Below are 57,671 nucleotides of genomic sequence, written 5' to 3'. Positions count from 1 at the left end.
TACAATAACGAGAAGGGTTAAGATTATACGTTTCAAATTATGTTGTTTTAATATGTTGCAAAGCTATGGGCGACATATTAAGCAGTAATTTGAGGTATGTTATAAAGCGGTTAGAGCAACATTAGAAAACGATTAGAAAACATATTAAAGTGGCGGAAACAATAACGTTACCGTTGTTCCTTCGTCTTTTTTTGAAGCGATATTAAAATCAATATTATTTTGTTTGAAGATAATGTTCGCCAATGAAAGTCCAACGCCGCTGCCTTTTATATCATTGACATTTTTGCCTCTGTAAAAGGTTTGTTTGATGAATTTTAAATCCTCTTCGCTAATTCCGGTTCCATGATCTGCAATTATAATTTTAAGCTGATTGTCTTTTTGCAAGAGACTTATTTTTATGGGATTTCCGTTAGAGTATTTCACGGCATTTTCTATAATGTTGTATAAGGCAATTTTAATTTCGTTGCTGTTTCCTTTTATCGAAAGTAATTTGTCGTTTACGATTTCAAGCGCAATTTGTATTTGCCCATCTTTTAATTGATGCACATTTGGCAATTGATCGTTAATATCCCAAACCAGCTCGTCAACCCTGAAAATTTCGTTGAGATCAGTATTGCCTCTCAAACCCGAAAGCATCATAAGCGTATTCATTGTATCTTCAATCTGATACACATTCTCCAATACTTTTTCAGACATTTCCTTGTATTCGGCACTGGTTCTGTCTTTTTGCGCAAATACTTCAAGGTTTCCTGAAATAGCGGTTAAAGGCGTTTTGAATTCATGCGAAACATAATTGATAAAGTTTTTCTGGATAATAAAAGTATCAGAAAGCCGCTTGAATAAATTATTATACGTTTCTATCAATTCCTGAATATCATCTTTTGTATTGGGCGAAACAATATGGCGATCGAGCGACGAAGCTTCGATTTCGTTTACCTGATTGATAATGTTTTTTATCGGACTATACGCCAGATTGGAAAGCAAACGGCTTACAATATATATAATAACTAATCCGCTAATTAAAACCAAAATCATAATGATCAATAAACGGTTTGTAATGGTTTTAAATTCCTGATCGTTTTTTTTGACAAAAACCACAAAATCACCCTGATTGTCATGATAAAAGCTTCCGAAATAAAAATGATGGTTCGATTTAAAATTCAGCTTTCTGTTTTTCCTGATGTAATCAAGTTTTTCATAATTTATATTTTCATCAGTCGCTTTGTCTCCATAAACAATCTGATTTTTAGCGTTGTAAACGCGCGTGATAATTTCAAGTGAATTTTCCCTGAATTGCTGACCAATAATCAAATGCTGATTTTGCGGTAATTCATCTTTTTCAAGATAGAAAATACCCGTAAGCAAACACGTTTTTTGAAGTTCGTTATAAATTATTTTTTCAGAATAACTGTAAAATGAAAAATACGTGATAATAGAAGCAATCACAAATACAATGCTAAAAGTAAACGACGATATTAGGGTAAACCTGTTGCGTATTTTCATAACTATTCCTTCAGCATATATCCCGTACCTTTTATGGTATGGATAAATTTATGGTTTTGCTCGATTTTGTTTCTCAAGTACGAAATATAAACATCGACAACATTCGTATTATTATCATAATTAATGCCCCAAACGGCATTTAAAATCTGCGTTCTTGACATTACTTTATTTCGGTTTTCGAGCAAATACAATAATAATTTATATTCCCGTGGCGATAAATCGATCAAAGCATCATTTTCTGTAACCTTATGTTCTTCAGGATTTATGGTCAAACTTCCTAATGTGTATAAGGTTTCTTCATTGTCATAATTAAATTTTGTTCTGCGTGTTAATGCATTTACTCTCGAAATCAATTCCTTGAAATGAAACGGTTTAACCAAATAATCATCTGCACCGGAATCCAGCGCGTTTACTTTATCATCTGTATCGCTGAGTGCGCTAAGCATTAAAATAGGCGTATGGATTTTCTTGAAGCGCATTAATTTAGTAAGCTGAATTCCATCAATTCCCGGAAGCATAATATCCATCAGGATAATATCCCAAGTATCATTTTGCACAAGATCCCGGGCAATTTCGCCCGTTTCAGCAAGATGCACCGTGAAATTGTTTTCTTCTAAACCTTTAATAATAAATTCGCTAATGCGTTTATCATCCTCAATGAGCAGCACATTCATACTTAAAAATCTATTTTATAATTATTGTTTTGACTTGATCAGGAAGTGGAATTTACGAAAGCTGAAATTGCCTGATGAATCTTTTTTGAGAGAATCAAAAATAGCAATTAATTATGGTAATTGCTGTTAAAATTGAATGTTGTAGGAAAAGAACAGCTCAATTGTCATCCTAAATGAGTCGAAGGGTTATGAAAACAAAATTTAAACATAGGTTTTGCCATTTTACCCGAGCGATAGCTATAGGCGAAGCAATTTAAAAAATTTGGAATTTGATTTTTAATTAGAAGCTATTCCTGCTGTCCTTCCAAATCTTTTTCTTGCTGGCAGCAGCAAGAAAAAGGATTTTCCCTCCCATCAGGGCTAGGGGAGTTGGTTTTCATGAGAGATTTATTTTTTTAAGAGAGCAACTTTTATGTGAAGTAACATTTTATTTTGAATACTTTAATCCGTTATCCTTGCAAGACACTTATTTCAGATACAATTCCATTACAAAATGTTACAACTAACGAACCTGTATTAATTCCTGTATGAGAATAACCTAAATAATATCTAAAAGTATTTTCTGTTGTAAAACTTTCGTCTGGTTTTCCTAATAGATTAATGACTTTAATTTTAGACATTCCAATTAAGTTATTATTGTTTCGCAAACTATTCATCATATCCCAGCGTAATGACCAATTGTTTTCTGAAGCTAAATCTGCAGTTTTCCATTTTTCAGAATCAAACTTTTCACCCGATATTTTTCCGCGTAATCCAAAACCACAAATAGTTATTAAAATTGTAATTAGAATGATTACGTTTATTTTTTTCATGTTAATTAATTGTTTGCTATTCTTTGCGTTCAAGATCCGGAGGGACATTTACGATAGTAAAAGTATAACTATTTTCATTTAAGGGAGCAACTTATTTCCTAAACTTCATCCTATAAAATAATAATCCAATTGACATGAATCTTATATAATTTCTATTTAATTTTTAATAATAATTTGAACTTCAGTTAATTAACTTTTTTTAAAGAAAGGTTTAACACGGTCTGTTTTTGCGGGCTGTCTGAAATTACTAATTTTAATAAAAATCAAAATTAATAACGTTTTAATACTTAAAATTATGAAAAAGAATATAGCAATATTAGCCACAGACGGTTTTGAAGAATCAGAATTATCATCGCCTAAAGCCTATCTTGAAGAGCAAGGCTGGAATGCAGATATCATTAGCTTGAAATCTGGAACTATCAAATCCTGGAAAGATGGTAACTGGAGCAAGGAATATAATGTTGATGTAGTATTAGATCAGGCAAATGAAGCCGATTATGATGCTTTGGTTCTTCCTGGAGGAGTAATAAACCCTGATTTATTGAGAAGAGAAGAGGCTGCAGTAAATTTTGTACGTTCTTTTTTTGAAAGTAAAAAACCAGTAGCGGCTATTTGTCATGGTCCTCAGATTCTGGTAGATGCTGATGTTTTGCAAGGTCGAAAAGTAACTTCGTTTTTCTCTGTTAAAAACGATTTGAAAAATGCCGGAGCACAATGGGAAGACTCAGAAGTAGTTGTAGACAACGGATTAGTAACCAGCCGAAACCCGAATGATTTGCCCGCTTTTAATAAAAAAATGGTGGAAGAAATTAAAGAAGGAAAACACGAGCGCCAGACAGTGTAAAAAGATATTTTTATTTAGATTTATCAAATTGCAAAAAATGCAAGATCAATTTTGGTCTTGCATTTTTTTGTAGTTTGAATTTAATTTTTAATTAGGAGCTATTCCCGCTGTCCGCTTCAATCTTTTGTGCCGAACCCCGGCACAAAAGGATTTTCACTTCCATCGGGGCTAGGGCAATTGGTTTTATCAGAAAGAATTTATTATTACAAATCTAGTTTTTATGTTAATTATTTTTGATTTCATATTTAAGAAAAAAGTACTAATAATTGAAAGAAAAAACCAATACAAGAAAGATTTTTCTTATATTTGTCTTCCTAAAATTACGAACATGAAGTATAACTATTTTAAATCTTATCTTGCATTATGTGTGCGGTATCGGAAACGACCGTAAATGTCTTTATGGACATTAAATCACTAAAATACAGGATTACTTATTCTTAAATTTTAGAGATTATGAGTACAAAAACTCTTTCAACAGAAGCCGAAACTAGGCTTATGAATTTTTTCAACAACACAATTGACCCAAAAGGGATGGCAAAAGCAATCAGGCAAGTAAATTATGTTCTTGCTTTAGGAGCTTTAAGGCAACATGAAACGCTACAAAACGAAATTGACAATTTGCAAAACAGCTTTTATTGGCTGAATGAATTAGCTGAGGTTTTGAATCCTTATTTGGATGTGGAGTAAAATTTCTTTAGAATGATTAAATAATGTAAAAACCTCGATTTTAAAAGTCGAGGTTTTTTGTTTTGAATATATTTCAATTTTTTATAACAGATTTATTTCTAGTAAAACTATAACGGCATTAATTAATATAAATAATTTCCTACTTTTATGAATGAGTTATATTATCTTAAAAATTAAAGGCATAATAATGATAGTATTTTTACTATCTTTGTAAAATATATAAATGAAGTCAAGAGAATTTATTAGAGAAGCTTTACGAAACGGATGGACATTTTTAAGGCAGGGTAAAGGAAGCCATGAGATATATGAAAAAGCAGGTAAACAAGTTGTAATACCTAACCATGGATCAAAGGAAATAGGAAAAGGCTTAGAACAAAAATTAAGAAAAGAAATGGGACTTTAATTTCTCCAAATAAATAGAAATATGAAAACAATTAGAATAATTATCGAAAGGAATGAAGATGGTTTTTGGGGATATGCAGAAAATGAAAAAGCAATTGTTGGTGGTGGAGATACTGTACAAGAATGCAAACAAGATATATTAGACTGCATTGAAACACTTAAAGATTTAAATTCAGCTAATAAGCCAGATTTTTTGGAAAGAGAGTATGAGCTAGTTTATAAATTTGACACGGCTAGTTTATTAAGTTATTACAAAGGAATATTTACAAACTCTGCATTGGAACGAATTACGGGTATAAATCAAAAACAAATACAACATTACGCTTCTGGACTTAGAAATCCAAGATTAGAGCAACGTGCAAAAATTGAAAACGCTTTACATGCTTTAGGTAAAGAGCTTTTAGCGGTGGAATTATAAGAAATACAGATAAGTGGGATTGCAATCCGTGCTCACAACGAGAAGACATAGCTACTTTCTTAATCTAAGTTGAGTTACTTTCTGGGCGCGGATTGCAAAACAGCTTTTATTGGCTCAATGAATTAGCTGAAGTTTTGAATCCTTATTTGGATGTGGAGTAAGATTTCCTTAGAATGATTAAATAATGTAAAAACCTCGATTTTAAAAGTCGAGGTTTTTTGTTTTGTTCAATTCTTTGCGTTCACGAGCGGGACGCTCGCGCTAGCGGGGGATTATTTTTAGTAATATTTTTAATTACTCATTCATTATCGTCTTTTCGTTGTCTTTTAAAAGACTAGTTAAAATATTTCTACTTGTTTCGGGAAAGCGATTAAATTCATCTTTAAAAAATAATAAAAAGAATTTATTTAAATAGTAAACATTTTTTTCAAAATTACTTTTCCATATGCCAAAATCTCTTTTTGAGAAAGTATTAGTTTTTCTGATATCTTTTTCACATTGAAAAAAAATGGGTGATTCTCCATGTATATGTTTAGAAAAATTTTTCCAATTTTTAAAAATATTTACTAACAAATTTGTAATGTCAGTTTTAAATTTTGGATGAGTGCTAAAATAGTCTTGTAATTTATCAAATTTGATTACAAAATTGCCCTTTTTCCACAATTCATATTCTATTGGGTGATGAAGAAAATATAGCAATTGTAATGCAAGTTCAATACTACTTCGCATATGCATATGTGCAGATCGATATGAGCCTAAGAGAGCGAGGAAATATGAAGCATTTATATCTTCAAATAATTCATCAAAGAGTAAGTCTAAATCTTTAATTCCTAAATGATTTAATGAAAGTTTCCAATTTTTAAATACAAGAGTAGCACGATAAGTTGTGTGTAAGTCATCATCGGAAATTTCGGATATAGATGAGTCCCAAAAAGTTTTAAAGTCCTGAAAATACAAATTTAAGTCTTCCTTTGCTTGAATTATAATTTTTTCTCTCATAGATTTCTTAGGATTTCTGCCCACTTTGAAAAGCTAACTGCACTCTCCATTTCTCGTTTTGATTTGTAAGCATTTTTATGTGATGTCTGATTTCGTATATTTATTACTGCTTTTTTAACTTTTTCTTTCAATTCGGGTGTTTCTTCAATTCTAGATAATATTCTCCTGATGGTAATATCGCGAGATTCTTTTTGATCAATGAAGCTTAATGATAATTCATTATTGGCAAACTCAATTACATTTTTAATAGTAGGGAAGGCTTTCTTGTCCTCTAAAAAAGTTTTTATAATAGATAACTTTTCATCAAACGATAATTGTTGACCATATCGACTTTCTTCAATTTGTTGTAATTTCTGGAAAGTTTTTAAATTTTTCACGAAGAGTCTCAATGAAGATGTGTCTAGACCCTTCTTTTCGAACATCGAAAGATCTTTCATAATATTTTCTAAATTTTGTATATATATATCTAACATTTTTTTAATCTTCTAATAAAAGTAATAGTTCATTAACTAAATTCATGTATGAATTTACTCCGTCGGTGCCAGGATTAACAATGTAGGCTGGTTTGTTTCGAGTTGCAGCTTCACTAATTTTAACGGTTTCAGGAATGACAGTTTGAAAAGTTTCTATTTTCAATTCTTCACATGTTCGCCTCACACTATCCATTCTTTCAATATGGTTATTTGTCGTTCGTTTTACTTTTGTAAAAACTACACCTAAAATTTCAACATTACAGTTAGGTAATCGTTTTTTTAACTGTTCTATTCTATTGACTAGTAAAGGTAAGCCAATCGAAGGGAAAAATTCTGGTACTACGGGTACAATTATGTAGTTACTGACAATTAATGCATTTTGAGGTGCTAAAGTTAGGTTTGGAGGACAATCTATGAGAATAAAATCATATTTTTTAGCACATTTTTTTAATTGATTTTGTAGAATAATTTCTCTTCCTGCTTGACCACTCAAATCAAGATCTAAAAATGTTAGTTCAATATGTGAAGGTATAAGATCAAGTCCTTCAATGTTGCAAACATTTTCTACAATTGCATTATTAATGTCATATTCTTTATCACGTGATGAAAATCCTTTATTCATGCCTAAAACATCAGCGATTGTAGCATTATCTTTAATTTTCTCCCATTCTTTAATGCCCATAAGGGAAAATGTTGCATTAGTTTGAGGATCCATGTCTATAATAAGTACTGATTTTTTATGCTCTTTAACTAAGATCGTTGCTACTTCTACTACGGTTGTTGTTTTACCAACTCCGCCTTTCATATTAATAAATGATATTACCATATTGTGTTTTTTTTCTGAACTGATTATTTACTTTGTTATATTTTATTAATAGTAATTATCTTGAATAGTGATTTCTTTTTGTAAATATTTTTGTCAAAAATATAACTTTACCATTTTAAACAACCACGTACTTTTACCTGTTTATTGTAGAAATACAAAATCCCTAGCAATAATAAGGAAAATCCTTTTTATTTTTTTTGTAATAAAAAAGATTGGAATAATAGCAGGAAATAGCTATTAAAGGAAATCTTTAAAAATTCTTTGCAAAAAATTTACATCCCTACAAATTCTGTAGCTTTAACTGTAACCGCTTTTTCGAGTGTAACCTGTAAATTTCTACAAACGGATTTTAAATTACTCATAGCTTGATCAGATGATTTTGTTGGATGCCAAAATGTTGTGTTTGGTAAAAGATACTTTTTTGGATCATTTTCAATTTTGAAATAGTCATAATAACCTAAGTTTTCCAAAGCTGCTTTAACTGATGAATGTAACTTATTAATATCATAAGATATAAATACATTCCCTACGGTTGTTCCCATAATTATATTATTTAAATTTTTCGGAAAAGTAAACCGGTTTTATGATTGTTTTTTACGGATTTCCATAATCGTATTTTTTTATTTTTTTTCACAATAAAAAAGATTGGAATGATAGCAGGAAATAGCTCCAAAAAAACTTCAATAACATACATTTTAAAACATCCCAGAGTTTTTTTGAATTGCCTCCAGCTTTAGCTGGAGGTCATAATTAAGCAAAGAAAATCGGCTTTAGCCAAAAATGCACATTTGGCTAAAGCCTTAATAAGGACAATCTTTAAATCTCCAGCTGAAGCTGGAGGCAATTCAACTTCAGGGAATTTTATAAAAAATATAACCAGAAACCCTGTCATTTCGAGGAACGAGAAATCCTCGAAACTAACTCCGCATGCAAAATCGCCAATCTTTGTCGAGTTACTTGCGAAGATTTCTCCTGCGTCGAAATGACAATATTGGGGTTACTTTGCGATTCAAGGGATTAATCCCGAAGCATCGGCACCTTGCTACAAAATAAATCATTCCTTTGGAATTTTATAAAGAGTTCCGGAGGAACGGATCATATTGTAGGGATGGATTTTAATCCATCATTCGCATAGTGATTCACAAATCTTTGTCGAGCTTCTAGTGAGATTCCTCGTTCCTCGGAATGACAAAAAGGAGAATACTTTGCGAGATTAATTCACAAGCATAAAATTAAAACTCAGCGAATCTCCACGTTATTTTGTGAATCTCTGCGAAACTAAAAATAAAAAAAGGACGACACTATATCAAGTATCGTCCTTTCAGGTAAATTTAATTCACATTCTAAAATTAGATTTTAAAATGCCGCATTAAGCGTACAGTTTTTGGTAATCACTAAAAATGAAGACTAAACGCAGGTTATTCGTTTATGATATCGCCTTCCTTAGTTTCTTCGCTGGCAATTTTTACCAGTTTATCTTTCAGGTTTAAATCTCCGAAGATTTCAATTTTATCGTCGATTTCCCTACCTTTTTTCACGGTAACTCTGGTTGCTTTTTTATTAACTACTTTAATTACATACAATCCTTCGGCAGAACTTACCAATGCCGATTTTGGAATTACAAAAGTGCTGTCTTTCGCGTTAAGCGGTAACAAAACTTCGGCAACCATTCCGGGTAATAAATTGTTTTTAGTATTGTGAACGTCCATTTCGACACGTTCAGAACGCAATTTTAGATCTAAAGCGCCGGACATTCTGGTAATTGTTGCTTTAAAATTTTCCGGTAATGATTTTACGTTAAAAGTCATTTCATCGCCATTGTGTAAATATCCGGTGTACAATTCAGGAACCGAAACCGCCAGACGCAATTTATCTTGTTGCTGGATGGTTAATAAAGGCAAATCAGACCCTTTTCCTGCCGGACCTACAAATGTTCCTAAATTGACGTTTCTTGCTGCTACCACTCCGTCAAAAGGAGCACGAATTTCTAGATAACCTCTCATAATCGACACTTCTTTGTGGGCTGCAACTGCGGCTTGATATTGTGCGTAATCAGAGTTTTTCTTTCCGTTTGCCATTTCCAGATCATTTTTAGAAATTGTTCCTTCGACTTTGCTTGTTTCATACAAACGGTTGTAGGTACTTTTTGTAGTAGCATAAATCGCTTCCATTGATTTCAGTCTTGATTCGGCAGCAGCCAGTTGAGAACTGATTTCCGGTGCTTCAAGAACAATCAAAAGTTGTCCTTTTTTTACTTTTGTACCAATATCTACTTTTAGCAATTTTACAAAACTGCTTACTTTAGCGTATAAATCTACTTGTTGAAAACCGGTTAATTCAGCCGGTAAACGCAATTCTGTCGTTAGTTTTTCTTTTTCTAAAGAAATAGTTTCGGTTTTAGGTTCAATTTCTGCAACAGGAGCTTCTTCTTTCTTAGAATTACAGCTGTTCAGGAAAAATAGTGCTGCAAAAATCAGCGCGCTCGATTGTAATATTTTAGTCTTCATTTTATGATTTTATATGATAGAATATTATGTAATGTCTTATTGAATAAATCAGCAAAAGGATAAAAGTATAAAAAAGTATTTTCACCACGTGGGACTTTTAGCTTTATGACTTTCAAACTTTAGACTTATTTAATGATGAGATATAATGGATGCTTTCTTCGTCTTCAGGATCTAAAGAAACAGATTGTGTTGTTGTTTTTTCTTGTGCCCATGCAAAAATTAACGGCAAGATAAGCAATACTGCAAAAGTGGAGAATAATAATCCGCCAATTACGGCTCTACCTAACGGAGAAACCTGATCGCCACCTTCGCCATGACCAATTGCCATAGGTAACATTCCCGCAATCATCGCCACAGATGTCATGATAATAGGACGAAGACGCAACGACGCAGCTTCACGAGCAGATTCTAGGGCGTTTCCGTTCTTTTTACGCAATTGTTCCGCATTTGTAACCAATAAAACGGCATTTGCGATCGAAACCCCAACCGACATAATGATTCCCATATACGATTGTAAATTTAGCGTAGAACCTGTAATGGTAAGCATTAATAATGCACCTAAAACTACGGCAGGAACTGTGGTTAAAATTACTAACGATACTTTGAAGGATTGAAAATTAGCGGCTAACATTAAGAAGATTACAAATATGGCAACCAATAATCCTACTTGTAAACTGCTTAATGTTTCGACCAATACCTTACTCATTCCGATTGGACTGATGAATAACCCCCTAGGTAATTCTCCCAACGAAATGATTGTTGCATCGACATCTTTTACTGCCGTACCTAAATCAGTCTGGCTAATGTTTGCTGTAACGGTAATGTATGGCATAGCCCCTAAATTGTCATTTTCACCACTTACAAATCCGGGTGTAATTTTAGCAACGTCACTTAAAACCGGACGAAGCGAATTTTTTAATACTGGAATTTCTCCAATATCGGTTTTGCTTTTCATTTGATTCAGCGGCACCTGAACCTGAACGTTGTATGATAATCCTGCTCTTTCATCGACCCAGGTGTTTTTCTCTGTGTATCGTGATGATGAAGTCGATGCAACTAATGATCGTGATATATCGTTCATGTCAACGCCTAACTCAGCTGCACGCGTTCTGTCGATATCAATATTCATTGCCGGATAATGAATAGGCTGACCAATTTGAACATCTCTGAAATAAGAGAATTTCTTTAGTTTCTCAACAATTTGATTCGCATATAATTCATTTCGTTTTTTATCTTTTCCGGCAATTCGAACTTCAATTGGAGTAGGAGAACCTTGGCTCAAAACCTTATCTGTAAGTTCAATAGGTTCAAAAGAAACTTTTACATCCGGAAGTACTTTTTTAAGTCGGGCTCTAAGGTCGTCCTTAAACTCATCCATATCAACATGATATTCCTTTAAACTTACCTGAAATACGGCTTCATGCGAACCTGCCATGAACAAATAAATAGGGTTAATCGAGAATAACGACGGGTGTTGCCCCACATATACAGATGAAATCCCGATGTGTTCTTTCCCAACCATTTTTTGCAATTCTTTCAAAACAATGATTGCTTTTTCTTCAGTACGTTCAAGACGGGTTCCGTCCGGAGCGCGCATTCTTAATTGAAACTGACTTGAATTTACTTTCGGGAAAACATCTTTACCAATGAAATTAAGAAAGAGAACTGCCAAAAGCGTGATCCCAACCAAATATATCAAAGCAGTTGCTCTTTTATAAGGAAATAATCGATCTAAAGTTCTCATAAAACGGATTTTGAAACGCTCAAAAGCACCAATTTTTCCGTTATTATTTGTATCTTCTTTTTGAACGTATCCTTTTTTCTGAGTGATAAGGTCTCTTTCAGATTCCGGCGTTATGCCGCTATCGTTAAACTCAGCTTCATCATCTGTAATAGTAGTATCGTGATCGTGTTTAGGATGTGCTTTCATCAGCCAGTTCGCCATTACTGGAACGAAAGTCTGAGATAATAAAAACGAAATGACCATTGAAAAACCAATTGCCAATGCTAAAGGCAAAAACAACGCTCCCGGAATACCAACCATTGTAAATGCGGGAGCAAAAACCGCCAGAATACAAAGCAAAATCAATAATTTAGGCAATGCAATTTCCTGACAGGCATCCCAAATTGCGAGTGCCTTTGGTTTTCCCATATCAAGATGCTGGTGAATATTTTCGATCGTTACCGTACTTTCATCTACTAGAATTCCAATTGCAAGCGCTAATCCGCTTAATGACATTAAGTTGATCGTTTGCCCGAATAATTTTAAGAATAAAACTCCTGAAATAATCGAAATAGGAATCGTTAAGATTACGATCAAAGCCGCACGTTTGTCTCCAAGGAAAAGCAATACCATTAATCCGGTTAAAACTGCTCCGATAATTCCTTCGGTAATTAAACTTTTTACGGAGTTAATTACATAAACTGACTGGTCAAATTCATAGGATAATTTTACATCTTCGGGTAATGTACTTTGTATTTTAGGAAGCTCAGCTTTTAATTTCTGAACCACATCCCAGGTCGAAGCATCTCCGGCTTTTGCAATACTAATATAAACCGAACGTTTTCCGTTTACCAATGCATAACCCGCCGTAATATCTGCACCATCTTTTAGGGTTGCCACATCGCCTAAGGTTAAGTTTTGAACGCTTCCTTTAAACAACGGGATTTTCTCGAAATCCTTAACTTCCTTAATCGTATTATTTGTTGGCGTAATATAATTTTTATCGCCAATTCTAACATTTCCTGATGGAGCCGTTTGATTGTTGATACGAATCGCTTCAACAACCTGATCGGGCGTCATACTATGTGAACGCAATAAATCAGGATCAACGTTAACCTCAATAGTTCTTGGGCTTCCGCCAAAGGGTGCCGGAGATAATAAACCCGGAATCGAAGTAAACGAAGCACGAACGTAAACGTTGGCTAAATCCTGTAATTCATTATTTGATCTGATTTTACTGCTCAGAACCAATTGACCAATGGGCAATGACGAAGCATCAAAACGAATAATAAACGGCGGTTGCGTTCCCGGAGGAAAAGCCGCCTGAATTCTGTTCGAAAGTGAACTTAATTCGGCAGCAGCCTGCGCCATATTTGTGTTTTCATAATAGGTTAATTTCATGATCATTAACCCCTGGATATTCTTGGTTTCTACCGATTTTACACCATTGGCAAACGGTAAAATGTTGACATAAGTCTTAGCAAAATAAGCTTCCATCTGGTCTGGAGTGTAACCTCCAAAAGGATGCGCAATATAGATAACCGGCAAGTTCATTTTTGGCAGGATATCTACCTTAATGTCCTGGATGGCACCAATTCCGAAGAAAAATAGACCCGCAACCAATACTAATATGGAGATGGGTTTGCGGAGTGCAAAACGTATTAAATTCATTAGGATCTAATTAAAATTCATTTATAAATAAGTCAAAATTGCCGGTTGCGGCTACTTTAAGCAAAAACGATTGCCAAACATTATTGTTCACGATATCGCGGTCGATTTCGGCACGATTCAGCGTGTATAAAGTTTGGGTAATATCGGTTAAATCGGTTAAGCCGTTTTTGTATAAAGTCGATTTTTGCAAGTAAGCTCGTTTTGCTGCATCAACCTGAATTGGTGCTTCGGCAAAATTGTCAATCGTGATTTGTATTTTGTCGTCGGCTAGTTTCAATTGCGACTTTAATTCTCTGTCCGCCTGATTGTATTCTTCCTGTAGACCTTGCGAAACATACTTTTGAGCGCTTACTTGTTTGCTCATTCTAAAAGGAGTAGTCAAATTCCAGCTAATTCCAATTCCGATTAAATAATTGGTACGATCCGGATTTACGCCATCCCAATAATTTCGGCTAAAAGCAGTCTGATCTGTAATATAATCAGAATTAAAACCGGAAGCACGCGTTTGCAAAACACCAAAGGCGCTCATTGTTGGGTAATAAAAACGTTTGTATAATTTAGTTTGCTGATTGCTGTAATCAATTCTCGTTTTATAAAATTGAAGTAAAGGATGCAAACTGTCAGAAGTTGCGGTTCCTCTTAAAATTTCTTTCGGGATCTCATTTACAAATAAAGTATCTGTAACGAAATCCTGTTGCGCAACGCCCATCAAATCAACTAATTTGTTGTTTTGTTCCTTCACAAAATTCTTAGCAAGATTCAAAGAGATTTTAGCTTTAGAAACTTCGGCTGTAGCCAATGTAGAATCGACTCCGGCTAATAATCCGTTTTTAACACGTGCAACGGCTGTTTTCTTAAAAACTTCGGCACGGCTTAAGTTCTTTTGCTGCGAAATCAATAATCTTTGGCTTGCCAGTAAATTCAGATATGCAGCAGAAATTTTGATTTCCTGTTGGAATTCTTCCTGTTTTAAATCTTTCTCTTTTGCCTGAACATCAATTTTCGCCAAATTGATTTTTTCCTTAATTTTTCCGAAAGTAAAAAAATCCCAGTTCATGTTGACTAAATACAAAGCCCCAAAAGCCGAATTCCAGTTTTGATCCGGTAATGCAGGTCCGGAAGAAGCAGTTCCTAAACCGTTAAAACCATACAAGGCACCATTTTGTCCGTTGATGGTTCCGTAATCTTGTTGTGCCGATAAATTTAGATTGGGCAAATAGTCACGCTTCGATTGTTTAAGGGTCTCGCGTGACGCATTGGTGTAATTGCTTTTTGCTTTGATGGAACCGTAGTTTTCTAAACCTGTTTTTATGGCTTCTTTTAAAGACAAGGTTTGCGCATAACTACCACAGGCAAAAATCAAGAAAATTAGTAAAGTAATTTTTCTGAAGTACATAAAATTAGTGGTATGAAATTATCTAACAAAATTATTTGTCTTCCGCTGATATTTGTCATCTTAAATGATGTACTGCGATAATAAATGACCAATTGAATTCGTCATTTTTTAAAAATATAAATAAAATTTTTGTTCGTACTTTGTAAACTATTTAAATTTTAAAAATGAATAAAAAATTCGATAACATATTGGATAACAAATGGTGGCAGGAAATTGCCGTTGTTATCTTTTCATTTACGATTTATACGTTAAAAAATGACTGGATGTTATTTAGTTCTTTTACTTCCATTTTAATGGGCGTGTTTTTCTACTTTATTTTATACATGCACGCTCAATTCAACCGTTTCTTTCTTTTGCCCATATTATTCAAAACACAACGTCCGTTAACTTACATATTTTTAACGCTTTTTGGCGTATTTGTCTTTTCTGTGATTTTATACGAGATTACAATGCTCGATATGTTCAGTAATTGCAGATTGTATCAAAACTCACATCAAAGGAGTTATATGTACCAATTAGCGAGTGTTTTAGGAACTTTGGTTTGTATTTTGAGTCCAATAATTGTATTTAAATTCTACAGGATTCATAGAAAACAAACCGATGAAACTTTGCTGTTTAACGAGATGCAATTGAATTCCTTAAAAGGGCAATTGAATCCTCATTTTTTGTTCAACACCTTTAATACGCTTTACGGCATTAGCCTTGAATTTCCGGACAGAACACCGGATTTGATTATGAAGGTTTCGCAATTAATGCGTTATCAGCTTGAAAGTAATAACAAAAAATGTGTTTCTCTTGAAGATGAACTGGAATTTATAAACAGTTATGTTCAGCTTGAAAAAGAAAGAGTAGGATATCGCTGCGAAATAACATACGATTCTAAAATCGATAATGAAAATGCGTATAAAGTATCGCCGATGCTGCTAATTGCTTTTATCGAAAATGCCTTTAAACACGGAACCTGCGCCATTGAAAAATGTTTTGTGAGAATCATTATTACCGTTGAAAACGGATTGTTGCATTTGCACGTTGTAAACTCAATACCAACGAAAAAAACAGATGTAATTTCGACTAAAATCGGGTTGAAAAATACAATCGAACGTTTGAATTTAATTTACGGAAAAGACTATAAATTGAATATTCAGGACGATAAGAATACTTATATCGTAGATTTGAAATTGCAATTGAAAAAGTTTGTAGAATGAGAGAACCTAAAAAATGCATAATTGTAGATGATGAACCGGCGGCGCATTATGTTCTGGCGAATTATATCAAACAAAATCCGCAATTAGAGTTGGTTTTTCAAGGTTATAATGGGATCGAAGCAATGGATTATCTTCGGGAAAATCCTGTTGATTTAATGTTTTTGGATATCAATATGCCGGAAATTTCAGGAATGGAATTGTTAAAGATTATCCCAACGCATCCTAAAACGATTTTAACAACGGCTTATTCTGAATATGCTCTTGAAAGTTATGATTATGGCGTGATAGATTATCTCTTAAAACCTATTTATTTCCCCAGGTTTTTAAAAGCAATTGATCGTTTTTTTGCTGCCGAAACTGCAAAAGTAAAAACAGAAGAAGCAATAGTAAACTCCGTTAGTGTCAAAGTCGATGGTTATTTTATGGATATTGAATTGGATCAGCTTTTATTTGCGCAGAGTTTTGGTAATTATGTGAAATTGCACACCATAAAAAGAACCTACTTGGCCTCGATTACAACAAGTGAATTTGAGAAATGCTTACCTGAGAAAAATTTCATGCGTATTCATAAATCATACATTGTAGCGCTGGATAAAATAGAAACAACAGACAAGGATTTTGTTATAATCAAAAATGAAAAATTACCGGTCGGGATCACTTATAAAAGAGAATTATCCGACCGGATAAAAAAATAAAACTCGAAATAAGATTGCTTACTAATTCAAATTATTTCAAACTAAAGCCTGCAATGCTATTTTATTGCAGGTTTTTTTAGATTTAGGTGAGTTTTATTTTGGGTAAAATTATATAAATTTTTGTTTCCACAAAGGAATATTTACTCCTTTGAAAATCAGCCATAAACTAAGCGATAATTCTGCAATTACACAGGGTAAGAGTAAGGTAATACTTGAAAATTGAGGTGCCAGAATCAGTGCGAAGCTATTAGTGAGGTAACATATTCCTGCAAGTGCCATCAAAACTCCAATTGCCTTAGGGAAATAACCTGATTTAAAAATCAGATATCCTTCGATCAGACATACAAAACCGAAGAAAATTAATCCAACTCCAAAACCAAAATCGTGTAGTTTAATTGATAAATAAGATAAAGTATGCAGCTGATCCGGCGTAAAAGATTTTAGATATTCAGCATCTCCAAGGAAAAATAACGCTGCTAAAAGATTTAATTTATTGGCCACTAAAACCGCAGTTTGTATCAAATTGAAGGACAAATTTAATAAGGCAAGTTTCCTGCTTACAGGTTTTAAAAGGTAATACAGAATAATCATTACAGGAAGGTCGCAAATTTGCATAATCAGATCTGCTGTGATTCCAATTTTCCATAAAAATTCTGAATGTATGATGTTGTTTGCAGTTGCGTTTGCATCTCCGGAAACAAATAATTTATTCCTGACAAAAGTTTCAGCAAAGAAGCCGGCAATTATAATAACGAGATATAATATTCCTGCAATACGCGCATGAAATTGTGGGGAAGTTTCAAATTTTTTAAGGTTGAATTTCATATTTTTTTAGGTTTGGTTAAATCTAAGACGACTAATATAAAATAATGTTACTTCTATTTTAACATTTTTTTATAATTTGATATGTTGTTTAAAATAAAGTAGTACTTTTAATACGTTCTTTAAAATTTGAATTATGAAAAATCTTTTATTTAGTATTGCTTTTTTATACAGTAGTTTTTTGATGGCACAGATTATGCCGACAGGAGTAATAACGCCGCATGAAAAAGTTGTTTATACTTTTCAAAAAGAATATCCCGGAAAAGTACCTGAATGGACGATTAAATATGTTGGTGATGATGATGATGAAATTCGGTATGAAGCAAAATTCAAAACGAATCCAACTAGTGAAGCTTTAGCGGTTTACGATAATCTGGGAGTTTTAAAAGCATTTGAATCTCAGATTCCGTTAAGTAAACTTCCGCCAAAAGCGCAGGCTTACTTAAAGAAAAATTATCCTGCAAAAGCAATCAAAGAAATTGCTGTTGTAGTTGATGATAAAAATAAAACAACTTATGAAGTAGGAATACAAAAAGACTCGAAATTTTATGATCTTGTGTTCGATAAAAATGGCGGTTTTGATGTTATCATCCAAAAAGATTAAACAAGAATACTTACTAAATTCAATATATTTCAAACGAAAAACCCGATAGATTCAAAATCTATCGGGTTTTGTTTTTAGGATATTAATTATTATGAGCAAACCCGACAGGTTTAAAACCTGTCAGATTTTACTTTGCGATTAATCAACAATCAATAATTACCAATTAATTAAAGCATCATTCCACCGGAAACTTCGATGCGTTGTGCATTTACCCAACGCGCTTCTTCGGTACATAAAAACGCAACAACTCCGCCAATATCATCAGGTAAACCCACTCTTCCTAGAGCGGTTACTGAGGCAATTTGTTGGTTCATTTGCTCATTATCACGAACAACTCCACCACCAAAATCAGTTTCTATCGCTCCGGGAGCCACTACATTCACTCTGATTTTTCTTGTTCCTAATTCTTTTGCCTGATATTTAGTCAACGTTTCAATTGCGCCTTTCATAGCGGCATAAGCGGCATAACCAGGAAATGAAAAACGAGCCAAACCTGTAGAAATATTCACAATTCCGCCACCGTCATTCATTATGTTTAACCCTTTTTGAGTTAAGAAAAACGGACCTTTAAACTGAATATTAGTCAATTGATCAAATTCAGCTTCAGTTGTTCCAACGAATGAATTGTGAATACCAATTCCTGCATTATTCACTAAAAAGTCCAATTTATCAGATTGAAAAGTACTTTTTAAAACTTCTGAAACATTGCTGAAAAACCCATCAAAAGTTCCTGATTCAGCCACATTCAATTGGAGAGAAGCTGCTTTTTGTCCTAAAGCTTCAATCTCTTTTACAACAGCTTCCGCCTCGTCTTTTTTACTGTTGTAAGTAATGATAACGTCGATTCCTTTTTTTGCAATTGCGATTGCCATATTTTTTCCTAAACCTCTGCTACCACCTGTAACCAGAGCTATTTTTGTATTTACTGCCATTTTTATAGAGTTAAAAATTAAAAATTAAGAATTAAAAATTAAAATTTGCTGATCTGCCTCCCGATAGCTATCGGGACTTCGTGAAAAATATTTAAACACATAGTAATATAAATTATGTTTAGTGTTAATTAAAAATCGAGAATTAAAAAATTAAAATCTTAGTAATCCGCTAGATCTGCGTGAAAAAAAATAATTTTTAATTCTCAATTTTTAATTTTATTCTATGTTTCTATGTGTTTAAAAATTATGCGTAACAATAATTAATTACCATGTAATACCTCGAATGAAGCTTTCAATTCTGGCACGCTTGCGTTTAATCTGGTTTCACTGGTTCCAAAAGTAAGTTCGTCTTTTCCGTTCTTTAATTGTTCGAAAATAGATACGATAAAATCACTTACGCTTGGATGTGCGTCATGTAAGCCAACACCGCCAAGATCTGTATTTAAGGCAGGTGGAATAATCTCGATTACTTCAATATTTTTTTCTTTTAAAATATGACGAAGTGAAATTGTAAACGAACGGAAAAATGCTTTTGTAGCTGAATAAACCGGAATTTTTGCGAAAGGCGAAAATGCCAATCCGGAAGTGACATTCATTACGGTTGTCAATGATTTTAACTGAATAAAAAGCGAAGTTAAATGTAACGGAGCTTCAATATTTGTTGCAAGTTCAGTTTTAGCACTTTCAAAAAAGTCAGCATCTGTAGGAGAAACCCATTTCTGAATTCCTGCATTATTCACTAAAACATTCAAGTCGCTGTGATTTTCTGCAATCCATTCGTAAAGTGCTACGCGTTCAGCTTCTATCGCTAAATCGCAAACTTTAGTAATTACAGTTGGAAATTTTGCTTTCACTTCATTTAAAACAGACTCACGTCTTCCGCAGATAATTACGGTGTTGTTTTCCTGAATAAATCTTTCGGTTAAGCCAAGCCCAATGCCGCTTGCGCCACCTGTTATAAGAATTTTGTTGTTTGATAAGTTCATCTTTTTCGATCTTTTAAATTGATAGGACAAAGGTAGGAGCGAAGTAAGGCTTGGGAATTGTAAATATCAAATCGATGTTTGCGAAATTCAAATCAGGAAGGTTTTAAATTACAATTTTTTAAATTCCAAATTCTAATTCTCATTTTATGTCTTACTGGGCGAAGTTGAGGGATTTGCTAAGTTTACAGGCGTATAATTGAACGCGGATGACGCTGATTCGCTTTGCGAAGACACGGATTATCGCGGATTTTTTAAGAACTAATCTATATAATGTAAATTCCAATTTTCAAAATCTAAAATCTACAATCTACAATCTACAATCTAAAAGCTAATGGCGTATACGACGTTTGTTTTTTAAAGAAGTTTGAGAAATGTGCTAATTCTTCAAAACCCAGTGAAAATGCGATTTCAGAGATGTTCCAATCCGTTTGTTTCAAAAGGATTTTGGCTTCATTCGTTAATCTGTTTGTGATTAATTCGGTGGTGGTTTTTCCCGTGTTTTCTTTTAAAACTTTATTTAAATGATTGACGTGAACGGATAATCGTTCAGCAAAATCTTTGGCTGTTCTAAGTTCTAACCTTTGATTTGGAGATTCAATTGGGAATTGTCTTTCCAGTAATTCGGCAAATAACGATGAAACTCTCGCAGCCGAATTATGCTTTGAATATAAAGCGGTTATAGGTTGTAATTTTTGTCCAAAGTGAATTAATTCGGCAACATAATTTCTGATTAAATCATATTTATAGATATAATCTGAATTGATTTCTTTTTGTATTTTATTGAAAATCAATTCTACTTCGGTAACTTCTTCATCTTTAAGCTGAAAAATAGGATATCCGTCTGAACCAAAAATAGGAAGTTCGTCCAGGTCGATTCCGCTTTTATTTTTCGATAAAAATTCACTTGTAAAAACACAAAATTGTCCGGATTGATTCGTGTCTTGAGGAAGATAATTGTATGGAATTTTTGGCGTAGCAAATAAAAGTCCCTGTTTGTCAATTTCGATTATTTTATCAGCGTATTCGGCGCGGTTTTTTCCTTTAATCAAACTAATTTTATAGTAAGCACGTCGGTCATATGGCATTCCGGGCTTTTCTTTCAGTCTTTCGTAAAGTTCCTTAATATCGAAAACATTAAAATGACCAATTTCTTTTTTTATGTCATTGGGTAATAATGAACTTGGTTCTACAGATGAACCTTCGGTAATATCCTGATAAAATGAATCTAGTGATTTCATAAGAGTGAATTGTAAAATTCAAATATACGAAAAAAACTATTTTTGGTTTCAGATTCTTTGTTTTGGGTAGATTTAACCGCAAGGTACGCAAGGTTTTTTACACAAGGTTCGCAAAGCTGCTTTATTTAATCTCGCAAAGACACCAAGTCGCAAAGTTTATTTCCTTTGTGACTTGGTGTCTTTGCGAGAAATTACTAGCGCCCTTTGCGTAAAAAACCTTGCGTACCTTGCGGTTAAAAAAGGCTCCCCTGAATTAATTCCGGCTGAGGATTACTGCCAAAAGGGAAAGTTTCTAAGATAAAATATTGTCTTTTAATTGGATCAAATTCTCTTAATATAATGGCATCACATAAAAACTCCATATTAATGGTAGTGAATAAATCACGGGCAATTTGGATGTTTTCAGGCTCTAGATTTCGTCCTATTGAAATATGAGGATCGTCGCTTCTGTCTTTACTGGCAATCAGAAGTGCTTCCTGAATTTTTTTCATGATAGGTTTTAAGTCTGCTTTAGAATTTTCACTTGGGGATATAAAGAAAGCCCGACTTTCCCCATAAGCGTCAAAATGATCTAAATGAATTTGAACAGGAGTTAAAGTGTCAGCGATTTTAAAAATTTTTTGTCTGTACTTAGCAAGTTGATTTTCATCTGCTTTAAATCCACCAATTGTAATATGCGCCACAGAATTGCAGCTGCCGTACCATCCAATTCTATTGAATAATTCTAATTTTTGTTTTTTGATAACCTCAATTCCATCTTCTGAAGGATGAAAAACAACAGAATATTTCTTTTCCATTTTTACATCTGGTTTTACACAAATTTAAAATTTAAATTGTATCATCAAAACCATAAAAATAATCTTTCCGCATAGAATGGATTAAATCCATCCCTACAAAATGCATCGAATCTATGATTCTTTATAATTAGAACTTAAATTGAGCGGTTAGTGCAGAATAAAAATAATCTTTTCCGGTTCCAACTTCTTTTAGGAATGAACCTGCATTAAACCACGCGCCTTCTACTGAAAAGGTTAAAAAGTTGCTGACCGTATAATCAAAATTGGCGATTAACTGGGTTCCTATAAAACGTTCCGTCGCGTCTTTTCCCGAATACAAAAGCTGCATGTTTGGGGCATATAAACCATCATTTATTGAGGCTCTCCAAAAAACATCATAATCAATCCCGAAACCTAATTTTTCAGTTAAATCGAATGCAATTGAAGGATGAATATCTATTAAGTTGGAAGGACCAATTAAACCCACTAATCCAAAATAGGCGCCACGAGGATATAACGGATTAAAGGTTTCCATATGATTGTCTCCGGCATGTTTATCTCCTGAAATATATTCGGATTTAAAGCCAATTTCAGGTTTGAATTTTACGTTTTCGAATGTGTAACTTACATTTGATGAAATCGTCCAGGCTGAAATCGTTTTTTCTTCCATCTTTCCGAATTGATACAATCCTTCAAAATCATATTTCCAGTTTCCTTTCGATTTCCAGATTCTTGTTCCAAAAGAATGTCTTGATTCTTCACCGATTGCGTCATCAAAAGCAGCTTTCTTTTTCCATAAACCTAAATAATAGAGATCGATATTTTGGATAAGTGGTACTTTATGAATTACAGTATAACTTCCCCAGAATTTGGCATTTTCATTAAAATCATCATTAAATACACCCATTTGATTGGCAATAGGATGAGTGTAAAAAACATCTGTCTGCCATGTTTTTTCGCTGTAAAAAGCTTTGATTCCGTCAAAAGATAATCTGCTGTTGGGGCGTTCGCGAACACTTATCAAACGTTGTGATCCGTATGACATTTCCTGTCTTCCTGCGCGAATTGTAAGTTGCTGATTTTCATTTTTAATAATTTCCGCATCAACAAATACCTGATGAAAATCTAATTGGTTTTGATCCACCGGACTTGGATCTAATTTACTGGTAGCAAAACTGCTTTGTAATGCTACAAAAGTCCTGAAAATCCCCAAATGAATATCGGCATGAAGTAAAAAACGAGAAAGTAAATAACCATCGGCTCCGTTTGAATCGTCGCCCCATTTGTCATCTATGGTATTCATATATTGCAATCTGGCTTCGCCGCCAATAGAGGCGAAGTAGTTGCTGTTTTTACTTAACGGTATATATTTGATTTTCTCGTACAGGTTTTTAGTCGAATCTGTTTTTAAATACGTAACATCATCGTCATATCGTAATCTTTGGAATACTGGTTTTTGTTGGGCATTGGTGATTGAAATAAATCCAAAAAGCAACAACAATCTGAATAAGGTTTTCATAATTTAGTTTTTTTGATAACCTCCAAAATAGTTTACAGGACTCCAATCCGGAATTGCTTTTGGGGCTGGTTGGGCAAATGTTCTAAAATCATCATCTGCATACACTACTTTTCCGTTTACAACAGTAAGTTTCGATTCGATGTTTAAGATTTTTTCTTCGGGAATGTTAAAGTAATCATCAGAAAGTATGGCAAAATCTGCCAGATTGTTTGCTGTTAAAGTTCCGCGGTCTTTTTCTAAGTTAATTAATTGTGCACTTCCGTAAGTAAATAATTTTAAAGCAGCTGTTCTGTCCTGAATATTTTCGTCAAGCATATATTTAGTTCCGCCTAATGTTTTTCCGGTTGTTAACCAATATAAACCTACCCACGGATTATAGCTGGCAACACGGGTTCCATCGGTCCCCATTCCGACTTTGATTCCCATTTCGAGTATCTTTTTTAGCGGAACCGTGTTTGCAGCAGCTGTTTTTCCGTATCTTTTTATAAAACTTTCTCCCTGATATGCCATTCTGTGCTGAATTGCCAAACCTCCATTTAAAGCTTTAATTCGTTTTAAATTTTCTACCGAAACTGTTTCTCCGTGATCAAAAAACCATAAAAGTCCGTTTAGCGGCGTTTCCTTATTGACATCTTCAATAACATTCAAAAATCTGGTAATGCTTTCGTTATAAGTGGCATGAATTCTAAACGGCCATCTTTTTTTGACTAATAATGCTATGACTTCTTTTAATTGTCCTTCCATTGCGGGGCTTAATTCCGGTCTTGGTTTGTCAAAGTTCTCGAAATCTCCTGCGCTCATTACCAGATTTTCTCCGGCACCTTGTGCATGATATTCTACTTTGTTATCATCATGATCGTCACAACCTTCGCCAATTTCTACCGTACTGACCCATTTAGTATAATCATTAAGTTCGCTTCCTGCTTTTTGTGCAAATAAATAATAGGGCATTCTAATGGTTAAATCGCTGTCTTTGCATAAATCGTTTGTTACACCATAATCATCCGGAAAGTTTTGAAATCCTCCTCCGGCATCAATAATTGCGGTAACACCAAGACGATTCATTTCGGTCATAAATTGTTTTGTTGAGTTTACTTTTTCTTCAGATGATAATTCCGGAAGTTTAGAAAGTGTTGAATATAAAATAAAGGCATTTGGTTCCGCAACTAATAAACCGGTTGGGTTTCCGCTGGCATCTTTTTCTACAAGTCCTCCATTTGGGTTTGGCGTGTTGGCATCGATTTTTAAAGCTGCAATTCCGGCTTTATTTAAATAGGCGTGACCGTATAAATGAAGTACAAATGCCGGAACATCGCCTGTAGCTTCATTGATTTCTTCTAAAGTGGGCAATCTTTTTTCTTCAAACTGATACGCATTCCAACCACCTACAACACGAACCCATTGTCCCTTTGGTGTTCTTTGTGCCTGTTCTTTCAGCATTGCCAAAGCTTTTTTTAGGGAACGAACGCCATCCCATCGCAATTCGGTATTAAAGAATCTTCCGCCACGGATAATGTGCATGTGTGAATCGAATATTCCCGGAATAATTACTTTTCCTTTGGCGTCAATTACTGTTGTTTTTTTGTTTTTTAATTTTAAAATCTCACTGTTTTTTCCGGTTTTCAGAATTTTTCCATCGGCAACAGCCATTGCTTCCACAATTGTATTTTTATCGTCTAATGTGTGAATTACGGCATGATGAATGATAAGTGTGGCACTTTTGCCTTGAGCGAAAATAGGAAGGGAGAGCATTAAAAGTAATACCGGTAACAGGATTTTTAGTTTCATGATTTTGGGTAGATTTAATTAAAAATTGAGAATTAAAAATCTGCTGCCTGAGCGTAATAAAGCGAAGAGGCAATTTGCGTGAAAAAATAAACACGTAGAAGTATTTTTAATTTTTAATTCTCAATTTTTAATTGATAAATTAATTAATGTTTCAACATTTCGTGAGCATATTGAACTCCAATACCATAAGCTCCGCCATATTTTTTAACTAAATCTGTAACGGCTACATAAGTTCCCTGACGTGCCCAGTCACGTTGTAATTCTAATAAATATTGTAGTGAAGTAATTGGGTGAGCGCCTGCCTGAACCATACGTGTAATGGCCATTTCGTGAGCTTCTTTAGATACATCTGCACTTGCATCTGTAATTACATAAACATCATAACCTTCGCTAATAGCTGATAATGTTGGCCCTACGATACATACGCTTGTCCATAAACCTCCAAAAACTAATTTCTTTTTACCTTTTTCTGTAATTGCTTTGTGAGCAGGAACATCTTCCCAGGTATTCATTGAAGTACGATCGATATAATTGGAAGTTTTTTGAGGATAGAATTCTTCTATTTCACGAAAAACCGGTCCGCTAAATGATTTTTCGGCAACTGTTGTTACAATTGTTGGTACTTTGAAGATTTTTGATGCTCCGGCAACCAAAGCTGTATTGTTACGAAGCTGATCAATTGGTGTGCTTCCTACTGCAAATGCCATTTGGCTTTCATAATCAATAAGGACTAAAGTATGGTTGGTAGGATCTAATAATCCCGGACTTGGTTTTTGGGCAAAGCCAATAAAAGTTACGAATAATAATGCTGCTGTTAAGTTTAATTTTTTCATGATTATTAAATTTGTTGTGAATAAAAGGGTTTTTTAAATATTTATTTTGATATTCAATCTATTGCATTCAAAATGAGTACCTTGTTGCTAAGGCGTTGATTTTAAAAGGTTTTTCCGAAAAGGCAATAAGGGTTCTAACGATATATCGTCAATTTATCATTGGATATTCGTGAGATGAAATGTTTTATAAGACTTAATGGATTTTTAAAAGGGGAGAATCTGGCCTAATTTTTTCCTTTTAAATATAACCTGTGTTCTATTTCTGATTTTAATAATCCGCTTCCTCCGCCAAAGTGTTCGATGACTTCAACGTCGGGTTGGTTTTTTAAACAGAAAGAGGTAAACTCTTTTTCGACATGATCTTCGATTCCGGAACTCAACAGAACAATGTCGATTTTGTGATTTTGAAAATATTGCTGAGCTTCATTTTCATCGTTGAAACCAACTGCGTTCCAGTTTTCGTAAGCATTAACTAGTCTTAATAAAATAGTTAAGATTGCTTCGTTTTTTCCGAGTATTAAGAATTCAAATGTTTTCATTTTTTTTAGGTTCTAAGTTTCTAAGCTGCTGAGTTTCTAAGTTTTCTTTTTTTAGATATAATCTCATTTTTGGCAGAACTTGTAATTTGTTTTACAAAGATATTTGTTAAATCATTGTTTTGAACTTAACCTAGAATAAGAAAGGTTCTAAGTTTCTAAGTTTTTCTCTTTAGATTTAAATTTTCAGCTTTGACAGAACTTGTAATTTGTTTTACAAATGTATTTTTTAAATCATTGTTTAAACTTAACCTAGAATAAGAAAGTAAGTTACTAAGATTTTTAGTGGCTAAGTTGCTAAGTTTTCTTTTTAGATTCAATTTTCAATTTTTGACAGAACTTGTAATTTGTCAGGCAAATGTATGATAGTAATTCAACGTGTTTGCTTAATCTAGGACAAGAAGTTTTTTTATAAATTAAAGATTTCTTAAACTTCGGGAATACCTGTAAAAAACGTAATAATTAAAAACTTTGCAACTTAGTGCCTTTATAAAAATCCATAAGTTGATTAAATACAATAAATTAAAGTAGAATGAGTGTAAATAATTAAAAAAATGTTGTGGCAATGAGGAAAGCCGTAATGTTTTCTCTAAAGTAGGGTGTAGTTTTGTGTTGTAGAAATCGATATAGATGATGGTATTTGCCTTTTGATCATCATTTTTTGATTTCTATTAAAATTACTGTTTTTGGAGAAACAATTTTTTTTACAATGAAAATTTGACATTTTCACTTTAGTGGATAATTTGTAAAGTTTGCAAGACATACAATTAGTCTGATTTTTTTAGGGTTTTTAGATTCGGTTATTTATTTGACTGATTCTAAAAGCCCTTTTTTATTTAATGGATATTAGTGGTTTTTACCGCAAAGCTCGCAAAGATTTTTATAGTATTGTGCTTACGAACACAAAGTTCACAAAGCTTTGTTTTGATCTGGCTTTGTGAACTCTGTGTTTATATTCATCCTTCTTGGGGAAAAAACTTTGGGTGCTCTGTGGTAATTTTTTTCTCCACAGGTTTTGGCATTGATCTTTTATATATCTATTTTTTTAAATGAATTAAATGCTTAGCTAAATAATAAAAGTCCGGTAATCCAAACCTGAATAATATCCCAATTGATTTTAAATTTTTGAGGTGAAAAACCATAGAAACTTTTAAAAGCTGCCGAAAAATGTGATATGTCTTTATAACCACATTTATATGCTGCTTCACTTACTGTTATGGCTTTATTTTGAAATAATTCTTTTGCATGTTCCATTCTGAGTTTGATAATATAGCTTTTTACCGTTGTACCGAAACAAGCTTTGAACCCCTTTTTTAATTTAAATTCATTAAGTGAAATCAGCCTTGAAAGTTCCGCTAATGTTGGAGCATGAACAAAATCTTTGTCGAGAATTTGTTTTGCTTCCTGTAATTTAGTGTAATCTTCCTGATCTATTTGTTCCTTTGCCGGAAGGCTGCTAATGGTTTCAAGCTGATGGATTAATAACTCTTTGATTTTTGCTTCGAGATACATTTTTTTTAACGCTCCTTTTCGATTACAATTCTTAATTTCGTGCAATACCCATTGAATTGCCGGCGTAAACGGAAGATATTTGGATGTTAAATAACTCGGTTTTTTTAGCAGGATATTATTGGAGAATTTTTTGTGGAGTTCCCAATCTTCATTAATAATTTTATAATAAAACGCTTTTGAAAGTATAATCGAAAAATAATTAAGATGTTCAAATGCCGGAATTTTAAAGGTTGCCTTAAAATTGTTGGTGTAGAAAATATTGTGTGTATTTTCTTTTGAATATTTTTCGGTTTCAAGCTGATCGATCTGGGTTTCAACGTTATTGCAACAAATAAAATTCATAACAACAGATTCTTCATCAATTTCAAATTCAATGGTTTGGGGAGTTGAAAAGTGCATTTGAGTATCTAATAAAACCATTCCTTCGGTAATTAAATGGTGGCTTTTAATTTCTTCAATATCATCATTATTTATTTTCACATTTTCTTCCGTCAGATGATTTTTCGGGTAATGCGTATCGCCAATTTCAATTTTAATAATTGAGCTTTCGTGTCCTAAAATTTTCGATTTAATTTTCAAAATATAATCCGTTTTTACAAAATAATAATCCGTTTTTCCCTATCTTTTTTGGAGTTGTTGATGGTACTTTTGCGGCAAAGTTATTTATAATTAGTCTAATTAAAGATATGACAACTCACAAATTTTTATTTTTTAGTATATTTTTTCTCTTTTCGTTCTTGTTATTTTCCCAGCAAAATCAGGGTGTTTCGGTTAGTGGACAAGTCACTGAAAATTCCGGGCAGACAATTCCGTACGCTACAATTTTTATAGAAAAAACTGACTTAAGCATAATTTCGGATGAAAACGGAAAATTTATTTTCAAAAATGTAAAGCCTGGAAAACACATTTTAAAAATCTCGGCAATTGGTTTTTCAACACAAAAAAAACACATTGAAGTTTCGGGAAATAATGATGTAAATTTTTCCATCCAGTTAGAAAGTGAATTGAACGAATTAGAATCTGTAACCGTATTAGGTCGTTCCCAAACCGATAAAGTAAATAAGCAGGCGTACAGCGTTACGGCAATCGATGCTAAAAAATTGCATAATTCTACTCTTGATCTTGCACATGCTTTAGACAGGGTTTCGGGAGTTCGTGTACGTGAAGCGGGCGGAGTAGGTTCAAGATCAGAACTTTCGATCAATGGTTTTCAGGGAAATCAGGTTAAGGTTTTTATTGATGGAGTTCCTATGGATAATTTTGGTTCTTCTTTTCAAATGAATAATATTCCTATAAATCTTGCAGATCGTGTAGAAGTTTACAAAGGTGTTGTGCCAATCTGGCTTGGTGGAGATGCTTTAGGAGGTGCCGTAAATATTGTGACAAACAGCAGACCCAGAACATATCTGGATGCTTCTTATTCTTTTGGATCTTTCAATACACATCGTTCCAGCTTAAATGCCGGTTATACTTCAAAAAGTGGTTTTACTGCTGAAATTAATGCTTTTCAGAATTATTCAGATAATAATTATTGGGTAAATGTTGATGTTGCTGATTTGAATACGGGTGCTTATTTTCCGAATCAGCGTGTGAGAAGATTTCACGATAAATACCGAAATGAAACGGTGATTTTGAATGTGGGTCTAACCGGAAAAAAGTATGCCGATAAGTTATTATTTGGTTTTACAGCGGGAGAAAATAAAGCAGATATTCAAACCGGAGCCAGAATGGTAAGTGTATTTGGACAAGTGTACAGAAAAGGAAATATCTTGATGCCCACTTTAAAATATCAGGTAAAGGATTTATTTACGAAAGGACTTAATTTCAATTTGACCGGAAATTACAATTTTGGCGAAGAGCAAAATGTAGATACAGTTTTCAGACGATACAACTGGTTTGGAGAATACAGGGAATATGCAGGTTTGGGCGGTGAAAGAAGCCGCACACTTCGAAAGTTTAAAAACAACAACGGTGTGGCAACGGCAAATGCAACATATGCTTTGGGAGAACGACACTCTTTTATGCTGAACAATACTTTTACCACTTTTGACCGTAAGGAAAGTGACGAATTAGTTCCGGAATCATTGGTTTATAAACAGCCTAAAAAAACGCAAAAGAATGTTTTAGGATTGGGATATAAATTTGATTTTAATGAAAAATGGAGTACATCAGTTTTCTTAAAAGATTATTCCTTAAAAACGACTTATTCCAGAAGTTATAATCCGTCAGGAAATGCCGGGGATATTGCGTATCAGCAATATGTTGATAATACTTCGACTACAGGATATGGCGGTGCAACGAGTTATTATTTAAAACCAAATTTGCAATTAAAGGCGTCGTTCGAAAAAAGTTACCGACTGCCAACTCCTGAGGAAATTTTTGGTAATGTGAATGATAATCTGGAAGGAAATTTGGCTTTAAAACCAGAAACGAGCAATAATTTTAACGTTGGGGCAAGTTATCAGACAAGCTTTAATAAAGTAAATGCTTTATCATTTGATGTGAATCTTTTGCATAGAAATGCGACTGATTTTATTCGTCCAACGCTGAATAATAATCAAACCATGACTACAAATGTCAATCAGGGCAAGGTGACGAATTATGGTATTGATGGTGAGATTCGATATTCATACCGAAACAGATTTACGGCGGGTGTAAATACGACCTATCAAAATATTCGAAATAAGACGGAGTATGAACCGAACCAGAATTATGTGTCTCCTTTTTATGAAGACAGAATCCCTAATATGCCTTTCCTTTTTGGGAATGCCGATGCCACCATATTCTTTAATGATCTTATCAAAAAAGGAAATAATTTATCTGTAGGATATAATCTATTATATGTACACACGTACTATTTGTCATGGCCAAGTATGGGAAGCAAGGATAGTAAACTCGAAATTCCGCAACAATTCAGTCATGATTTAAATGCTGTTTATACGCTCGCAAACGGAAAATACAATATCGCTTTAGAATGTAAAAATTTACTGGACAATAAGCTTTATGATAACTTTTCATTGCAAAAACCAAGCAGGGCATTCTATATCAAATTCAGATATTTTTTCACAAAATCAAGTAAATAATTTTTTAATAAAAACCATAATAAAATGAAAAATACTAGCAAATTAGCTTTATTGGCACTTTTGGCATTAACAACATTCTCTTGCAGCAGCGATTCTGATAAGTCTGGCGAAGAAGTAATTGGCGGTGATACCGGAAAAACAAAATACATTATTACTGCTACAACGGGAGCACAGGGAATTGCTGATTATTTGTTAACCACAGATGATATTTCGACAGGATCAATCACAACAACCGGAAACGGAATAGAGCAAGACGGTTCGTACCGATATTATATTACAGCTCAAAATAACTTTTTCAGTTTGCTTTACGGACAAGGAAATCCGGGTGCCGTAACTACTTATAATTTGAATACAGAAGGAAAATTGGTTAAAAAATCTAATTTTCAGGCAGAAACTGTACACGTTTTTGCCGCTATAAATAAGGATATTTTAACAATTAAAGTACCAAGAAGCGGTGCAGCTTCAATAGCTTCAATGTATAAAATTGATGCCGAAAAATCACTTATTATTGGAGAAGCACAACAGGATACAAAAAAATTAGCCGGAAACGGAGAAAGAGCATTTTTTACCTGGGCAACGCAAGTTGGCGATAAAGTATTCATGCCATATATGAGTATAAAAGGGGACGGACTTGATAATTTTGGAACTGTAAATCCTGATAGTACATGGGTTGCAGTTTATAATTATCCGGAACTTAAACTTGAAAAAGTAATCAAAGATAACCGTACAAGTTATTTAGGTGCTTATTACACTAATGGATTGTATCAGGATGAAAATGGTGATGCTTACGGATTTTCAAGTGCAGCGGCAACGAGTAATGCTGTTGTAACTTCTACTAAACCGTCTGCAGTTGTAAAAATTAAAAAAGGAACTACAGAATTTGATAAAACGTATTTCTTTAATGTGCAGGAAAAATCAGGAGGATATAAAATCGCTTCATCCAGTTATATTTCTAAAGGTAAAGTTTTACTTGAAATGTATGGTACTCCGGGAACAAATAAAGGGGCTGTAAAGCTAGCGGTAGTTGATGTATATACTCAAACATTTACATGGGTAACTAATGCTCCTGCGGTAATTAGTTTTAGTACTGTAAACAGATATAATATTGTAAGTGCAGATGGCAGCTCTGCTGTTGTAGGAATTAATACACCTGAAGGAAACTGGATTTATACTATTAACGGTTCAACGGGTGTTGCTACAAAAGGTATCAAAGTGGAAGGCGGACAAATTACTGCAATTGCAAAATTGAAATATTAAGAATTGGTTTCTTTTGAGCCGTAGGCCTTTCGGGGCTTGCGGTTTTTTTATTTATTTTATACGCTATTAAATATGTTTTCTTTTTCAAAATCAAATCCAAATAAGAAAAAAAGTAAAAAATCGCTTTTCAAACGCGTTATGGCGTGGCTGCATTTATGGCTGGGATTAGCATCTGGAATTATTGTTGTTATTGTAAGTATAACAGGTTGTATTTATGTTTTTGAAAATGAAATTAGAGATTTTATCGAAGACTGGCGTTATGTAGAACCTCAGGAAAAAGCCTTTCTGTTGCCTTCACAATTAGTTACAATTGCAGACAAAACCATGAAAGGCAAACATGCAACGAGCGTTACTTTTGGTACAAAAGAAGACGCGGCTATTGTGGGATATTTTACTCAGAAAAAAGACGAAGGAAAAGATAAAGAAGGCAAAAATGCTGGTAAAAGACGCGAAGGAAAAAGAAGAAATCAAGATCTTGCCAAAAACGATAATGAGAATGGTAAATCTCAGGTAAAAGGCAAAGGCAAGGAAAAAGGAAAAGACGAGAAACCAAAAAGAAGAAGAGGAGGGATTTTTACCAGTGTTTACATGAATCCTTATACGGGAGAAGTTTTAAATGTAAAATCAGTTTCAAGAAGTGATTCTCCGGATTTTTTCAGGTTTATTTTAAACGGACACAGGGCTTTATGGCTTCCTTATGATATTGGGCGGCCAATTGTGGGTATTGCTGTTTTGATTTTTGTTTTTCTATTGATTTCCGGGATAGTGCTTTGGTGGCCAACCAAATGGATCAAGTCCATTATCAATAAAAGTTTTAAAATAAAAACAGACGCCAGTTTTAAACGTGTTAATTATGATTTGCATAATGTACTTGGTTTTTACAGCTGCATTTTTCTGTTCTTTATTTCAGCAACAGGTTTGGTGTGGAGTTTTGGCTGGTGGAGTAAATCATTATATTGGGTAACTTCCGGAGGAAAACCTTTAGTGGAAAGCAGGGAATCTCCCAAATCTGATACTACGAATGTTAAAACATTTGAACTGGCAACCATCGATAAAGTTTTACTGAATATGTCAAAACAAAATCCTCAGGCATCCGGAATTTTAGTTACAATTCCTGAAAAACCTGCTGATGCTATTGGGGCATTTGTTTACAAACAAAAAAATACATTCTATAATATGGATCGTTATAGTTTTGATCAGCAAACGCTGAAAGAAATTTCGATACAATCCCCTTTTTCAGGAAAGTACATAGAAGCTAATATTCCGGATAAAATCCGCAGGATGAATTATGATATTCATGTTGGTGCCGTATTGGGACTTACCGGAAAAATTTTGGCATTTTTAGCTAGTTTAATTTCTGCAAGTTTACCTATTACCGGATTTATAATTTGGTGGGGAAAGCAAAAGTTTGGTAAAAAACCGGCTGCATCCCAAAAGGTTTCAGCAAAGGGAATTCCTGTTGTAAAACCTAAAGTAATTCCTCAAAAGGAAGTAACTGTTTAAGTATCTTTATTAGGTACTAAATTTGATTTTTTGTTGCTACTAGTTAAAAAGGCGAAACCTGATCCGTTTCGCCTTTTGTTGTTTTAATGATTTTATGTGAATATTTTTTAACACATAGAAACATAGGTTTTATATTTACAAACTAAAGAAAAGTAAATAAAAAGAAACTAGTTTCTTCAAACATAGCTATGTGTTTTTATGCAAAGTGAAACGCCTTTTCTAAGCTATAAATACTATGTTTCTATGTGTTAAAATAAAATCTGCATTACATATTTAATACATAGAAAAGATAAAATAATTAGGCAGTAACGATTTAATTTTAATTCTTATATCCATTTGCTTTAAGCCATTCTTCACAATCTCTAGTCCAGAATTTACTTGTATACTGAACCCCTAAACCAAAACCGTGTCCGCCTTTTTCATAAATATGTAACTCGGCTTTGACGGCATTTTTCTTCAGGGCTAAATAATAATTAATGCTGTTTTCCGGCAATACCACAGTGTCATCTGTAGCGTGGACTAAAAAAGTTGGCGGAGTTTGTGCTGTAATTCTTTTTTCGCTTGAATAAGAATCAATCAAAGTTTGTGAGGCATTTTTGCCTAATAAACTTTCCTGGGATCCTTTATGCGTAATATCATTTTGCATAGAAATTACGGGATAAATTAAAAGTGCAAAATCTGGTCTGGCACTTATTTTAGAAGTTGGTTCATATGTTTTTTCATCATAATGAGTTGCAAGGGTTGAAGCCAAATGTCCTCCGGCAGAAAATCCCATGATTCCAATTTTATTGGGATCAATATTATATTTTGCAGCATTTTCTCTAATGTAACGCATCGCTTCCTGAGCATCCTGCAAAGGACCAATATTCTTGTTTTTCATTATTTTATCGTTCGGTAAACGATATTTTACAACAATGCCCACAATTCCTAAACTGTTGAACCATTGTGCCACTTTTGTTCCTTCCTTATCAATGGCCAGATGCTGATATCCTCCGCCCGGAAAAATCAAAACTGCGGCTTGATTGGGTTTGCTTTCCTTTGGTAAAAAAATGCTCAAAGTTGGGATTGTGACTAAACTTGTACTTTGTACTTTTCCATCGGTAATACTTTCATTTTCCTTATAATCAGGAGCTTTAATTTCGTCCGGTATTTTTTTCCAAAGTGGGATTACTTCATTTTTAGTTTGTGCCTGATTGGTAACTCCTGTAAATAAAGTCAGGATTATAAAAGTTTTTTTCCAGTAATGCATTGTTGAATTTTTCAATTTATAAAAGTGATTTAGTTGAATATTAATTTATGTAGCAGACTTTCAAAAATAGAACTTTTCCAGTGATTTCCCTGTTTAAGGAAGGTTAAAAAAGTTTTTTCTTTCTAGATAAGAGACTTCTTAAAAAATCATTAGAAAGTGTTGTTTTTAGTACAATTTTACCCCTCAAAAAGGATAAATTTCACATGTTGGCTTTTAACAAATATATTGTTTAATGTGTAATTTTGCATGTGAATTTTTATTCTATATGTTTATTTAATGACATAAAATAATTTTTTATATAATTTATTTGGAATATAAAGATTTAAAACTATATTTGTGCAATCGATTACATTAATTTCTTTTCATAGATTTAATGTATTGGTTTTGCTGTCTTTGTGTTGGCTTTGAGAAGAGAATTAAATTACCCAAAAAAATATCAATTTTATAATAAACCATTACCATGAATCAAAAAGAGGAAGTTATTATCAGCCAAACCAAAAAATCTACAGGCAGCTATCGTTGGAGTATCTGCGCATTATTGTTTTTTGCTACAACAATTAATTATCTTGACAGACAAGTACTTTCTTTAACCTGGAGCGATTTTATTGCACCGGAATTTCATTGGACAAATAATGATTACGGAAACATTACGGCTCTATTCTCTATATTTTATGCTGTTTCCCTATTATTTGCAGGAAGATTTGTGGATTGGTTAGATACTAAAAAAGGCTTTCTTTGGGCAATCGGGATCTGGTCATTTGGCGCTTGTTTGCATGCATTTTGCGGTATCGCAACAGCAGGAATTATTACAGGAAACTGGTTTGTAGGTTTTGAAGGCGCAAAACAAGCCATTGATTTAGTGCAGGATACAGGATTAGTAATTAATGTAAGTGTTACATTATTCATTTTTGCACGTTTTGTACTGGCAGTTGGTGAAGCAGGAAATTTCCCTGCGGCAATTAAAACCACAGCGGAATATTTTCCTAAAAAAGACAGAGCATTTTCTACCAGTATATTTAACGCAGGTGCCACAGTTGGGGCATTAGCGGCTCCGATATCGATTCCGTTCATTGCGAAATCGTTTGGTTGGGAGATGGCTTTTATCATCATTGGAGCGTTAGGGTTTGTATGGATGGGATTCTGGATTTTTATGTATGACAAACCGGAACGACATAAAAGAGTAAGTGTAGAGGAATTAGAATATATTCAACAAGATGATATTGCCGATGCTAAGATTGTTGGTTACATACCTGAAACGACAACCAAAGTATCTTTTATGGATTGTTTTAAATACAGACAAACCTGGGCTTTTGCCTTTGGGAAATTCATGACAGATGGTGTTTGGTGGTTCTTTTTATTCTGGACCCCGGCATATTTAAGTTCAGTTTACGGAATGGATTCTACACAAGCAGCTTTACCATTGTTTGTTTTATATATGATTACATTACTTTCAATTATAGGAGGTTGGCTGCCAACTTACTTTGTCGAGAAAAAAGGAATGAACCCTTACGAAGGAAGAATGAGAGCCATGTTGATTTTTGCATTCTTTCCATTGTTAGCGCTGATTGCACAACCTTTAGGATATATAAGTTATTGGATTCCGGTAATTATCATCGGTATTGCAGGAGCGGCTCACCAATCGTGGTCAGCTAATATTTTTACAACAGTTGGAGATATGTTTCCTAAAAAAGCAATCGCAACTATTACAGGAATTGGCGGTTTAGCAGGAGGTGTTGGCTCTACTATAATCAACAAAGGTTCAGGATTATTGTTTGATCATGCTAAAGAAACTAATATGGTATTTATGGGTTTTAAAGGAATTGAAGCCGGATATTTTATCATTTTTTCAATATGTGCCGTTTGTTATTTAACAGGATGGATTGTGATGAAAACATTAGTGCCCAAATACAGTCCTATTACTAATCTTTAATACTATAATCGTATCATAAGTATCAGCTAGCTAACCACTCAACCAAACCAACCACTATTATGAATCAGGCTAATGAAGCAATAGGTAAATACCGCTGGACTATTTGTAGTTTAGTTTTTTTTGCAACGACTGTCAATTATCTGGATAGAAATGTAATAAGTTACCTGCGACCTTTTTTAGCAGAAGCTTTTCACTGGACACCGGAGCAGGAAGTAATAGATTATTCGAATATTGAGTTGGCGTTTAAAATTGCATATGCAATGGGAATGCTGGTTGCAGGTGGAATCATTGATAAATTAGGAACAAAAATAGGCTATGCAATTGCAACCGGATTGTGGAGTTTAGCCGCAATTGGGCATGCATTTGCCACAGGAACAGGAGGATTTTTAATTGCACGTGTGTTTTTAGGAATCACCGAAGCAGGAAATTTTCCTGCTGCAATAAAAGCAACAGCCGAATGGTTTCCGCAAAAAGAAAGAGCTTTAGCAACCGGAATTTTTAATTCAGGAAGTAATATAGGAGCTATCATTGTGCCCTTATCAGTTCCTTTTATAGCGGAGAATTTTGGCTGGCAATGGGCTTTTATTTTAACCGGAATTGTTGGTTTTATCTGGTTGGGATTGTGGTTTCTTTTTTATGAAGTGCCACAAAAACAAAAACGTTTGTCTCAGGCCGAATTTGAATATATAACTTCTGATAAGGCTGAAATTGTTGAGGTTGAAGATACTGAAAAAGTTTCATGGTTAAAATTGCTTTCGTTTCGTCAGACCTGGGCTTTTGCAATAGGTAAATTATTAACAGATCCTGTTTGGTGGTTTTATTTATTTTGGCTGCCGGATTTCCTGATGAAACAATACAAACTAACGGCTACAGAAATTATCTGGCCCTGCGCTTTGGTGTATGTAATTGGAAGTATAGGAAGCATTGGCGGCGGATGGCTGCCGTTAAAATTAATCAATAACAACTGGCCGGCTTACAAAGCGCGTAAAACCAGTATGCTTATTTATGCATTTGCAGTTTTACCGGTATTGTTTTCTCAATATTTAGGTACTATAAATATGTGGTGGGCAATTTTGGTTATTGGTTGTGCGGTTTCTGCGCATCAGGCGTGGAGCGCAAATATTTTTACAACGGTTTCTGATATGTTCCCTAAAAAAGCAACCGCTTCCGTAACCGGAATAGGAGGAATGTTTGGAGCGCTTGGAGGGATTTTATTAACCCTTGTAGTTCAAAAAAATATGTTTGTTTATTATACCAGACTAGGAAAAATAGAAACAGGATATTTCATCATGTTTTGCATTTGCGGAGCCGCTTATTTACTGGCATGGCTGATAATGCATATTTTAGTTCCAAGAATGAAAAAGGTAGAATTGTAAACTTTATATCTTAAAAATAAAATAAATTTTGGTTTCAATAATGGTTTTTAAAGATAAAAATCTAATTTTGTGCAATCGATTACATTAAATTAAAAATTATGACAAAATATAGCTCAAGATACGCGTCAAGCCCGGAAGCAGTTAAAAAATACGATACTCAGGAATTAAGAACAGAATTCTTAATTGATGACTTAATGCAGGAAGATGAGATTGTATTAACATATTCTCATTATGACAGATACATTGCAGGATCTGCAGTTCCCGTAAAAGGTGATTTAAAATTAGAAAGTATCGATCCGCTTAAGGCAAGTTATTTTTTAGAAAGAAGAGAAATCGGGATTATCAATGTTGGAGGAAGCGGTTCTGTTCTTGTTGAAGGCAAATCGTATGAATTAGGATTTAAGGATGCTTTGTATATCGGGAGCGGTAATAAAGAAGTAATCTTTAAAAGTAACGACAGCAATAATCCGGCTAAATATTATATCAATTCGGCTCCGGCTCATACTACCTACCCAACGGTAAAAGTAAGTCTGGCAGAAGCGAATAAACTTGAATTGGGTACAGTAGAAACAGCAAATCACCGTACGGTAAACCAAATGATTATTGGCAGCGTTGTAACAACTTGCCAATTGCAAATGGGTATGACGGAATTAAAAACAGGAAGTGTCTGGAATACAATGCCGGCGCACGTACACGATCGCAGAATGGAAGTGTATTTCTACTTAGATATTCCGGAAAATCAGGCGGTTTGTCATTTTATGGGTCAGCCACAGGAAACAAGACACATCTGGATGAATAACCATCAGGCAGTTATTTCTCCGCCGTGGTCCATTCACTCAGGATCAGGAACCAGTAATTATACTTTTATCTGGGGAATGGCGGGTGAAAACTTAGATTACGGAGATATGGATGTTTGTAAAATAACTGAATTAAGATAATTATGACAGATTTATTTGATATAAAAGGAAAAATTGCACTTATCACAGGAAGTACACACGGACTTGGAATGGCAATGGCAAAAGGATTAGGACAAGCCGGAGCGACAATTGTGGTAAATGGAAACTCTTCTCAGCAAAAAATTGATGATGCTGTTAAGGAGCTTAAAAGTGAAGGAATAAATGCGGTGGGTTATAAATTTAATGTAACCGATGAAAAGGAAGTTATTACAGCAATTCAGAAAATTGAAGCTGAAGTTGGACCAATTGCGATCCTGATAAACAATGCAGGAATCATTAAAAGAATCCCGTTAATTGAAATGGAAGTTGCTGATTTTAAAGAAGTAATTGATATTGATTTAGTTTCTCCTTTTATCGTTTCCAAGCATGTTGCAAGAGGAATGATCGAAAGAAGACAAGGAAAAATAATCAACATTTGCTCGATGATGAGCGAGTTGGGCCGTAATACGGTTGGTGCTTATGCTGCTGCAAAAGGCGGTTTGAAAATGCTGACTAAAAATATGGCGACAGAATGGGCAAAATACAATGTGCAAATCAACGGAATTGGACCTGGATATTTTGCAACTGAACAAACAAAACCTATCAGAGTTGACGGACATCCGTTTAACGATTTTATTATAAGCCGTACTCCGGCTGCAAAATGGGGAGATCCGGGAGATCTTGCCGGAGCAGCAATATTTTTATCTTCAAAAGCAAGTGATTTTGTTAATGGTCATATTTTATATGTAGATGGAGGAATCCTGGCTACAATTGGTAAACCATCAAACGAAGATTAATCTTAATTACATTCAAAAGACATGAGCGCAAATCAGACATTCATAAACGATAACTTTTTACTTGAAAATAAATTCGCCGAAGAGTTATACCATAATTATTCTAAAAATCAACCTATAATTGATTATCACAATCACCTGAATCCTCAGTTTATTGCCGAAGATAAAATTTTCGACAATATTACTCAGGTTTGGATCAACGGAGATCACTACAAATGGCGCGCTATGCGTACATTAGGGATCAACGAGCAATTTGTAACAGGAAACGGTTCAGATAAAGATAAGTTCATCAACTGGGCAAAAACGGTTCCGTATACAATGCGTAATCCTTTGTACCACTGGACGCACTTGGAATTAGCACGTTATTTTGATATTTATGATTTGCTGAATGAAAAATCAGCTGAGAAAATCTATCTCGAAACGACAGAGAAAATTAATTCTCAGGCGTACAGCACACAAAACCTGCTTAAAAAAGTAAACGCTGAATTAGTTTGTACTACCGAAGATCCGATTGATAGTTTGGAGTTTCACCAGAAACTGACAAAAAATCCTATTGGAACTAAAATGAGTACGGCTTTCAGACCTGATAAAGCTATCCTTATTTCTAATGATGGTTATAATGCATATCTGGACACATTAGGGGATGTGTCCGGAGTTGCAATTAATACGTATTCTGATTTATGCAGCGCACTAAAAAACAGAATTGAATTTTTTAATGCAAATGGCTGTAAACTTAGTGATCACGGTTTAGATCAGATTTATTTTGAAGAATTTACTGAAAGCGAAGTAAATGCAATCTTCAAAAAGAAAAGAGAAAACAGAATTATTACTCCTGAAGAAGGACTGAAATTCCAAAGTGCCATATTATTGTTCTTGTCTGAAACGTACCATCAATTTGGTTGGGTTCAGCAATTTCATCTAGGCGCTTTAAGAAATAATAATGCGCGTATGCACAGGATTTTAGGACCTGATACAGGCTGGGATTCTATTGGAGATTATCCGCAGGCACAAAAATTATCCAGCTTTTTAAATGCTTTGGACAGTAAAGATAAATTGACTAAAACGATCATTTACAACTTAAATCCTGCTGATAATGAAGTGATGGCTACTATGATTGGAAATTTCAATGACGGAAGCGTTCGCGGTAAAGTACAGTTTGGTTCCGGATGGTGGTTTTTAGATCAGAAAGACGGAATGACAAAACAATTAAATGCCCTTTCAAACATGGGATTAATTAGCTGTTTCGTAGGAATGCTGACAGATTCAAGAAGCTTTTTATCTTTTCCGAGACATGAATATTTCAGACGTATTTTATGTAATCTTTTAGGAGACGAAATCAAACGCGGTGAACTTCCTGCTGACATGGAATGGATTGGAAAACTGGTTGCTGATATTTCATACAACAACGCAAAAGAATATTTTAAGTTTTAATTAAAATAGCTTAAACATTAAGGTATTATGTTAAGCTAAGTTTAGCTTCTTAATGGCTGTAATGGTAAAAAAAATCTTTTTACTGGTAAAAACAATAAATAATATGAGTAGAGTAGTTGCATTTGGAGAAATCATGCTGCGTTTATCGACAGAAAGACATTTACGTTTTTCGCAATCTACGGCATTTGGTGCTACGTATGGAGGTGGAGAATTTAATGTATGTGTTTCTTTGGCTAATTATGGTTTGAATGCTGAATTTGTTACCAGATTACCTGAAAACGAAATTGGTTTTTCTGCATTAAAAGAAATCAGAAAAATGAACGTCGATTCTAAAAACATCGTTTACGGCGGAGAACGTTTAGGAATTTATTTTCTGGAGACCGGAGCAGGAACGCGTGGCAGTAATGTAGTTTATGACCGTGCGCACAGTTCAATGGCAACTATTCAAAAAGGCTTGATTGATTGGGAAAAAGTCTTAGAAGGTGCAGATTGGTTTCACTGGAGCGGAATTACGCCCGCAATTTCTCAAAGTGCTGCCGAAGCTTGTTTAGAAGCGATTAAAGTGGCGCATAAAATGGGAATTACGATTTCATGTGATTTGAATTACAGATCTAAATTGTGGCAATATGGCAAAATGCCAAGTGATGTTATGCCGGAAATGTTACAATACAGCAATGTTATTTTAGGAGATATTGATACGGCTTATTTCATGATGGGAATCCCGAAAGTAAACCCAAATTATCAGGACGAAAAATCACTTCCTGTTTTATACACAAAGCTGTTTGATTTGATTCCGAATTTAAAAACCGTAGCCACAACATTGCGTTATTCTGTAAGTGCCTCGCACCAGAGAATTGGCGGTATTTTATTTGACGGAAGAGCCATTTATCAGGCAGCCGTAAAAGAAGTAACTCCGGTTGTAGATCGTGTAGGAAGCGGAGACGCTTTTATGGGTGGATTGATTTACGGATTACAGCAATACCAAAATAATAACCAGAGAGCTTTAGATTTTGCAGTAGCAGCTTGTTGTTTAAAACACACAATTGCAGGAGATTATAATTTAGTTACTTTAAAAGAAGTTGAAAATATGATTGATGGTGATGGTTCTGCATTAGTATCAAGATAATTAATATAAAATGGCAAAATATTCAAGAATTGAAGTAGCGCAGCAAATGAAAGAAAACGGTATGGTTCCGTTGTTTTTTCATTCAGACTTAGAAATTAGTAAAAAGGTATTAAAAGCCTGTTACGATGGTGGTTCCAGATTAATGGAATTCACGAGCAGAGGAGATTTTGCCCATGAAGTTTTTGGAGCATTAAACAAATATGCATTGGCTGAATTACCGGGAATGATGTTAGGCGTTGGTTCAATTACAGATGCTGCTGCGGCCTCATTATACATGAGTTTAGGCGCTAATTTTATTGTAACTCCTGTTTTCAGGGAAGATATCGCCATTGCCTGTAACCGCCGTAAAGTATTATGGTCGCCAGGTTGCGGAACTTTAACGGAAATTGCCAGAGCCGAAGAATTAGGATGCGAAATTGTGAAATTATTCCCTGCGGATATTTACGGACCGGAATTTATAAAAGCCATAAAAGGACCTTGCCCGTGGACGAATATCATGCCAACAGGAGGAGTTTATCCAACCGTAGAAAGCTTGTCTTCATGGTTAAACGCAGGTGCAACCTGTGTAGGTTTAGGATCACAATTGATTTCAAAAGAAATACTTGATAAAAAGGATTATGACGGACTAAAAACAAAAGTAAGTCAGGTGCTGGATATCATCAAAAATATTAGAAAATAATAAGGAGTAATCACGCCAATCCTTATTTAACATGCGTTTTTTTTAGATTTTAGAGATTGTAATTGAACATTACGCTTGGTAAAATAAATTTTGTCATTCCTCACTTCAAAATTTGTTTTCCTCACACAAGTGTAATGTTTCTTTTACAGTTTGAGAAATTAAAAAAAACAGTAAGGATTTAGTGGTTATGTGTAACACTTTAAAGATTTAAAATGAAACAGTTAAACAGAAAAAATACAGGATTAGAAAAATTACAGCCCATTAAGGTAGTTCAGTTTGGAGAAGGGAATTTCTTGAGAGCTTTTGTTGATTATGCTTTTCACAAATTAAATAAAGAAGTTGATTTTAATGCTGGTATTGCAATCGTTCAACCTTTGAAAGATGGTATGGTCAATATGATTAACGATCAGGATGGTCTTTATACGTTGTTTATGAACGGAATTAAAAAAGGCGAAAAAATACAAGATATTGAGTTAATCACTAATATTGTAAAAGCTATAAATCCATATACTGAATTTGTAGATTATTTGGCTTTAGCCAAAGAAGAAGAACTTCAGTTTATTGTTTCAAATACAACTGAAGCCGGAATTGAATTCATTGAAAGTGATACTCCGGATATGCAACCGCCGGTCTCATTTCCAGCAAAGCTGACTGTTTTACTATATGAAAGATTCAAACATTTCAATGGAGATGCTTCTAAAGCAGTTACTATTATTCCTTGTGAATTGATTGATTATAACTCAGAAACGCTGAAAAAATATATTTTACAATATGTTGATTTATGGAAATTAGAGGATGCATTTAAAACTTGGGTATCAGATGCTTGTACGTATCACAGTACTTTGGTTGACAGAATTGTTCCGGGATATCCAAGAGCTGAAATTGAAGAATACAATAATAAATTAGACTATCAGGACAACTTAATTGTAGCTGCTGAACCTTTCTTCCTTTGGGCTATTGAAGGTGGCGATGCTTTAAAAGCAAAATTACCGTTTGATAAAACAGATTTGAATGTAAAAATCGTTGATGATATACGTCCCTTTAAAATGATTAAAGTTCGTATTTTAAACGGTGCACACACGGCAATGGTTCCTTTTTCACTTTTGTATGGTAACAAATTAGTAATGGAAACGGTTGATGGAGATTTTACCGGAAAATTTGTAGACGGCGTTATTAGTGAAATTAGTGAAACGCTTGATATGGATAAAAATGAGATTACCGCTTATTCTGAAGAGGTAATGGACCGATTTAAAAATCCATTTATCAAACATGCATTGGCAGATATAGCATTAAATTCTATTTCAAAATTCAAAGTAAGAGTTTTACCTAGTTTATTAGGATATTATAATACTAACAAAAAATTACCTGTTAATTTGACTTTTTCATTAGCGAGTTTAATTCAGTTTTACAAAGGAACCTGGAACAACGAAGCATTGCCTGTAAAAGATTCTCCGGAAATTGTTGAAGCATTTAAAAACGCATGGCAATTAGAAACTGCCCAATTAGTTGTAGCTAAGATATTAGCGAATACAGAATTCTGGGGTGAAGATTTAACTAAAATCAATGGTTTGTCTGAAGCTTTAGTAATAGCCTTAAATGAGATTGAAGAAAACGGAATAGAAAAAGGATTTGCTAATTTCAGCAAACAATATTAATTGAAATAGTTTTCTAAGATTCCAAGTTCCTAAGTTTTTGGGACGATCTCAGAAACTTAGCATCTTAGAAACTTAGCAACTTAAAAAATAAAAATCATGCAAAAGAAATTAATAAAAGTAAACCCTTCAGATAATGTCGCCGTGGCATTAGTAAATCTGGTTGCTGGTGAGGTAATCAATTTTGAAGGACAAGATATTACAATCGTATCTGATGTAAAAATGAAACATAAAATCGCCATGCATACTTTTGAAGTAGGTGAGCGTATTATTATGTATGGTGTTTTGGTAGGAAAAGCAAGTGCCAAAATTGAAAAAGGCGGACTTTTATCTACAGAAAATGTAAAACATGAAAGTGATAAGGTGACCGGTAAAACGGAAACTATTGGCTGGAATGTTCCTAATATTGATAAATGGAAAGACAGAACATGGCAGGGATATCACAGAGAAGACGGGCAAGTTGGAACTGAGAATGTTTGGTTATTTTTTCCGTTAGTATTTTGTGAAAACAGAAATATCGAAATCTTAAAAGATATTTTTGAAAAGGAATTAATGAAGCCTAAAGAAAACGATTATCAATTACTGCTTCGTTCTTTAGTAAAAACAGAAACTGGCGGTACAGGAAATGAAGCGGCTTCAAACGAAGCTAATTTATTCAATAATATCGAAGTTAAATTTATCACACATCAGGGTGGTTGTGGCGGAATTCGTCAGGATTCACATAGTCTGGCGAAGTTATTGGCTGGTTATGTAAATAATCCTAACGTGGCTGGGGCAACGGTTTTGAGTTTGGGTTGTCAGAACTTACAAATCCAGATTTTCAAAGATGCCTTAGATGCGATTAATCCAAACAGTAAAAAACCTGTTTTGATTTACGATCAGCAACAAATAGGAACAATTGAAACAATGTTAGGAAGTGTTGTAAAAGATACATTTGAAGCAATTAAAAAAGCAAACGATATACAAAGAACTCCAGCTCCATTGTCTAAATTAAGAATTGGTTTAGAATGTGGTGGATCTGACGGTTTCTCAGGAATTTCAGCTAATCCAACATTAGGAGTGTTATCTGATAATTTAGTGGCTTTAGGAGGAACTACAATTCTTTCTGAATTTCCTGAATTATGTGGAGTAGAACAGGAATTGGTAAACCGTTGTGTGGATGATAAGGACGGAAAACGTTTCTTAGACTTAATGCAGTGGTACGAAAAAACGGTTGTTGATGCTGGTTCAGGTTTTGATATGAATCCGTCTCCGGGTAACATTAAAGACGGTTTGATTACAGACGCGATGAAATCTGCTGGTGCTGCCAAAAAAGGAGGAACTTCACCAATAGTAGGTGTTTACGATTACGGAGAATATATCAATGAACCAGGTTTTACATTGTTATGTACCCCTGGAAATGATGTTGAATGTACAACTGCAATGGTAGGTTCAGGAGCCAATATGGTATTATTTACAACAGGTTTGGGAACGCCAACAGGAAACCCAATTGCACCGGTTGTAAAAATTTCATCCAACACGCAACTAGCCAATAAAATGTCGGACATTATTGATATCGATACTGGTGGAATTATCACAGGAGAAAAATCTATTAATGAAATGGCAGATGAAATGTTAGAATTTATCATAGATGTTGCAAGTGGTACAATCAAAACCAAAGCAGCAATCTTAAACCAAAATGATTTTATTCCTTGGAAAAGAGGAGTTTCTTTATAGATTGAAACTTTTCACCATATAAGTTATATAAGTTCATATTATATACGATTTTTATAAAAAGGCAGCTCATTTATGGGCTGTCTTTTTGTTTTTTAAATTTTACCATATAAGTTATATAAGTTCATATTATATAGGATGTTTATAAAAAGGCAGCTCATTTAAGGGCTGTCTTTTTGTTTTTTAAATTTTACCATGTAAGTTATATAAGTTCATATTATATACGATGTTTATAAAAAGGCAGCTCATTTAAGGGCTGTCTTTTTGTTTTTAAATTTTACCATGTAAGTTATATAAGTTAATTTTAGTACTTCGCTTATTATTTGTGCAGTTTGCAAAATATGCTACATTTAGCAAAGTTATCGTAAAGTTTGTCACTTCGACGAAGGAGAAATCTCCGCGAGAAGCTCGACAAAGATTGACGATTATGATTGCGGAGTTACTTGCGGAGATTTCTCCTTCGTCGAAATGACAAAAAATGAGAAAAAAAACAAAAAGGCAGCCCTTAAATGAGCTGCCTTTTTGACTATGTTCAATATATTAAATGAACTTATATAACTTATATGGTGAAAAAAAAGATTAAATAGTACTTCTGGACGAAGATTTACGAATATGTAATTCAGGAGCCAGAACTACCTTTTTTTCTATTTTAATTGTATCGGTTTTGTCCACTTGTTCAAGGAAAACACGTGCAGCCATTTTCCCCATTTCAAGCGGAGACTGATCTACAGAAGTAATGGATAATTCCATGAATTTAGTAAAAGGTTCATTACTGAAACCCGCTACACAAAACTCTTTTGGGATACTGATGTTTCTTTCTTTTAATTCCTGAATCGCTCCTAAAGCTGCGAAATCACTCGAAGAGAATATAGCGTCCGGTGGAGTTTCTAATTGTAATAAAATATCAACGGCTTCTTTTCCGGCATCAACACTACTTTTTACAGGAATTACATATTCCTCTTTAAAAATCATTCCGTTATCCAGTAAAGCTTGTTTGTATCCTAAAAACCTGTTCTTAAAAATCTCCAGAGATTGATCTCCTGATAAATGCGCAATACATCTGCAGCCTTCGTTGATTAAGTGTTTTGTAGTTAGATATCCGCCTTTAAAGTCATTGATAGTTACCGAGCTTACGCCATCAATATGTTTACTTCTGTCAAAAAATATAAGCGGGACATTTTTTTCTAAAACATTGCGAAAAGCACCGTCATTTTCTGTAGTGACATCGGTAACCGACATTAAAATTCCGTCGACCTGGGCATCTATTAAGGTATATAGATTTTCGTTTTCTCTTTTTGGGCTTTCATGAGTCTGGCAAATAATTACCTGATAACCATGAGGATGCAATTCTTCTTCGATTCCCCTAATAACAGAGGCAAAAAAGTTACTGTCTATACGCGGAACGATAACACCTATATTATTGCTTCGTCCGCTTTTTAAAGCCAGCGCTAATTTGTTTTGCTTGTAGTTCATTGCAGCAGCCGTTTTAATAACCAACTCGCGCGTGCTTTCTTTAATCTTCGGATTGTTGTTTAACGCCCGTGAAACCGTCGCAGCGGTGATATTCAATTTCTCAGCAATATCGTAAATGGTTATTTTTTCGCTCATTAATGTGGTTTTTTCAAATTAGTTACAGACAAAAATACATTTTTTTTTATAACGTTACACAAATTGTTATCGATTACCATAAATTATAATTACATCGTTTTCGATTCTACAATGATAATAAATTATATGTTTTTTTACATTAAGTGTAATTATAATTCCTAATAAAAATTAAATATATAATTTATTTCCAAATAAATTTGGTGCAATGGAACTTATTTTATATTTTCGTGTAATCGATTACATATTTACATTGTTTTGAATCTGAAACAATAAATACTACCCAAATGATTGTAAATAAGGTTATAGCACTAAAGTCAGTTTTAATTTCCAGTGTAGTTGCTGTAATAGTATCATCATGTGCGAAACAGACTTCAAAAATTTCCGATTCAGATCCATGGAAAAAAATGGAATTAATCGTTAAAAGTATTCCTGCAACTCAATTTCCGGATAAAACATTTAATATAAATGATTTTGGTGCTGTAGCCGATGGAAAAACATCTAATACAGCAGCTTTTGAAAAAGCAATTAAAGCCTGTTCACAAAATGGTGGCGGAAAAGTCCTTGTTCCTAACGGGAAATATCTAACAGGTCCAATACATTTAGAAAGTAATGTGAATTTACATTTAGAAGATAAGGCAGAGATTTTATTCAGCATTGATCCTAAAGACTATCCAATTGTTCATACTTCATGGGAAGGAACAGAGTTGATGAATTATTCTCCTCTTATATACGCTAAAAATAAAACCAATGTTGCCATAACCGGAAAAGGAACTCTTAATGGTCAGGCTAATGCCACAAACTGGTGGATTTGGTCCGGTGGTAAAGATTACGGCTGGAAAAAAGGAATTGCTTCTCAAAATGATCCTGAAAATCGTGAGGTTTTGGTTGACATGGCAGAAAGAAATGTTCCGGTAGCTGAAAGAGTTTTTGGTGAAGGACGTTATTTACGCCCTAATTTTATTGAGTTTTTTGAGTGTAATACAGTTTTAGTAAAAGATATAACGGTTATAAATGCTCCGTTTTGGATTTTACATCCTATCAAAACAAATAATATCATAATTGATGGTGTAACGGTAAACAGCCACGGACCTAATAATGACGGTTGTGATCCTGAATATTCGCAAAATGTAATTATTAAAAACTGCACCTTTAATACAGGAGATGATTGTATTGCCATTAAAGCAGGTCGTGATGCTGATGGAAGAAGAGTAGCGATCCCAAGTAAAAATATAATAGTTCAAAACTGTAAAATGATCGATGGTCATGGCGGGGTTGTTATTGGCAGTGAGATTTCGGCTGGAGTGAATAATGTTTTTGTTGAAAATTGTGTTATGGACAGTCCAAATTTGGATCGTGCCATTCGAATTAAAACAAATTCAAAAAGAGGCGGCGTTATCGAAGATGTTTTTGTTCGCAACCTTAAGGTAGGAACCGTGAAGGAATCTGTGTTGCTGGTAACCATGTTCTATAATGTTTACGGCTCGCAAACGGGAAATTTTATACCAACGGTAAGAAACATCAATCTTGAAAATGTGACAGTAAAAAATGGAGGAAAGTTTGCCGTATGGGCAGAAGGATATGAGCAATCTCCCGTAGAAAATATTACACTTAAAAATGTTACGGTAGATAAAGTAGACAAAGTGTCTTCATTAAAAAATGTAAAAAACATCAATTTTATAAATACGATTGTGAATGAAAAAAAAGTAGAAAATACTAAAAATTAAAAACTTTCAATTAACCAAACTATTAAAACCACATTATGAACTTTAAACAATTATCAAAGAAAAAAACAAAATACAATCTTGTATTTTTATTTTTCCTGAATTTTCTGTTGAGCTCCACAATTTACGCTCAATCGACTACGATAGAAGGAAAAATCACAGATGCTGCGGGATTATCCCTTCCGGGTGTAAATATCCAGGAAAAAGGAACTAAAAATGGTACCTCTACAGATTTTGAGGGAAGTTTTAAAATGAATGTCACAAATAATAAAGCAATCTTAATAGTTAGTTATTTAGGATTTCAGACACAGGAAGTTAGTATTGCAGGAAAATCTAAAGTAAATGTTAGTCTTGCTGAACAATCAAACTCACTTAATGAAGTTGTTGTGGTAGGATACGGATCTGTAAAAAAGACAGATTTAACAGGTTCTGTAAGTACTATCAGCGCTGCAACTATTACCGAAAGAAACACAACAAGTGCTTTAGAAGCTATTCAGGGAAGTACTCCCGGAGTTCAGATTACTTCAAGTACAGGAAGAGCTTCTGATGGATTTAATGTTGTCATTAGAGGTAATAATTCCTTAATTGCGGGTTCAACTCCATTGTATGTTGTTGATGGTGTGCCTACTGACGGGATTGACTTTTTAAATCCTCAGGATATTGCGAGAATGGATGTCTTGAAAGATGCGTCTTCTGCAGCTATTTATGGTTCAAGAGGAGCATCGGGAGTTATCATCGTTACAACAAAAAGCGGTTTAAGTGCTAAGTCCGGAATCACGGTTACTTTTGATTCATCTTATGGTACAAAAACAGCAGCCAGACTTCCTAAAATGATGAATGGTGAAGAATGGTGGAAATTTCACCAGACCGCTTATATGAGCGCAACACCTACAACGCAAACTCCGGCGCAACTTGCGGCATTAGCAGGAAATCAAAGTCCTTTGTTAGTTTCAAGAGCTAATAGCGGTTATAATTTTGACTGGTATGATGCAGTATTGAAATCCGGAATGACCGAAAATAATTATGTGAATATCTCAGGACGTTCTGACTCCGGATTAAGCTATAATTTAGGTTTTGGAGTTCAGGGTGACAGAGGTTTGATTGATAAAGATTCAATGGACAAATACTCTTTTAAATTAGGATTAAATCACAAAATAAATGATAAATTTTCTACAGGTGCAAATGTAACAATCGCAAATGTTGACTCGCAATTAGGGAGTGATTTAGCGATGCAGGAAGCTTTTAGATTAAGTCCGCTTATGTCTCCTTATGCAATTGATGCAGCAGGAAATGAAAAAAGAGGCGAGTTGTTTTTCTTACCTGGAAAATTAACGTATCCTGATGGTTCATGGGCGATTAACAAAACCAGTTCTGTGAACCCATTGGTAGAAATTGCTAATTCATCCCAAACAGAAAAAACATGGCAAACAGTTGGAAATCTTTATTTTCAATACCAGCCTATAAATTGGCTGTCTTTCAAAACCACTTTTTCAGCGGGAATTTTAAGTGCTAAAAATGGTAAAGCTTACGGCGCTCAATCAAATGCGGGTGTGACTTTGAACAACAAAAACTCTTCTTCTCTTGAAAATGTAAACAACTTCAATTACACTTGGGATAACCAAATTGACTTGAAACATACTTTTAATGAAGTTCATGATTTTAGCGTTTTATTACTTCAAAGTATTTATTCTAATAAAGATGAAAGTTCCTTTTTATCTTCAAACACACAACCTTTTGATACAGGCGTAGACAATATTGGCTCAGGAGTTCAATCGAGCTATGTTGTAAAATCAGCTTATGCAAAAAATACCCTGAACTCTTATGCAGTACGTTTGAATTATGCATTTAGAGACAAATATTTATTAACGGCGTCTACAAGATGGGATGGTTCATCTGTATTGGCAGAAGGCGTAAAATGGGAAAGTTTCCCATCATTAGCATTGGGTTGGAAAATTAGCAAAGAATCATTTTTAGCCGGAAACAATACAGTTTCAGACTTAAAATTAAGAGCAAGTGTTGGATATACCGGAAACGATAATGTTGCACCATATACTTCGCAGGCATTGTTGAACCAACAAACATTTTATGCAAATGGTTCAGTTGTAGTTCCGGGATGGCAATCAGAAAACTTGGCAAACCAACAGTTAACCTGGGAAAAAACAAGAGAATTCAACTTAGGTCTTGATTTTGGTTTCTTAAAAAACAGAATTACGGGTAGTGTTGATGTTTATGACAGACTATCTGATGATTTGATCTATAAACAACAATTACCACCGGAATCAGGTTATATTAATACTTTTTCAAACGTAGGATCGGTAAGTAATAAAGGTATTGAGGTTTTATTAACGACTAAAAATATCAAATCAAAACTGGTTACCTGGGAAACTACTTTTACTTTCACTAAAAACGTGAATAAATTAGAATCTATTTACAATCAGGACAAAGTAAGTGATATAGGTAATAAATTGATTCTAGGATCTCCTCTTCCTAATCCGGCTTTTAACTCTTATAATTATGTTTACGATGGTGTATGGCAGGAAAGTGAAGCAGCTCAGGCAGCATCATTTGGACAAGCTCCGGGACAGGCAAGACCTAAAGATTTAAACGGTGACGGTAAATTCAATCAGGATGACAGAACAGTAATTGGTAATCCAAATCCGGAGTGGCAGGGAAGTTTTTATTCTAAATTGAATGTAGGTCAGTTTGACTTTAGTTTTTCTGTAATCACAAGTCAGGGGCAAACTGTATTGAGCAGCTTTCACCAAAACTTTGCTGATGTAAGTGACAGAGGGCGTCAAAAAATAGCAATGGATTATTTTATCCCTACAAATGGTACAGGTATTCCGGCTAATGCAAATAATGAAAATCCAAGACCGGGACCTGTAGCGACTGGTGCAGGAGCATATTGGTCTTCAGGTTTTGCTTATTACAGAGATGCATCATACACAAAAATTAAAAATATATCTCTGGGATATACATTTGAGCCAGATTTACTTAAGAAACTGAAAATGAGTAATTTTAGAATTTATGTAAATGTTTTAGATCCGTTTGTTTTTACAAATTTCGATGGATACGATCCGGAATGGGCAGGTTCAGCTTTTGGAGTTAACCGTCCGGCATCTGTTACAACGCAATTGGGTTTAAGTGTTAAATTTTAATAAGATACAAAATGAAAAAGATACTATTAATTTTAGGAATAATCGCAACTACTTTTACTGCATGCAGTGATTATATTGAAGAAGAATCGCTTTCTAACGTTCCTGCTGATGCAACATATAAAACAGCATCAGGATTCCAGTTACTGGTAAACTCAGACTATGCAAGGCTAAAAGCAATTTATGGAGGTGATCCGTGGTTGTTTGAAGCAGGAACAGATATGTATGCCGAAGGAAGAACCGCAGAACCGGCTGGTTTAAGCCAATATACATTATTGATTCCTTCATCAACAGGCGTAGAGCAATTGTACAATACGTGTTATCTGGCCATACAATCGGTTAATAAAACGGTGTATTATTCAACTCTTACAGAACAAAACCCAAATGTGAGTGTGCTAGTGGGTGAAGCAAAATTTATCAGAGCACAAGCTTACTTTTTATTGGTGCAAACGTATGGTGGAGTTGCAATTGTAGATGAAAATATTACCACTCCGGTTTTATCATTCACAAGAAATAGTGCCGAAGAAGTGTATGCTCATATTATAGCAGACTTAGACAGCGCGCTGGCTACTGTGGGAACAGGAGCTTATGGTGCATCTGGAAAAGTAAACAAAAGAGCCGTAAACGATTTATTGGCAAAAGTTTATTTAACAAGAGGGTACGAAACATTTGGTAAAGCAGATGATTTTGCAAAAGCAGCGGCTTATGCTGATGCAGCAATTGCAGGGCAAGCTTTAAATGTTCCTTTTGCAGATTTGTTTAAACCGGCAAATGATTTGAATGTGGAGACAATTTTCTCTGTTCAGTACGATAAAAATTCAACCAGTACAGATCCTACAAAATTAGGAAATAACCAGTTCTATTATTTCAGTTCTTATTTAGGCGGAAGTGAAACCAAAGGCGGAGCTCCATTAAGAAGTTATAATTTACTCCCAACAGGTTATGCTTTAGGTTTGTATACTAAAGATGATAAAAGATGGGCAGGGACTTTCATGAATGAAGTTTATGAAAACTATTATGACTTTTTTAGAGTTGCTGATAAAACAACTTTGAAAGTGAAACATTTTTATGCGCCAAAATGGTTTACAGCAGCCGATAAAACAGCTTATTTAGCAACGGCAAAATTAGCAACAGGATTTGTTTACCATCCGTGGGGAGAATATTCTGCAGAATACACACTGACAAAAAATATCGATTACCAGACTATTCCAGTGAAGAAATTTGATGATCCTGAATTGACAACACCTTCAAGTACAGGTCCTGTAAGTACCAGAGATATTATCGTGGCAAGACTGGGAGAAACGTATTTAGTAGCTGCCGAAGCGTATTTAAAAGCGGGTAATCCTGCAACAGGTTTAGACCGTTTAAACGAAGTAAGAAGAAGAGCCGGAGTTGCAAATGCGACTGCTGCTGAATTCAATATAGATTATATCTTAGATGAAAGAGGTAGAGAATTGGTAGGGGAATACAAACGTTGGTTCGATTTAAAACGCACAGGAACTTTAGTAGCGAGAGCTTCGGCTTATAATTACCGAATCAAAGCAGCTAATTTTGTTGGAGTAGGCGGTCAGCTTAAAATTTTAAGACCAATCCCACAAACAGCATTGGATTTAAACCAAAATAAAGATTTCCCTCAGAATCCTGGTTATTAGTAATTTGAAAGTTTTTTGAGATTTTATTTTTTGAAGAAGTTAAAAAGGAGTTCGGTTATGAATCGGACTCCTTTCTTAACTAAAAATTAGTTCGGCTGAAATGAAAAGAATATTGTTTATTTTATTACTTGTTACTCAAATTGGTATTGCGCAAAGGCACTACGATATTGACACGTCATATACCGTAAAAAGTACGTATGCAAAACTAATCAAGAAATATCCTTTCATAAAAATTGCCGAAGCAAATAAAGCAGTAAATGATACTCAGATTGAAAATGTAGTGTATTATAAAGATCAAAACAGAGCATTACATTTAGATGCTTATTTTAATACAAAACAAAAAAGAAAACCTGCTGTAATCATGATTCATGGCGGCGGATGGAGATCAGGAAATAAAAATCAAATGCAGGTTATGGCACAGGAAATCACCTCAAAAGGATATTCTTGTTTTGCAATTGAATACAGATTATCGCTTGAAGCAAAATATCCACAGGGAATTTATGATGTAAAAAATGCTATTAAGTTTATAAAAGATAATGCGAAAAAATTCAATGTTGATCCAGACAAAATTGCGGTTTTAGGATGCTCTTCGGGAGGTCAAATGGCAGCATTGATTGGTACAACAAATGAAGATTCAGCTTTAGAAGACAAACAATACAAAAGTAAATCGTCTTCAAACGTTCAGGCCATTATTGATGTAGACGGAGTATTGGCTTTTAAACATCCTGAATCGAGTGAAGGAGAAATGGCATCGTTTTGGCTTGGAGGTTCTTATGAAGAAAATCCGGAGAACTGGAAACAGGCATCGGCTTTAAGCCATACTAATAAAAATACACCGCCAACACTGTTTATCAACAGCAGTTTTGACCGGTTTCATGCAGGAAGAGACGATATGATTGCGATTTTAAATCAGAATAATATCTATAATGAGGTAAAAACAATTCAGGATTCGCCTCATTCCTTTTGGTTTTTTCAGCCATGGTTTGACGAAACAATACTTTACAGCATAAAATTTTTAGACAGAATATTTAAATAATTACAATAAAAATGAAAACAAAAATCACATTAGCAACCTTACTTTTAGTTGGTATTACGACAGTTAACGCTCAGAAATACGATATAAAAACAGCTAAAACGTATGCCGAAATATCTGCAAAAACAGATGGAAAATGGGAAGGTCGTAAGTACAAAGGCGGAACTGTTTTTAAAAATGTTGACAGATTAAAATTAGCTCCGGAACATACAGACCATTCCTTTGATATTCGTTACGAAGGTCCGGGATGGGAAAGTAACCGAATTGGATATCGTTTGTATCTGGACTGGAGAAATGCGATTGATATTTTCGGAAAGAAAACTTCTGCCAATATTTTGCCATTAGTTGGTCAGGATAATTTTGATTCATACCACGAAATGAGTGATTGGGGAGCAGATATCCTGAAAGCAGGGAAAGGAATCGGGATTGGTTCTATTGACCGTTATTTAAACAATGAAAAATTACATTTCCGTGAAGTAGACTCCACTATTGCAACTGTAGTAAATAAAACCAATGAATCTGGCGTAAAAGTAAATTATTACGGATGGAAAACAGCAACGGATAAAATCAATTTTACATCAGAATTAACGATTAAACCGGATCAGCTTTATACACAGCACACAATTAAGGCATCAACAGCAATAAAAGGAATTTGCACCGGAATTGTAAAGCAAAAAAACACCGAACTGCTTAAAAAAGAAAGTAAAAATAAAAAATGGGCTTATTTAGCGACTTATGGTGAACAATCACTGGTGCCGGATAAATTAGGAATGGCAATTTTTTATGAAGTCAAAACAATTGAAAATATTGCCGACACTGATTTAGATTACCTCTTAGTTTTTAAACCAACTACAAAAGCAACATCATTTTACTTTTTAGGCGCCTGGGAACAAGAACCAAACGGTATTAAAACAAAAGATGAATTTGTAAAATATTTAGATGAAAAACTTGATGTCTTGAACAAAAAAGGGAAAATCTAAAAATAAATTAAAGATTAAAAATTAAAAAATCTGCTCCATCTGCAAAATCTGCGTGAAAAATTATTTTCAACACATAGAAACATAGATTTTTTTAGTTTTAGAAGAATACAAATTAAGCTCGCTTATTCACATAGTAAACTAATGTGATTTTATGTAAAAGTAAAACGACTTTTTATCAGTTCAAATAGCTATGTTTCTATGTGTTAAAAAAAAGTATGTGTAATCAATTTAATCCTTTATTCAGATGGCTATTGGGACTGTGTGAAAAATTATTTTGAACACATAGGAAACATAGATTTTTTTAGTTTTAGAAGAATACAAATTAAGCTCGCTTATTCACATAGTAACTAATGTGTTTTTATGTAAAAGTAAAACGACTTTTTATCAGTTCAAATTGCTATGTTTCTATGTGT

At 34.1% G+C, this 57,671-nt stretch carries 47 protein-coding genes (1 of these 47 running past the window's edge); 24 read left to right on the top strand and 23 right to left on the bottom strand.

The genetic code is table 11. The features are described from left to right. The 4 genes from ACHRVX_RS19820 to ACHRVX_RS19805 form a co-directional block, all read right to left on the bottom strand. Positions 1-36, bottom strand: the beginning of a protein-coding gene (locus ACHRVX_RS19820; RefSeq protein WP_395335421.1) for a TolC family protein. It extends 1,251 nt beyond the left edge of the window; the window shows 36 of its 1,287 coding nt (coding positions 1-36); it begins with the start codon at positions 34-36; its stop codon lies beyond the left edge, outside the window. 108 nt (positions 37-144) lie between these two features. Further along, positions 145-1,503, bottom strand: a complete 1,359-nt coding sequence (locus ACHRVX_RS19815; protein WP_395335419.1) for a sensor histidine kinase — start codon at positions 1,501-1,503, stop codon at positions 145-147. 2 nt (positions 1,504-1,505) lie between these two features. Beyond that, positions 1,506-2,177, bottom strand: coding sequence for a response regulator transcription factor (locus tag ACHRVX_RS19810; RefSeq protein WP_395335417.1), 672 nt, complete (start codon positions 2,175-2,177; stop codon positions 1,506-1,508). A gap of 449 nt (positions 2,178-2,626) precedes the next feature. After that, a complete protein-coding gene (locus ACHRVX_RS19805) occupies positions 2,627-2,989 on the bottom strand; it encodes a hypothetical protein (protein WP_395335415.1) in 363 nt (120 codons plus the stop codon). Positions 2,990-3,284: 295 nt separating this feature from the next. On the opposite strand from ACHRVX_RS19805, the gene ACHRVX_RS19800 reads away from it, so the two are divergent. The 4 genes from ACHRVX_RS19800 (at position 3,285) to ACHRVX_RS19785 (ending at position 5,340) form a co-directional block, all read left to right on the top strand. Further along, the gene (locus ACHRVX_RS19800; RefSeq protein WP_395335413.1) at positions 3,285-3,833 is read left to right on the top strand and encodes a type 1 glutamine amidotransferase domain-containing protein; all 549 of its coding nucleotides are present in this window, start codon (positions 3,285-3,287) and stop codon (positions 3,831-3,833) included. Positions 3,834-4,286: 453 nt separating this feature from the next. Then, positions 4,287-4,520 carry a hypothetical protein gene (locus ACHRVX_RS19795; RefSeq protein WP_395335411.1) on the top strand — a complete coding sequence of 78 codons (234 nt, stop codon included), beginning with the start codon at positions 4,287-4,289 and terminating at the stop codon, positions 4,518-4,520. Positions 4,521-4,743: 223 nt separating this feature from the next. After that, on the top strand, positions 4,744-4,923 hold the full coding sequence (locus ACHRVX_RS19790) for a type II toxin-antitoxin system HicA family toxin (RefSeq protein WP_395335409.1): 180 nt from the start codon (positions 4,744-4,746) through the stop codon (positions 4,921-4,923). 21 nt (positions 4,924-4,944) lie between these two features. Then, positions 4,945-5,340 carry a type II toxin-antitoxin system HicB family antitoxin gene (locus ACHRVX_RS19785; protein WP_395335407.1) on the top strand — a complete coding sequence of 132 codons (396 nt, stop codon included), beginning with the start codon at positions 4,945-4,947 and terminating at the stop codon, positions 5,338-5,340. A 294-nt stretch (positions 5,341-5,634) separates the two neighbouring features. Here ACHRVX_RS19785 and ACHRVX_RS19780 read toward each other — a convergent pair whose 3' ends face one another. The 7 genes from ACHRVX_RS19780 to ACHRVX_RS19750 form a co-directional block, all read right to left on the bottom strand. Further along, positions 5,635-6,339, bottom strand: a complete 705-nt coding sequence (locus ACHRVX_RS19780) for a hypothetical protein (RefSeq protein ID WP_395335405.1) — start codon at positions 6,337-6,339, stop codon at positions 5,635-5,637. Further along, positions 6,336-6,812, bottom strand: coding sequence for a hypothetical protein (locus ACHRVX_RS19775; RefSeq protein ID WP_395335403.1), 477 nt, complete (start codon positions 6,810-6,812; stop codon positions 6,336-6,338). Before ACHRVX_RS19775 ends, ACHRVX_RS19780 begins: the two co-directional genes overlap by 4 nt. A gap of 4 nt (positions 6,813-6,816) precedes the next feature. Next, positions 6,817-7,638, bottom strand: a complete 822-nt coding sequence (locus ACHRVX_RS19770) for a ParA family protein (protein ID WP_395335401.1) — start codon at positions 7,636-7,638, stop codon at positions 6,817-6,819. A 272-nt stretch (positions 7,639-7,910) separates the two neighbouring features. Then, positions 7,911-8,180: a hypothetical protein gene (locus ACHRVX_RS19765; protein WP_395335399.1), complete on the bottom strand. Its 270-nt coding sequence runs from the start codon at positions 8,178-8,180 to the stop codon at positions 7,911-7,913. An 876-nt stretch (positions 8,181-9,056) separates the two neighbouring features. Then, entirely contained in the window at positions 9,057-10,145 is a 1,089-nt protein-coding gene (locus tag ACHRVX_RS19760) for an efflux RND transporter periplasmic adaptor subunit (RefSeq protein WP_395335397.1), read from the bottom strand. A 112-nt stretch (positions 10,146-10,257) separates the two neighbouring features. Further along, positions 10,258-13,539: an efflux RND transporter permease subunit gene (locus ACHRVX_RS19755; RefSeq protein WP_395335395.1), complete on the bottom strand. Its 3,282-nt coding sequence runs from the start codon at positions 13,537-13,539 to the stop codon at positions 10,258-10,260. Between the two features lie 10 nt (positions 13,540-13,549). Then, on the bottom strand, positions 13,550-14,935 hold the full coding sequence (locus ACHRVX_RS19750) for a TolC family protein (protein ID WP_395335393.1): 1,386 nt from the start codon (positions 14,933-14,935) through the stop codon (positions 13,550-13,552). Between the two features lie 164 nt (positions 14,936-15,099). Between ACHRVX_RS19750 and ACHRVX_RS19745 the strand changes: the two genes are divergently transcribed. Both ACHRVX_RS19745 and ACHRVX_RS19740 read left to right on the top strand, forming a co-directional pair. Beyond that, on the top strand, positions 15,100-16,140 hold the full coding sequence (locus ACHRVX_RS19745; RefSeq protein ID WP_395335391.1) for a sensor histidine kinase: 1,041 nt from the start codon (positions 15,100-15,102) through the stop codon (positions 16,138-16,140). Then, positions 16,137-16,835, top strand: a complete 699-nt coding sequence (locus tag ACHRVX_RS19740; protein WP_395335389.1) for a LytR/AlgR family response regulator transcription factor — start codon at positions 16,137-16,139, stop codon at positions 16,833-16,835. The genes ACHRVX_RS19745 and ACHRVX_RS19740 overlap by 4 nt, the downstream gene beginning before the upstream one ends. Before the next feature lie 108 nt (positions 16,836-16,943). Here the strand turns inward: ACHRVX_RS19740 and ACHRVX_RS19735 are convergent, their stop codons facing one another. Further along, complete coding sequence (locus ACHRVX_RS19735; protein ID WP_395335387.1) at positions 16,944-17,660, bottom strand: DUF4386 domain-containing protein; 717 nt, start codon at positions 17,658-17,660, stop codon at positions 16,944-16,946. A gap of 133 nt (positions 17,661-17,793) precedes the next feature. Between ACHRVX_RS19735 and ACHRVX_RS19730 the strand changes: the two genes are divergently transcribed. Beyond that, positions 17,794-18,261 (top strand): hypothetical protein, encoded by a 468-nt coding sequence (locus ACHRVX_RS19730; protein ID WP_395335385.1) that lies wholly within the window; start codon positions 17,794-17,796, stop codon positions 18,259-18,261. A gap of 167 nt (positions 18,262-18,428) precedes the next feature. Here the strand turns inward: ACHRVX_RS19730 and ACHRVX_RS19725 are convergent, their stop codons facing one another. From ACHRVX_RS19725 to ACHRVX_RS19685, 9 genes are all read right to left on the bottom strand, one after another. Next, positions 18,429-19,193 carry an SDR family oxidoreductase gene (locus ACHRVX_RS19725; protein ID WP_395335383.1) on the bottom strand — a complete coding sequence of 255 codons (765 nt, stop codon included), beginning with the start codon at positions 19,191-19,193 and terminating at the stop codon, positions 18,429-18,431. Positions 19,194-19,453: 260 nt separating this feature from the next. Then, positions 19,454-20,179, bottom strand: a complete 726-nt coding sequence (locus ACHRVX_RS19720; RefSeq protein ID WP_395335381.1) for an SDR family oxidoreductase — start codon at positions 20,177-20,179, stop codon at positions 19,454-19,456. 314 nt (positions 20,180-20,493) lie between these two features. Beyond that, positions 20,494-21,417 carry a helix-turn-helix domain-containing protein gene (locus tag ACHRVX_RS19715; protein ID WP_395335378.1) on the bottom strand — a complete coding sequence of 308 codons (924 nt, stop codon included), beginning with the start codon at positions 21,415-21,417 and terminating at the stop codon, positions 20,494-20,496. A 233-nt stretch (positions 21,418-21,650) separates the two neighbouring features. Beyond that, a complete protein-coding gene (locus tag ACHRVX_RS19710) occupies positions 21,651-22,214 on the bottom strand; it encodes a 2'-5' RNA ligase family protein (protein ID WP_395335375.1) in 564 nt (187 codons plus the stop codon). A gap of 127 nt (positions 22,215-22,341) precedes the next feature. Continuing rightward, positions 22,342-23,712 carry an alginate export family protein gene (locus ACHRVX_RS19705; protein WP_395335373.1) on the bottom strand — a complete coding sequence of 457 codons (1,371 nt, stop codon included), beginning with the start codon at positions 23,710-23,712 and terminating at the stop codon, positions 22,342-22,344. A gap of 3 nt (positions 23,713-23,715) precedes the next feature. Continuing rightward, positions 23,716-25,500 (bottom strand): amidohydrolase, encoded by a 1,785-nt coding sequence (locus ACHRVX_RS19700; protein WP_395335371.1) that lies wholly within the window; start codon positions 25,498-25,500, stop codon positions 23,716-23,718. A gap of 143 nt (positions 25,501-25,643) precedes the next feature. Next, positions 25,644-26,333 (bottom strand): hydrolase, encoded by a 690-nt coding sequence (locus tag ACHRVX_RS19695; protein WP_395335368.1) that lies wholly within the window; start codon positions 26,331-26,333, stop codon positions 25,644-25,646. Positions 26,334-26,557: 224 nt separating this feature from the next. Continuing rightward, positions 26,558-26,872, bottom strand: a complete 315-nt coding sequence (locus tag ACHRVX_RS19690; RefSeq protein ID WP_395335365.1) for a hypothetical protein — start codon at positions 26,870-26,872, stop codon at positions 26,558-26,560. A 1,059-nt stretch (positions 26,873-27,931) separates the two neighbouring features. Beyond that, positions 27,932-28,960, bottom strand: coding sequence for a helix-turn-helix domain-containing protein (locus ACHRVX_RS19685; RefSeq protein ID WP_395335363.1), 1,029 nt, complete (start codon positions 28,958-28,960; stop codon positions 27,932-27,934). 107 nt (positions 28,961-29,067) lie between these two features. Between ACHRVX_RS19685 and ACHRVX_RS19680 the strand changes: the two genes are divergently transcribed. The 3 genes from ACHRVX_RS19680 (at position 29,068) to ACHRVX_RS19670 (ending at position 34,224) form a co-directional block, all read left to right on the top strand. Beyond that, complete coding sequence (locus ACHRVX_RS19680; protein WP_395335360.1) at positions 29,068-31,464, top strand: TonB-dependent receptor; 2,397 nt, start codon at positions 29,068-29,070, stop codon at positions 31,462-31,464. A 24-nt stretch (positions 31,465-31,488) separates the two neighbouring features. Further along, the gene (locus tag ACHRVX_RS19675; protein WP_395335357.1) at positions 31,489-32,721 is read left to right on the top strand and encodes a DUF4374 domain-containing protein; all 1,233 of its coding nucleotides are present in this window, start codon (positions 31,489-31,491) and stop codon (positions 32,719-32,721) included. Between the two features lie 72 nt (positions 32,722-32,793). Further along, entirely contained in the window at positions 32,794-34,224 is a 1,431-nt protein-coding gene (locus ACHRVX_RS19670; protein ID WP_395335355.1) for a PepSY-associated TM helix domain-containing protein, read from the top strand. A gap of 319 nt (positions 34,225-34,543) precedes the next feature. Here ACHRVX_RS19670 and ACHRVX_RS19665 read toward each other — a convergent pair whose 3' ends face one another. Beyond that, positions 34,544-35,488, bottom strand: coding sequence for an alpha/beta hydrolase (locus tag ACHRVX_RS19665; RefSeq protein WP_395335352.1), 945 nt, complete (start codon positions 35,486-35,488; stop codon positions 34,544-34,546). Between the two features lie 445 nt (positions 35,489-35,933). Between ACHRVX_RS19665 and ACHRVX_RS19660 the strand changes: the two genes are divergently transcribed. From ACHRVX_RS19660 to ACHRVX_RS19620, 9 genes are all read left to right on the top strand, one after another. Then, a complete protein-coding gene (locus tag ACHRVX_RS19660) occupies positions 35,934-37,403 on the top strand; it encodes an MFS transporter (RefSeq protein ID WP_395335350.1) in 1,470 nt (489 codons plus the stop codon). Between the two features lie 59 nt (positions 37,404-37,462). After that, complete coding sequence (locus ACHRVX_RS19655) at positions 37,463-38,779, top strand: MFS transporter (RefSeq protein WP_395335348.1); 1,317 nt, start codon at positions 37,463-37,465, stop codon at positions 38,777-38,779. A gap of 98 nt (positions 38,780-38,877) precedes the next feature. Then, positions 38,878-39,717 carry a 5-dehydro-4-deoxy-D-glucuronate isomerase gene (gene kduI, locus ACHRVX_RS19650; RefSeq protein ID WP_395335346.1) on the top strand — a complete coding sequence of 280 codons (840 nt, stop codon included), beginning with the start codon at positions 38,878-38,880 and terminating at the stop codon, positions 39,715-39,717. A 2-nt stretch (positions 39,718-39,719) separates the two neighbouring features. Continuing rightward, positions 39,720-40,511, top strand: coding sequence for a gluconate 5-dehydrogenase (locus ACHRVX_RS19645; protein WP_395335344.1), 792 nt, complete (start codon positions 39,720-39,722; stop codon positions 40,509-40,511). A 21-nt stretch (positions 40,512-40,532) separates the two neighbouring features. Next, positions 40,533-41,939, top strand: a complete 1,407-nt coding sequence (uxaC, locus tag ACHRVX_RS19640) for a glucuronate isomerase (RefSeq protein ID WP_395335342.1) — start codon at positions 40,533-40,535, stop codon at positions 41,937-41,939. A gap of 103 nt (positions 41,940-42,042) precedes the next feature. Continuing rightward, positions 42,043-43,065 carry a PfkB family carbohydrate kinase gene (locus ACHRVX_RS19635; RefSeq protein ID WP_395335340.1) on the top strand — a complete coding sequence of 341 codons (1,023 nt, stop codon included), beginning with the start codon at positions 42,043-42,045 and terminating at the stop codon, positions 43,063-43,065. 10 nt (positions 43,066-43,075) lie between these two features. After that, the gene (locus tag ACHRVX_RS19630) at positions 43,076-43,744 is read left to right on the top strand and encodes a bifunctional 4-hydroxy-2-oxoglutarate aldolase/2-dehydro-3-deoxy-phosphogluconate aldolase (protein WP_395335338.1); all 669 of its coding nucleotides are present in this window, start codon (positions 43,076-43,078) and stop codon (positions 43,742-43,744) included. A gap of 212 nt (positions 43,745-43,956) precedes the next feature. After that, a complete protein-coding gene (locus ACHRVX_RS19625; RefSeq protein ID WP_395335335.1) occupies positions 43,957-45,399 on the top strand; it encodes a tagaturonate reductase in 1,443 nt (480 codons plus the stop codon). A 96-nt stretch (positions 45,400-45,495) separates the two neighbouring features. Continuing rightward, positions 45,496-47,112, top strand: coding sequence for a UxaA family hydrolase (locus ACHRVX_RS19620; RefSeq protein ID WP_395335332.1), 1,617 nt, complete (start codon positions 45,496-45,498; stop codon positions 47,110-47,112). 576 nt (positions 47,113-47,688) lie between these two features. On the opposite strand, the gene ACHRVX_RS19615 is transcribed toward ACHRVX_RS19620, so the two are convergent. After that, on the bottom strand, positions 47,689-48,717 hold the full coding sequence (locus ACHRVX_RS19615; protein ID WP_213294186.1) for a LacI family DNA-binding transcriptional regulator: 1,029 nt from the start codon (positions 48,715-48,717) through the stop codon (positions 47,689-47,691). A gap of 284 nt (positions 48,718-49,001) precedes the next feature. Between ACHRVX_RS19615 and ACHRVX_RS19610 the strand changes: the two genes are divergently transcribed. The 5 genes from ACHRVX_RS19610 to ACHRVX_RS19590 all read left to right on the top strand — a co-directional run bounded on the left by ACHRVX_RS19610 (position 49,002) and on the right by ACHRVX_RS19590 (position 57,258). Next, entirely contained in the window at positions 49,002-50,441 is a 1,440-nt protein-coding gene (locus ACHRVX_RS19610) for a glycoside hydrolase family 28 protein (RefSeq protein WP_395335329.1), read from the top strand. Positions 50,442-50,476: 35 nt separating this feature from the next. Next, positions 50,477-53,596 carry a SusC/RagA family TonB-linked outer membrane protein gene (locus ACHRVX_RS19605; RefSeq protein ID WP_395335327.1) on the top strand — a complete coding sequence of 1,040 codons (3,120 nt, stop codon included), beginning with the start codon at positions 50,477-50,479 and terminating at the stop codon, positions 53,594-53,596. 11 nt (positions 53,597-53,607) lie between these two features. After that, complete coding sequence (locus ACHRVX_RS19600) at positions 53,608-55,245, top strand: RagB/SusD family nutrient uptake outer membrane protein (RefSeq protein ID WP_395335325.1); 1,638 nt, start codon at positions 53,608-53,610, stop codon at positions 55,243-55,245. Positions 55,246-55,345: 100 nt separating this feature from the next. Continuing rightward, positions 55,346-56,281 (top strand): alpha/beta hydrolase fold domain-containing protein, encoded by a 936-nt coding sequence (locus ACHRVX_RS19595; RefSeq protein WP_395335322.1) that lies wholly within the window; start codon positions 55,346-55,348, stop codon positions 56,279-56,281. Positions 56,282-56,292: 11 nt separating this feature from the next. Beyond that, positions 56,293-57,258: a DUF4861 family protein gene (locus tag ACHRVX_RS19590; protein WP_395335317.1), complete on the top strand. Its 966-nt coding sequence runs from the start codon at positions 56,293-56,295 to the stop codon at positions 57,256-57,258. The last annotated feature ends 413 nt before the right edge of the window (positions 57,259-57,671 follow it).

Source organism: Flavobacterium sp. FlaQc-47 (genome assembly GCF_044006475.1).
Lineage (GTDB): Bacteria > Bacteroidota > Bacteroidia > Flavobacteriales > Flavobacteriaceae > Flavobacterium.
The sequence above is the reverse complement of the archived record's forward strand: the minus strand, read 5'-3'. Positions and strand labels throughout refer to the sequence as shown.

Excerpts from the sequence above, each read along its gene's own strand:
- ACHRVX_RS19625 (WP_395335335.1), top strand. The coding sequence starts at position 43,957 with ATGAAACAGTTAAACAGAAAAAATACAGGATTAGAAAAATTACAGCCC.
- ACHRVX_RS19740 (WP_395335389.1), top strand. The coding sequence starts at position 16,137 with ATGAGAGAACCTAAAAAATGCATAATTGTAGATGATGAACCGGCGGCG.
- ACHRVX_RS19630 (WP_395335338.1), top strand. The coding sequence starts at position 43,076 with ATGGCAAAATATTCAAGAATTGAAGTAGCGCAGCAAATGAAAGAAAAC.
- ACHRVX_RS19795 (WP_395335411.1), top strand. The coding sequence starts at position 4,287 with ATGAGTACAAAAACTCTTTCAACAGAAGCCGAAACTAGGCTTATGAAT.
- ACHRVX_RS19770 (WP_395335401.1), bottom strand. The coding sequence starts at position 7,638 with ATGGTAATATCATTTATTAATATGAAAGGCGGAGTTGGTAAAACAACA.
- ACHRVX_RS19780 (WP_395335405.1), bottom strand. The coding sequence starts at position 6,339 with ATGAGAGAAAAAATTATAATTCAAGCAAAGGAAGACTTAAATTTGTAT.
- ACHRVX_RS19600 (WP_395335325.1), top strand. The coding sequence starts at position 53,608 with ATGAAAAAGATACTATTAATTTTAGGAATAATCGCAACTACTTTTACT.
- ACHRVX_RS19755 (WP_395335395.1), bottom strand. The coding sequence starts at position 13,539 with ATGAATTTAATACGTTTTGCACTCCGCAAACCCATCTCCATATTAGTA.
- ACHRVX_RS19590 (WP_395335317.1), top strand. The coding sequence starts at position 56,293 with ATGAAAACAAAAATCACATTAGCAACCTTACTTTTAGTTGGTATTACG.
- ACHRVX_RS19765 (WP_395335399.1), bottom strand. The coding sequence starts at position 8,180 with ATGGGAACAACCGTAGGGAATGTATTTATATCTTATGATATTAATAAG.
- ACHRVX_RS19705 (WP_395335373.1), bottom strand. The coding sequence starts at position 23,712 with ATGAAAACCTTATTCAGATTGTTGTTGCTTTTTGGATTTATTTCAATC.
- ACHRVX_RS19745 (WP_395335391.1), top strand. The coding sequence starts at position 15,100 with ATGAATAAAAAATTCGATAACATATTGGATAACAAATGGTGGCAGGAA.
- kduI (WP_395335346.1), top strand. The coding sequence starts at position 38,878 with ATGACAAAATATAGCTCAAGATACGCGTCAAGCCCGGAAGCAGTTAAA.
- ACHRVX_RS19710 (WP_395335375.1), bottom strand. The coding sequence starts at position 22,214 with ATGGAAAAGAAATATTCTGTTGTTTTTCATCCTTCAGAAGATGGAATT.
- ACHRVX_RS19715 (WP_395335378.1), bottom strand. The coding sequence starts at position 21,417 with ATGAAATCACTAGATTCATTTTATCAGGATATTACCGAAGGTTCATCT.
- ACHRVX_RS19760 (WP_395335397.1), bottom strand. The coding sequence starts at position 10,145 with ATGAAGACTAAAATATTACAATCGAGCGCGCTGATTTTTGCAGCACTA.
- ACHRVX_RS19695 (WP_395335368.1), bottom strand. The coding sequence starts at position 26,333 with ATGAAAAAATTAAACTTAACAGCAGCATTATTATTCGTAACTTTTATT.
- ACHRVX_RS19620 (WP_395335332.1), top strand. The coding sequence starts at position 45,496 with ATGCAAAAGAAATTAATAAAAGTAAACCCTTCAGATAATGTCGCCGTG.
- ACHRVX_RS19615 (WP_213294186.1), bottom strand. The coding sequence starts at position 48,717 with ATGAGCGAAAAAATAACCATTTACGATATTGCTGAGAAATTGAATATC.
- ACHRVX_RS19670 (WP_395335355.1), top strand. The coding sequence starts at position 32,794 with ATGTTTTCTTTTTCAAAATCAAATCCAAATAAGAAAAAAAGTAAAAAA.
- ACHRVX_RS19680 (WP_395335360.1), top strand. The coding sequence starts at position 29,068 with ATGACAACTCACAAATTTTTATTTTTTAGTATATTTTTTCTCTTTTCG.
- ACHRVX_RS19785 (WP_395335407.1), top strand. The coding sequence starts at position 4,945 with ATGAAAACAATTAGAATAATTATCGAAAGGAATGAAGATGGTTTTTGG.
- ACHRVX_RS19610 (WP_395335329.1), top strand. The coding sequence starts at position 49,002 with ATGATTGTAAATAAGGTTATAGCACTAAAGTCAGTTTTAATTTCCAGT.
- ACHRVX_RS19735 (WP_395335387.1), bottom strand. The coding sequence starts at position 17,660 with ATGAAATTCAACCTTAAAAAATTTGAAACTTCCCCACAATTTCATGCG.
- ACHRVX_RS19595 (WP_395335322.1), top strand. The coding sequence starts at position 55,346 with ATGAAAAGAATATTGTTTATTTTATTACTTGTTACTCAAATTGGTATT.
- ACHRVX_RS19800 (WP_395335413.1), top strand. The coding sequence starts at position 3,285 with ATGAAAAAGAATATAGCAATATTAGCCACAGACGGTTTTGAAGAATCA.
- ACHRVX_RS19815 (WP_395335419.1), bottom strand. The coding sequence starts at position 1,503 with ATGAAAATACGCAACAGGTTTACCCTAATATCGTCGTTTACTTTTAGC.
- ACHRVX_RS19635 (WP_395335340.1), top strand. The coding sequence starts at position 42,043 with ATGAGTAGAGTAGTTGCATTTGGAGAAATCATGCTGCGTTTATCGACA.
- ACHRVX_RS19725 (WP_395335383.1), bottom strand. The coding sequence starts at position 19,193 with ATGGCAGTAAATACAAAAATAGCTCTGGTTACAGGTGGTAGCAGAGGT.
- ACHRVX_RS19645 (WP_395335344.1), top strand. The coding sequence starts at position 39,720 with ATGACAGATTTATTTGATATAAAAGGAAAAATTGCACTTATCACAGGA.
- uxaC (WP_395335342.1), top strand. The coding sequence starts at position 40,533 with ATGAGCGCAAATCAGACATTCATAAACGATAACTTTTTACTTGAAAAT.
- ACHRVX_RS19775 (WP_395335403.1), bottom strand. The coding sequence starts at position 6,812 with ATGTTAGATATATATATACAAAATTTAGAAAATATTATGAAAGATCTT.
- ACHRVX_RS19660 (WP_395335350.1), top strand. The coding sequence starts at position 35,934 with ATGAATCAAAAAGAGGAAGTTATTATCAGCCAAACCAAAAAATCTACA.
- ACHRVX_RS19810 (WP_395335417.1), bottom strand. The coding sequence starts at position 2,177 with ATGAATGTGCTGCTCATTGAGGATGATAAACGCATTAGCGAATTTATT.
- ACHRVX_RS19690 (WP_395335365.1), bottom strand. The coding sequence starts at position 26,872 with ATGAAAACATTTGAATTCTTAATACTCGGAAAAAACGAAGCAATCTTA.
- ACHRVX_RS19700 (WP_395335371.1), bottom strand. The coding sequence starts at position 25,500 with ATGAAACTAAAAATCCTGTTACCGGTATTACTTTTAATGCTCTCCCTT.
- ACHRVX_RS19675 (WP_395335357.1), top strand. The coding sequence starts at position 31,489 with ATGAAAAATACTAGCAAATTAGCTTTATTGGCACTTTTGGCATTAACA.
- ACHRVX_RS19655 (WP_395335348.1), top strand. The coding sequence starts at position 37,463 with ATGAATCAGGCTAATGAAGCAATAGGTAAATACCGCTGGACTATTTGT.
- ACHRVX_RS19750 (WP_395335393.1), bottom strand. The coding sequence starts at position 14,935 with ATGTACTTCAGAAAAATTACTTTACTAATTTTCTTGATTTTTGCCTGT.
- ACHRVX_RS19805 (WP_395335415.1), bottom strand. The coding sequence starts at position 2,989 with ATGAAAAAAATAAACGTAATCATTCTAATTACAATTTTAATAACTATT.
- ACHRVX_RS19720 (WP_395335381.1), bottom strand. The coding sequence starts at position 20,179 with ATGAACTTATCAAACAACAAAATTCTTATAACAGGTGGCGCAAGCGGC.
- ACHRVX_RS19790 (WP_395335409.1), top strand. The coding sequence starts at position 4,744 with ATGAAGTCAAGAGAATTTATTAGAGAAGCTTTACGAAACGGATGGACA.
- ACHRVX_RS19730 (WP_395335385.1), top strand. The coding sequence starts at position 17,794 with ATGAAAAATCTTTTATTTAGTATTGCTTTTTTATACAGTAGTTTTTTG.
- ACHRVX_RS19605 (WP_395335327.1), top strand. The coding sequence starts at position 50,477 with ATGAACTTTAAACAATTATCAAAGAAAAAAACAAAATACAATCTTGTA.